Here is a 56,841-nt window from a genome sequence, read left to right on the forward strand (position 1 = left end):
CGCACCACGCCTTCAGTAGCGGAGCAGGAAGGACAGCTGATAGAAATGGAAGCCACTGGAGCACCTCAAAAACACCATCATACACTAAATCAGTAAGTTGGCAGCATCACCGAGGCAACGCGTTCTCTTGCAGCGACCATTCCTGGCTTCGAAAAATTTATGATAACCAGCAATCGTCGCGGGCTAACTTATGCGGTTTTCAAAGGTAAAAAAAATATCGGACAGGACGATTTAGAATTCCCGATAACATCAGAGGTTATTCGTATTGTCCCTGTAGTCATTGGAAGCAAAAAAGGTGGTTTTTTACAGACAGTTCTTGGGGCTGTATTAGTCGCTGCCGCAATATGGATGCCAGGCGTTGGCATAGCAGCGAGTAACCTGATGTTTTCCGCCGGTGCGGCACTGGCCATAGGCGGTGTTGCCCAGATGCTATCTCCTCAACCACCCGGTTTGGCAAGTAAACAAGGCGCAGACAACAAAGCCTCCTACGCATTTGGCGGCGTGACTAATACCGCTGCTCAGGGATACCCGGTTCCGTTGGGGTATGGCAAACGTCGCATCGGCGGTGCAATTATCTCAGCCGGTATTTACGTCGAAGACCAGCAGTAACCCACTTATCTTTCCATCAGGCCACCTCAGGGTGGCTTTTTTTATGGGTGCAATATGACTACTGCAACGCTTATCAAAGGGAATAAAGGCGGCGGCTCTTCCCCGCGCACACCTGTTGAACAACCTGATGATCTCCAGTCCGTCGCCAAAGCAAAACTATTGCTGGCGCTGGGGGAGGGCGAGTTTGCTGGTGGTCTTGACGGTAAGAGCATTTTTCTGGACGGCACACCGCTGGAAAATGCCGACGGCTCGCAAAACTTCAGTGGTGTAGCGTGGGAGTTTCGCCCGGGTAATCAGGCGCAAACTTATATCCAGGGCATGCCGGGTACAGAGAATGAGATCAGCGTCGGTACAACAGTTTCAAGCGCTACCGCGTGGACGCATACTTTCACCAACGGCCAGCTTTCAGCAATCCGACTGCGCCTGAAATGGCCGTCATTGTTTAACCAGCAGGACAACGGCGATCTGGTTGGGTACTCCATCAACTACATCATCGAGCTTCAGACCGATGGCGGGACCTGGCAGCCGGTCGTTAACACTGCGGTTACCGGCAAAACTACGTCAGGCTATGAGCGCAGCCACCGCATTGATTTGCCACAAACTGGCAGCATCTGGACAGTTCGCCTGCGTAAAATTACTGCGGATGCCAATAGCGCCAGGATCGGCGACACAATGACGCTGCAGAGCTACACCGAAGTTATTGATGCAAAGCTGCGTTACCCAAACACCGCTTTGCTGTATGTCGAGTTTGATTCCAGCCAATTCAACGGCAGTATTCCTCAGGCTTCATGCGAACCAATGATGCGCATTGTCCGCGTACCGGATAATTATGATCCGATTGGCCGGACTTATAGTGGGACCTGGACCGGCGGTTTTAAATGGGCATGGACGAACAACCCGGCCTGGATTTTTTACGATATCGTTATTACCGATCGCTTTGGCCTTGGGCAGCGACTCACCGCAGCTAACATCGATAAATGGACGCTTTATCAGGTTGCCCAGTATTGCGACCAGATGGTACCGGATGGGAAAGGTGGCAGCGGTACCGAACCGCGCTATACCTGTGACGTTTATGTCCAGGACAGGAACGACGCTTACACCGTTCTGCGTGATTTTGCAGCCATATTTCGAGGGATGACCTACTGGGGCGGAAACCAGATTGTCGCCCTGGCGGATATGCCGCGGGATATCGACTACAGCTACACTCGTGCCAACGTCCTTAATGGCGAGTTCAATTACTCGAGCAGCACGACAAAAACCCGTTATACCACGGCGCTGGTTTCGTGGTCCGATCCGGCGAATGCTTATGCTGATGCTATGGAGCCCGTGTTTGAACAAGCGCTGGTCGCGCGCTACGGCTTTAACCAGCTTGAGCTGACGGCAATCGGCTGCACCAGGCAGAGCGAAGCAAACAGGAAAGGGCGCTGGGGGATCCTGACGAATAACAAAGACCGGGTTGTAACATTTTCCGTCGGGCTCGACGGCATGATCCCGCAGCCCGGTTACATCATCGCGGTTGCTGATGAGATGCTGTCCGGAAAGGTGACCGGCGGCCGCATTAGTACCGTGAACGGTCGCGTTATTACTCTTGATCGAAAACCGGATATTGCCGCTGGCGGTCGTCTGATTCTCAACCTGCCTTCCGGAGCGTCACAGGCCCGGACTATTCAGGCAGTAAATGATAACGTGGTTACGGTAACCACGGCTTACAGCGAAGTGCCTCAGGCCGAATCCGTTTGGGTTGTTGAATCCGATGCACTCTACGCACAGCAGTATCGTGTTGTGAGTGTGTCAGACAATAACGACGGCACGTTTACGATCTCCGGCGCGTATTACGATCCGGATAAGTATGCCCGTATCGATACCGGCGCACTGATTGACGATCGCCCGATAAGCGTTATCCCGCCGGGCAACCAGACGGCGCCGGCCAATATCGTTATCAGTTCTTTCTCCGTCGTGCAGCAGGGCATTAGTGTTGAAACGATGCGCTGCAGCTGGGACCAGGCACCCAACGCAATTTCCTATGAGGCGCAATGGCGCCGAAACGATGGAAACTGGGTTAACGTGCCTCGTAGTTCTACCACATCGTTTGATGTGCCGGGGATTTACGCTGGCCGCTACCTGGTGCGTGTGCGCGCTATCAACGCTGCAGAAATTTCCAGTGGGTGGGGTTACTCAGAAGAGAAAACGCTGACCGGCAAGGTAGGCAACCCGCCGAAGCCAGTAGGCTTCACGGCCACGCCAATTAACTGGGGTATCAGTCTGGTGTGGGGGTTCCCGGCGAATACCGGAGACACGCTGAAAACTGAAATTCAGTACACGCCACATAATGATTTTTCAGATCCAATACTGCTCACCGATGTTCCATATCCCCAGGCGACTTATACGCAAATGGGACTTCGGGCCGGACAGGTTTTCTATTACCGTGCGCAGCTGGTTGATAAAAGCGGGAATGAGTCAGGCTGGACAGACTGGATCAGGGGGATGGCGAACGATAATGCTGATGATTATCTGAAAGATATCGCTGATGGTTTACTGACTGCGGACGACGGGAAACTGCTTACCGATAAAATTGACTTCGGCCTGCAGGCGCAACTTGAGGAGGCATTAAAGAGCGGAGATATCGCAAGGCAGCAGAATCGACAGCATGGTGAGGCGAGAGCACAGATTGCGGAGATATGGACCACTCGCGCTGATGACCAGGAGGCTCTAGCCCAATACCAACTGCAGGTAAGCACTAAGTTTGAACAGCAACAGGCAGCAGTTGACCAGAAGTTTACTGCCTATACCAAGGCTGATGAGGCTACAGCGATTTACACGTTAAAAACTGGCGTTGAGTTTAATGGCGAGTATTACGATGCTGGCCTTTCAGTGGCCACTATTGCTAACGGTGCTGGCATAACCACGCGCGTGGCCATCAATGCTAATCAGTTCGTCATGCTCTCCGGCCCAAATGGTGATCAATATTCTCCCTTCTCAGTTGTCAATGGCCAGGTATTTATAAATAGCGGCTTTATTCAGGATGGTACAGTAACAAATCTGAAGGTAGGCGATTTATGGTCAACTGACTGGGATGGAAATATGCAGGGCTGGTCAATTCCAAAAAATGGGCATGCTGTATTTAACAATGTAACTGTGCGGGGGGCGATATATGCAACGAGCGGGCAGTTTGGTTTCTCGAATGGTAATACCGGCGTCACTATCGACGGAAATGGATTTACGTTGGCTCTGTCTGGAGGTGGTCGTATTGTTCTTGGGGAGTGGCATTAATGGGACGAGGTTTATTAATCGACTATAACGATGGCTCCCCACGGATGGAGATAACGGCCGGATTACGCTGTCCATCATTTGCAGGTCAGACTGTAAATGTTCCACAGGGTGGTGGTGTGGTGTCAGTGGCAAAAACGGCTGGCTCAACAATGTTTATGCTGCCATCCAACACAACTACGGTGACGTATCGCCCAAATTTTCTTGTACCTGATATCGCGATGCTGACGGGCTTTGTCGATAACGGAAACGGAACCATCACACAAACAGACTGGGGGACGGACCCGAAGCGTCGCCCGTGGACGTATGCGGCCACCTTCGTGGAAATACTGGCCATCTCTCAGGCCGGTAATCGTGGGCTTTTGATTCAGGACTCAACCGACTTTACTGCCATCCCGCTCACTCAAAATTTCATGGGCTGTGTCTGGTATGGCAATTTCACTGTTTCCGGAAAAACGCCACTGCCGGTGGGTGGTGTGCCGTTTGGTTCATGGGATGCCGCTGGTGTGTCGCTGGCGTTTGATGGAACGAATCTTATGGCATTTCAGGTGGGTGACCAATACGGCGACATACCAGCAACTATCACGATCCGTCTGGCTATCTTTGCCACAAAGCAGCCAGTTCCGGGCAGGGGGCTGACTTTCGTGAACGCTGCAGGGCAGGTGACGTTCTCGACGACCAGTAAGCCTTTTGTGTTTCTCAATGAATACTGGAACCCGGCAGCCGGTGCAAAAAATATCGCCGGTAAGATGGTGATGATTTGCAAAACAGGATTCAGAAGCAAGGCAAATAGCGGCTGGGACAGCCTGAAAGATAAAGGGATTGTTATGTCAGGAGGCGCAGTATATACCGCATCAAATGCAACAGCTGCGGTATGGACTGCACAATACACCATCGATAATGAACAAACTCTTAATTTCAATATCCCGCTTATTCCGGCATTTTATTAAAGGTATAAATATATGGCCCAGGGCTTGATTACGTTAACTAATGGTTCTGCTGCGGTCAGCGGGGCTGGAACTCATTTTGGTACAGATAATAAAATTGGTGATTTCATTGTCGGCTACATAAATGGACAGTCATATTCGCTCGCTATAGCTTCAATTGAGTCACCCACCGCATTAACGCTAACGGAGGTTTTCTACGGCCCGACGACAGCATCAGTGCCGTGGGATTCTGTACCGTTGAGAGCTATTACAGCGATTCCATACCAGCTGGGTGTGCAGCAGCTCAAAGCGCTTCGCCTTATGAACCTTGAAAGCGATAACTGGCTGCAGATGTACACCAGCCCTGGCGACATTACTGTAAATTTGCCAGATGACAGACAGTATCATGGTCCTTCGTTATTAAAGTTGGGTTCAAGCTTAGACAATAAGGCGGACAAGTCTGCACTGGATACGTATGCGGAAAAGGGGCAGAACAGCGACATCACATCTTTAACCGGTCTTACAACTGCTTTAAGCCTGGCGCAGGGGGGGACTGGCCTCACGAATCCATTCGGGACAACGGCTAACACATTCTGCCAAGGTAATGATTCACGACTTGTAACGGTCGCAAATAAAACTGGTGGGGAAATTTCTTCGCCGATCACGGTGCGGGGAGCCGGATTATCACCCAAATTAAATATAGTCGGCGCTGATTATGATCCATCTCAGGGCAGCGGCATCAGCCGGGTCTCGCGGCACAATGGGGATTATATTGATAATTACCTGGGGGGAGCGGCGACCGGACAGCCATACTCGCTGTTGTGGGCATTTCGTTTTAGTACGGGTTCAATATTCTTCGGCATGAACAGTGCAGGTGATATGACAACACCGAAAGGTACCGTAATGACCAATGGATCAGACATCAGGCTTAAGCATAAATTTTCACCCGTTGTGAATTATGACGAAGCGGGGCAGCGGATTGATAAGATCGGAATCGTTGAATATCAGTGGAAATATAGCTCACGGGTATGCCGTGGGATGCTTGCGCAGCAGATTGATAGCATCGATCCTTTGTACACTTTTGCGGCTGGGAAAGCGACTGATGATGATGGTAAAGAGTTTGAAGTCTTAAACGTGGATCAGGCAGCAGTTATGGCTGATTTAGTCTTAGCAGTGCAGTCGCTTCGTGAGAGAGTGAGTGAGTTAGAAACAAGCCAAAAATCATCATGAAATTTACAAATCACGTAACCACTTCCCACTGCTGAACATTTTCCTTTTTTTGTGCAAACCCTTATCTCGCCCGGCATTGATCACTGAAAATATATAATCATACTGTATGTATGAACAGTATTTGATGGGGTGTGTTATGCCAAGACGAGACGACATTGAAGGAGCATTTTGGAAGGCTTTGAGGATAGAGGAAAACGGTCGGCGCACGGTCACTACTGCTGACTTTGTGAAAGAGTTGAACAAAGTGAACTGGCGGTGGAGCCTGAAGCAAGCGAACGACTGGATAGAGGCATCAGTGAGCACATTCAAAGATGTCTCTACAACCGAAGGGGAGGCCAGAATATTTATGGTTTACAACCCAAATGGAGGACTTTGATCATGGGTTTTCCATCGCCAGCCCAGGACTATGTAGAGAGCCGCATTTCTCTCGACCGTCAACTGATCAGCAGGCCAGCTGCTACATACTTCATGCGCGCATCGGAAACATGCCTGCGCGCTGGGATTATCAAAGGGGCTCTGCTGGTTGTCGACACGGCGGCCACGCAGTGTGACGGATCGATTCTGGCCTGCGCAATAGACGGGGAATTTAGTTTACGCCGGCTGCGTCTGCACCCTCAAAAATATCTTGAGCGTCTGGACACTGGCGCCAGGGAAAACCATGGATCAGATAATGAGCCCCTGGACGTGTTCGGCGTTGTGACGTACATCATCAACGATGCCCGCCTCGAGGAGTTTGACGACAACCCATGCATGTAATTCGTCGGCAGTAATTCCCCCATTTCTCCCCAACAATTCCCCAGGAAAAATCCAGGCACAAAAAACCAGCCGTAAGAGGCTGGTTTTAAATGATTGTTAATCGTAAAGCCAGCGACCCGCTTTGGCTGATTCAATCATCATACCGATCGTAAATAGCTCAGGATTGTGTCGATCTGATTTCAGGCGCTCGGGTAAAATACAGTTGGGCAGGAAAGGTAAAACTGTCTGAGGAAAATATCTGCGCCAATGAATGTTGCTGCAATCAACGTTAAATTTGGCGGAATATTTATCCATCATATCCAGTATATCCTCTGGTACAGTTTGGTGCTTCCCGGTGCTAAGCGATGAGGATACTTCAATGCTGCTATCACCCAGCTCTGTTTTAACAAACTGCAAAACTGCCCTTTCAAGTTCAATCATATCTTGTCTCCTGGGCGAACAATCAGGTTGTAACGCTGAATACTTCTTTTGGCGATAATCATTACATCATATGCAGTGATCGCAACTCCAACCCAAGGGATCCAGCGTCCTATAAGTCCACCCAAGCTTGTTGTTTTTGCCCAACCCCCGCCAACTAATGTTTTCCATGTTGGAGAACGCCAGCGGGAATTAAGTCGATAAGAAATCATTCGTCGGAGATAGAGGGATAAAAAACTGGTTCCCGGCGTTGTGGTAAGCGGCTTTCCGGGAACATGAATGACATTCAATCCACCAAGAATAAAGGCAAATGCAACAATATCGATCCCACCGAGCTGCTTCTCTGCTTCATCTACTGTGATCCAAAAAGCCAATTCCCCGCAAGGCAGATTGTGCATCCCTTTAAAGTAATAGCCCTTTATCTGTTCGATAGTATCCATACGTTCAATATCCTAAATGATTATCGTCTCAGTAAGGACATTAATCATAGAAACTGTGGACTTCAACAACCAAGCGCAGTTTCGGAAAGTGGCTTGCTCCCGCTGAATTGTATCATTGACACGATGCTCGTTTCCCTCGCCTGGCTACCGCCATAATCGCCTTTCCTGAACTCTCATACTCAGGAAGAGACAGTACCCGCCATTTACCATTCCAGAACCCAAGAACACAGCAACGATCGCCAGTGGTACCTTTAATCGCAAAGGTACGCATATCAGCAGACGGTACCGGGAGCTTTTCGCCTGGTCGCGGAAAGTAAATCCTGACGCCGGATATGATCATGTTGTCCATGCCAGTTACTCGCTAACAAGCCAGAACTCAGCTTCATCGAACATCTCTTCGACCAGACGACTCAGCTTCTCTTTCTCATTTTTCGTGCAGTCACTGTTAACAGAGCTGGATTCCATCGGTTTAACGCGCACGTCAGCTTCGGGAAAGACGCGATGCACACGCCTCGTCAGCTCAGCCAGGATGATTTCTTTTGCGCCGGGTAAACCCTCTACATTGCGTTTGTCATAGACGAGTTCAACGAACATTTTTAGCCCCTTAATCACTGTATGCGTATACAGTATTTGCGGGGTGGGCAGCAGTCAACACCATTCTGCAAATCATTTGCTATTCGTTGATTTTACTATGAATTTTATTGACTGATTTTATCTATTTTTATCATGCCTATTTAGATATATTTCATTATAAACAGCAGGTTGCATTTGAAATCACAACCTATATTTGCGTCATTAATATTGCCCTAGGCCATGAATATGAACTAGGAATATCAAGCAAGTCACACAAACCAGCCGTAAGAGGCTGGTTTTCAATGTTTATTTGGTCGGCACGAGAGGATTTGAACCTCCACCCCCATGTTAGGTAGGCTGTTTTTTGGGTCTTGTTTGCTTTTTGGGTACAGATTGAACAATATGTCCCAAAGATCGTTCTGATAAAATGGTTCTGTGTATAAAAATTTCAATAGCTCGTAGCAAGGTTTTAAACTGAGGAAGTGTCGGAGACCACCCTCGGTGAGCAGCCCCATTTCCTGCTTCAATAACAGCTTCGAGATTTTCTGCCTCAGCGTCTCCAATGTGTCCGCCCTGTTTTAACTGATTAACCTTTTCCTTAAGGGATAAGCCAGGTTGTATTTCGAGAAGCTCTATAGTTCGGTCAAAAGCAATTCGTAATCCTATGGACGCCAAGATCAAAGAATTTTTTTCTTGTGCGCTGTAAACCTCATCCATGATTTGATGTAGTTTCAGATCGATTGGTATTAAATCCCAAATCCAATCAGGTTTCTGTTCGGGTTCTTCTTGTGTTGGGAATGTAGTAATTTTAGTGTTGTATCTGATTGTTTCTTGTCCATCAACAATTTCGTAATCATAATCGCCGCTGTAGTAAGCAGTGATATGATGAAATACAGTTTCGCATCCTCTACATTCAAGTAAACGATAATGCTCTCCTCCATGCTCGCAGGCTTCATCGTGATACCAATTTTTATGGATATATCCATGCTCGAAACATTTTCTTTCTCCATTGCAACGAGGACATAATGCCTGTATTACTCTCATTTCACTCATGACATATTCCCTAAAATAACAATTATGTTATCGATAAGTTATCACAAGCCTTCTGTGACGAAAAATTAAAATCTGGTAGTGGAGTTTTATCTAGAAGAGAATTAGCTTTGGAAGCCTTTAAGTACGTCATGCCGTATTATTAATATTCCCCAGATCACGAAAATGTTTTAGGTATAATTAAGTCACATAAAACCAACCGTAAGAGGCTGGTTTTAAGTTTTATTTTGTCAGTATAAGAGGAGAGGGATCTTCGTCCCTTGATACCCCGTGAAGGTGATCAAATTTTTGATGTAGTGTTTTAGGGAACAGCTCGGTGTAGACCTGCCAGAGGGTGTTGAGCGATCGGTGACCTGTGACTTGGGCAACTTCCTCAATGCTGAACCCTGCCTCAAATAGCCGGCTTGCTCCTTCGCGCCGGAGATCGTGATAGCGCAAATCTTCAATTCCCAGCTCATCCCGTACCTGCCTGTATGTCTGTGTGATGCTCCGTTCTCGGTATGGGAAAATTCGCTCGTCCTTACGCGGCTGTTTCTGAACTAAATCCCATGCTTCGCCCAGCAGCGGGATCAGCATATGGTTACCTGTCTTTTTTCGTGGATCCTTCCTGTCTCTGACAAGAACAGCTTTTTGTTTCTCGTCTATATCATCCCACCGAATCCTACAAAGCTCACCGATTCGCGCGCACGTAAGAACCGAAAGAAGATAAATTTCGTGGAATGGTGCGCCGCTGTATGACGTTTTATATTTTTCTTCCAGCCCGGCCAAAATGCTCTGAAACTCATCGCGGGTTGGTCGTCGGTTACGCCGTTGTGACGGACCAATTATTCGCAGTTGGTTAAGCCAGTTCTTTGCCTCTTCCAGTTCGTTAATGTTGACTTCAATTCCGAACAATGGTTTTGCAGCGTTTAATACTGCAGCGATGAATGAGATGTCGTTCGAGATCGTTTTAGGGCTGCGCCCAAGGCTCTTTCGATACATGCAGTGTTCAATGAGGGCTTTTGACGTGATGCTGTTTAGCTCTACTGTTGAAACGTCACTCTTGAGAAGTTGCTCAAGCGTTTCACGTTTTGAACGCTGCATCAGCACCTCGGGGTGTTCCAGGTATAGGGTGATCGCATCGCCCAGGGTGACAATTTTCTGTTCTTTGCTTGAGGCTGAACTATCGGGTATGCCATGCTCTTCAATGTAGGCAACACGTTTGGCACCCCATGCTTTCGCAAGGCTCTGCCTCATGAAGGTCTGACTTTCTCGGTGCAGATATTTTCCCCCAGCCTTCACGCCGACGGTGCAGCGGTAGCGTGGTGTGCCGTCACTTCGCAACCGTTTTTCAATAGTGTAATAAGCCATTATTCATCGCCTTCTTGGGGTGCTGCGTGGGGTGCTGATAGTGAAAAAATACCCCATGACGAACTAAAAAGCACCATAATAATGCTGTTTATATAAACAGTATTATTTTTCAAGTGGTTGAAATAATGATATTTAATGGTTGTGATGAAATCCATATCCCCGGCGGATTGCTGGGGCTTTTTTTATTTTGTAACCAGCGATGCGTCGCGTAACCTTTCCTTCACTTTTTGTACACATTGTTTAACTTCGTTTGCCAGCCACTTACGTTACAAAACACCCTGGGGTGAATAATCCTCTCCGACAACTATCTATGTTAGAGGGAATTAAAAATGAAAAAAATAACTGCAACTGTCATCCTGGCTCTGTCATCCGTCTTTGCATCTGCCGCTTTTGCCGCACCGCTGCCCGAAGTGCTTAACAGCAGCCCGGCAGGACAGGAGCAAATTGGCGTCGTGTCCATTCGTGGCGTATCCGGCAGCACCGATGATGCCATCAACCGACTGCAGGTAAAGGCCGAGAAAATCGGCGGCAGCAAAATTAACATTACTGGCCTGGGCACGCCTGGAGACTCCAGCCTGTGGAGTGGCACCGCACAGGTTTATCGCTAAGCGATGGCAAGATAAAAAACCCGGCAATCAGCGCCGGGTTTTTTGTTTGTGGGTTATGGCTTGCGGGCCACCAGAACGGCACGAAGCGGGGCGGGGTAACCTTCAATGGTTTTGCCACTGCCATTTGGGTCGAGGAAATCGCCCAGCGATTCGGTGATCATCCACGACGTGCGGCGCTGTTCTTCCTGCGTGGTGACGCAGTGGTCGACAATTTTTACGTCGACAAAACCGCATTTCTCCAGCCAGTTTTTCAATGCCAGCGCGGACGGGATGTAGTAAACGTTGCGCATCTGAGCATAGCGCTCGCCCGGCACTAATACCGTATTTTCATCGCCTTCCACCACCAGCGTTTCCAGCACCAGTTCGCCTTCTTTGACCAGCTGATTCTTCAACTGCCAGAGGTGATCCAGCGGCGAGCGGCGATGGTAAAGCACGCCCATCGAGAACACGGTATCAAAGGCGTTCAGCTCTGGAAGTTGCTCAATACCAAGCGGCAGAACGTGGGCGCGCTGATCGTTCCCAAGCAGCTTACGCACCGCCTCAAACTGGCAAATAAACAGCTGCATCGGGTCAATGCCAACCGCCAGCTGCGCGCCTGCGCCAATCATGCGCCACAGGTGATAGCCGCTGCCGCAGCCCACGTCGAGAATGGTCCGCCCGGCAAGCGGCGAAATGTGCGGCAAGACGCGATCCCATTTAAGATCTGAGCGCCATTCGGTGTCGATATCTACGCCATACAGCGAGTAGGGCCCTTTGCGCCAGGGCATCAGGTTGCGGAGCAGCTTTTCAATGCCAAGCTGCTGGCCTTCGCTCAGCGGCATGGAGGACTCAGCGGTGACGCTGTGCAGGAGGTCCAGACGATGAGGCGTCATTTCCGGCAGATAGTTCACCGTGTTGTACCAGTGCTTGAACTGGCCGTGCAGGGATTCACGCTGCCAGCTGGCAATTTGCGCGGGCAGGGTTTCCAGCCACGGGGCCAGGTGGTTTTTTGCAATCAGCTGATAAAAATTACCGAAATCAATCACGCGACTTCTCCGGACTTGACGGCTACCAGAGAGCCAAAGTTAAAGCACTGGAACCACAGTTCGGCGTGCTCAAAGCCCGCCTGTTTGAGGCGTTTTTTATGGGTTTCGACCGAGTCGGTCAGCATCACGTTTTCCAGCATGCTGCGCTTCTGGCTGATTTCCAGTTCGCTGTAGCCGTTGGCGCGCTTAAAGTCGTGGTGCATGTTAAACAGCAGTTCGCCAACTTCAGCATCTTCAAAGCTGAATTTCTCCGAAAGCACCAGTGCACCGCCCGGCCTCAGGCCCTGCCAGATTTTATTCAGCAACAGTTGACGGTCGTCGGGCTCGAGGAATTGTAGCGTGAAGTTCAGCACCACCATCGACGCATTTTCGATGGCGATATGGCGAATATCGCCTTCGATGACTTCGACGGGCGTTTGCGCTTTAAAGGCGTCAAGATGGCGGCGGCAGCGTTCGACCATGGCCGGGGAGTTGTCGACGGCAATGATTTTGCAGCCATCGTGATGAATGTTGCGTCGTACCGATAATGTTGCCGCGCCCAAAGAGCAGCCAAGGTCGTAAACCTGGCTGTGGGGCTGCACGAAGCGCTCCGCCAGCATGCCAATCATGGAGATGATATTGGAGTAACCTGGCACCGAGCGCTGGATCATATCGGGGAAGACTTCGGCTACCCGTTCATCAAAGGTCCAGTCGCCCAGTTTGGCTATCGGGGCGGAAAACAGCGTATCGCGGTCAGACATAACGTTAAATCCGGAAATTCGAAAGGGGCGTATTTTGCGTTAATGGAGCGAGAAAACCAACTCCCACGGCATATACCATAAGTTGGCCAGCACCATTAGCATCAGCGCGCACCAGGTGGCACTCATGCCGGAACGGCGCCAGCGGATCAGGCGATGATGGTATCCGTAGTAGTGCAGCAGGCGTCCGGCCAGCAGCATAATACCGCAAATATGCACCATCCAGGTTTCGGCGCCGTCCATCTCCATCAGCAGTAAAAGCAGCAGGGAAATGGGAATATATTCCACCGCATTACCGTGAATACGGATGGCGCTTTGGAGTTCACTAAAGCCGCCGTCGCCGTAGGAAACCCGGTACTGCATTCGCAGGCGAACAACGTCGAACGAAAACTTAATTAACAGCAGAGCAGCCAGCACCGCATACAGCGCGCTTACCATATTAACTCCATGTCGTAACAGTTACGGCTCACGCTATGATAGCTCGCAAGCGGAGTGCTGTCGCTAGCGCTCAGAAAAGTGTGGCCTGTTGCGGGATGGCGGGTGGAGCCCCTAATTCAGGAAAAACGTGCTGCAGCGCGGGCCATAGGGTATGAACCAGCTCCGGCGCCTGGGCAATGTCCGGGGTGTGGAGAAAAAGGTATGGCGTTGTTTTTGCCGTCCATTCAGGCAACTTTTTTAACCAGACATCAAACAGCTCGGCATTTTGCGTCATGTTGTCGCTGCCGATAAATCGCACCAGAGGATGGCTGGCCGTGACAATGGCATGCACCGGAACTTTGGGCTTTTTACGTTGGGCTTCCCGCACCGCCTCGTTGTGCGGCACGGCGCTGTGAATCGGGCGGCTGTCGAGAATGGCTCGATTCACTTTCCTGTCATGCAGGCCGCGATTCAATGCCTGTTCATCCGCACCTTTGTCGAAAAAGGCCGGGTGCCGGACTTCAACGCCATAGGTGAACTCCGCGGGCAATGCATCCAGAAAATGCCACAGCGCCGGGAGGTCGCCAGGCCCGAAAGTGGCCGGCAATTGAAGCCAGTATTGGCCTATTCTGCCCGCTAGCGGCGACATGCGGTCGAAAAACTCGGCGGTGAGGTCGCCGCAGTTGCGAAGGGCGGCGGTATGGGAAATGGTGGCGGGAAATTTAAAACAGAAGCGAAAACTGTCGCCCGTCATTTCCCGCCAGCGCTGTACGATTTCCGCTTTGGGCAGAGCGTACAGCGTGGTGTTGCCTTCCACACAGTTGAAGTGGCGGGCATAATCCTCCAGCGAAGTGATGCCCAGCCGGTTCCATTTCGGGTGCTGCCACTGGGGAAGGCCGATATAAATCATAGCGAAGCAATTATCTCGTCGGTGCTGCGAATGCGGGAGATACGCGGGAAGATGAACTTCAGGCTGTGATTATGCTGCTCGGCGCTGGCGGCGCTGCAGGCATCCTCAGCCAGAACCAACGAGAACCCCATTTCCCAGGCGTTACGTGCGGTGGACTCGACGCCAATATTGGTCGAAATACCGCAAAGGACGAGGGTGTCGATGCCGCGGCGGCGCAGCTGTAGCTCGAGGTCTGTGCCGTAAAACGCTCCCCACTGGCGTTTGGTGACTTCAATGTCACTGTCTTTTTTACCGAGCGCGGCCGGGTAGCTCCACCAGTTTTCAGGCAGGGCATGGCCCGGAGGTGCGGCATCAACAGGTTGTTTCAGGGCTTCTGCGTAATCGGCTGACCAGCCCACGCGCACCATCACCACCGGTGAACCGCTGGCGCGGAATTTCTCGGCCAGGCGCGCGGCACGAGCCACGACGTCGCTGGCGCTGTGGGGGCCACCGGCAAACGGTAAAATGCCGTCCTGCAGGTCAATCACCACCAGGGCAGTACGAGATGCGTTGAGTTGTGTCATTGTGACTCCGGTTAACATTGGGGTTAAGGGTCAATACCTTACGCTGGAAGCCAGGTTGCTGAGTTTACAAATTTTGTTAATTTTTGTGAGAATCTGCAATACCGGCGCTGCGATTCGCGCCAGTCGGCGGTTTCGGGGTTATCGCCAGCCATTATTTCCAGTATAATAGCCCCCTTTTTTCATCCAGTTGTGACAGTCGAAATAGCTGCCACCAAAGCGCCTGCCGTCGCAGGTGGCGGGTCGCGTGCAGCTGATTAAGGGATATCTCATGCGTACAGTATATTGCGGGCAGCTCAATCAATCCCATGTGGGACAGCAAGTAACGCTTAGTGGGTGGGTCAATCGTCGCCGTGACCTCGGTAGCCTTATCTTTATTGATATGCGCGATCGTGAAGGCATCGTGCAGGTGTTTTTCGACCCGGACCGTCAGGAAGCGTTCCAGCTCGCCTCTGAACTGCGTAATGAGTTCTGTATTCAGGTTGTTGGCACCGTGCGCGCTCGCGACGAGCGCAACGTTAATAAAGATATGGCGACCGGCGAAGTGGAAGTGTTTGCCACCGAACTGACCATCATTAACCGCTCTGACGTACTGCCGCTGGACTCCAACCACGTTAATACCGAAGAAGCGCGCCTGAAGTACCGTTACCTGGATCTCCGTCGTCCAGAAATGGCTCAGCGCCTGAAAACTCGCGCAAAAATTACCAGCTTCGTGCGCCGCTTTATGGACGACCACGGTTTCCTCGATATTGAAACCCCAATGCTGACCAAAGCTACGCCAGAAGGTGCACGTGACTATCTGGTGCCTTCCCGCGTCCATAAAGGTAAATTCTACGCGCTGCCGCAGTCTCCTCAGCTGTTCAAACAGCTGCTGATGATGTCCGGCTTTGACCGCTACTATCAGATCGTGAAATGTTTCCGCGACGAAGACCTGCGCGCCGACCGTCAGCCAGAATTTACCCAGATCGACGTTGAAACGTCCTTCATGACCGCGCCACAGGTGCGTGAAGTGATGGAAGACCTGGTGCGCAAACTGTGGATCAACACCATTAACGTTGACCTGGGCGACTTCCCGGTGATGACTTTCGCCGAAGCTGAGCGCCGCTACGGCTCCGACAAGCCGGACCTGCGTAATCCGCTGGAGCTGGTGGATGTGGCTGACCTGGTCAAAGACATAGAGTTTAAGGTCTTCTCCGGCCCGGCAAACGACGCCAAAGGCCGCGTTGCCGCACTGCGTGTGCCGGGTGGCGCACAGATCAGCCGTAAACAGATTGACGACTACGGCAAGTTCATCGAAATTTACGGCGCTCGCGGCCTGGCGTACATCAAGGTTAACGAACGTGCGAAAGGCATCGAAGGGATCACCAGCCCGGTCGCCAAGTTCCTGAACGCGGATATCGTGGAAGCTATCCTGGCTCGTACCGGCGCAGCCGACGGCGACATGATCTTCTTCGGCGCGGACAGCAAGAAAGTGGTTGCCGACGCTCTGGGCGCACTGCGTCTGAAAATCGGTAAAGATTTGCAGTTAACCGATGAGAAAAAATGGGCGCCGCTGTGGGTGGTTGACTTCCCAATGTTTGAAGACAACGGCGAAGGTGGCCTGACCGCGATGCACCACCCGTTCACCGCGCCAAAAGACATGACGCCGGAACAACTGGCGGCGCAGCCGGAAACCGCGATTGCCAACGCCTACGATATGGTTATCAACGGCTACGAAGTGGGCGGTGGCTCCGTGCGTATTCACAACGGCCAGATGCAGCAGACCGTGTTCGGCATTCTGGGCATTAACGAGCAGGAACAGCGCGAGAAATTCGGCTTCCTGCTGGACGCGCTGAAGTACGGCACGCCGCCTCATGCGGGCCTGGCGTTTGGTCTGGATCGCCTGACCATGCTGCTGACCGGCACCGACAACATCCGTGACGTTATCGCCTTCCCGAAAACCACGGCTGCCGCCTGTCTGATGACCGAAGCGCCAAGCTTCGCTAACCCGGCTTCGCTTGCCGAGCTGGGGATTGAAGTCATCAAAAAGGCAGAGAAAAACTGATGCCTTATAAGCGTCCCGTTTCGGTTCTGGTGGTCATTTACGCAGAAGATACGAAGCGGGTGCTGATGTTACAGCGGCGCGACGATCCTGATTTTTGGCAGTCGGTCACCGGCAGCCTTGAAGAAGGGGAAAGCGCGCTGCATGCCGCCCGGCGTGAAGTAAAGGAAGAGGTCGCTATCGACGTGCTCAATGAGCCGCTGCCGTTAGTTGACTGCCAGCGCCGGGTGGAGTTTGAGATATTTACTCATTTGCGTCATCGCTATGCGCCGGGGATCACGCGCAATACGGAATCGTGGTTCTGTCTTGCGCTGCCTCATGAACGCCAGATTACGATTACCGAACATCTGGCCTGGAAATGGGTGCCCGCCGAAGAGGCGGCCCTGATGACCAAGTCATGGAGTAACCGGCAGGCGATTGAAGAGTTTGTAATTGATGCCGCCTGATACAGGCGCTTTTGGAGATTGTTATGGCAGGTCATAGTAAGTGGGCCAACACGAAACACCGCAAAGCGGCACAGGATGCCAAGCGCGGTAAGATTTTCACCAAAATTATTCGCGAGCTGGTAACGGCTGCCCGTCTGGGCGGCGGTGATGCAGGGTCTAACCCGCGTCTGCGCGCAGCTATCGATAAAGCGCTGTCGAACAACATGACGCGCGACACCCTGAACCGTGCGATTGCACGCGGCGTGGGCGGCGATGATGATGCGAACATGGAAACCATCATTTATGAAGGTTACGGCCCTGGCGGCTCTGCCGTGATGGTGGAATGCCTGAGCGACAACCGTAACCGTACCGTTGCCGAAGTGCGTCATGCGTTCAACAAATGCGGCGGGAATCTGGGCACCGACGGCTCCGTTGCTTATTTGTTCACCAAGAAAGGGGTTATCTCCTTCGAAGCAGGTGACGAAGATCAGATTATGGAAGCTGCGCTGGAAGCGGGTGCTGAAGACGTCGTAACCTTCGACGACGGCGCTATCGACGTTTACACCGCATGGGAAGAGATGGGCGCGGTGAAAGATGCGCTGGAAGCAGCGGGCCTGAAGGCGGACAACGCAGAAGTTTCCATGATCCCTTCCACCAAAGCAGACATGGATGCGGATACCGCGCCTAAGCTGATGCGTCTGATCGACATGCTGGAAGATTGTGACGACGTGCAGGAGGTTTACCACAACGGTGAGATCTCCGACGAGGTGGCGGCTACCCTTTAATGGCGCAGCCAATATCTGACCTGTACTCAGGAGACGCGTGATGGCGATTATTCTCGGCATCGACCCGGGATCGCGCGTCACCGGTTACGGCGTTATCCGCCAGACCGGGCGGCAGTTGACCTATCTGGGCAGCGGCTGTATCCGAACGCAGGTTGCCGACTTGCCCTCGCGTCTGAAGCTTATCTACGCGGGGGTGAGCGAAATCATTACCCAGTTCCAGCCCGAGTATTTTGCCATCGAGCAGGTGTTTATGGCGAAAAATGCGGATTCCGCGCTTAAGCTGGGGCAGGCGCGCGGCGCGGCCATTGTCGCAGCGGTGAATGCTGATCTACCGGTGTTTGAGTACGCGGCACGTCAGGTAAAGCAAACCGTGGTGGGCATAGGCAGCGCGGAGAAAAGCCAGGTGCAGCACATGGTGCGCACGCTGCTTAAGCTCCCGGCCAGCCCGCAGGCGGATGCGGCGGATGCGTTGGCTATAGCCATTACGCATTGCCATGTGACGCAAAACTCGGTCCAGATGAGCGAATCGCGGCTTAATTTGGCGCGAGGGCGATTAAAATAATTAAGGCTGGATATCTATCCAGCCTTTTTTATATCATAGCGTTACTTTTTCGCGCATCAACGTAAATACGCAGGAGCACATTGTGATAGGTCGACTCAGAGGCATCGTTCTGGAAAAGCAGCCCCCATTGGTATTGCTGGAAACCAACGGCGTGGGTTACGAAGTGTATATGCCGATGACCTGCTTCTATGAGTTGCCGGACATTGGCAAAGAGGCGGTGGTGTTCACTCAGTTCGTGGTGCGTGAAGACGCTCAGCTGCTTTACGGGTTTAACAATAAGCAGGAACGGACGCTGTTTCGCGAGCTGATTAAAGTGAACGGCGTGGGGCCAAAACTGGCGCTGGCTATTCTCTCCGGGATGTCGGCTCAGCAGTTCGTGAATGCCGTCGAGCGCGAAGAAATTGGCTCCCTTATCAAGCTGCCGGGCGTGGGTAAGAAAACCGCCGAGCGCCTGATTGTGGAGATGAAAGACCGCTTCAAAGGTATGCATGGCGACCTGTTTACCCCTGCAGCCGATCTGGTGCTAACCTCGCCGGATAACGGCCAGGCCGACGATGCCGAGCAGGAAGCCGTTGCTGCCCTCGTTTCTCTGGGCTATAAACCACAGGAAGCCAGCCGCATGGTCAGCAAAGTGGGCCGTGCCGGTGCCGACAGCGAAACCCTGATCCGCGAAGCGCTCCGCGCGGCGCTATGAGGTAGAGGATGATTGAAGCAGACCGCCTGGTATCCCCAGGAAATATCACCCAGGACGAGTTAATCGATCGTGCCATTCGCCCGAAGCTGCTCGAAGAGTATGTCGGGCAGCCGCACGTGCGCTCACAGATGGAAATCTTCATTCAGGCGGCCAAGCTGCGCGGCGATGCGCTCGATCATCTGCTGATTTTTGGCCCACCGGGGCTGGGGAAAACCACCCTAGCTAACATCGTGGCCAACGAGATGGGCGTGAATTTGCGAACCACCTCCGGCCCGGTGCTGGAGAAAGCTGGCGATCTGGCGGCAATGCTAACCAATCTTGAGCCTCACGACGTACTGTTTATCGATGAGATCCACCGCCTTTCTCCGGTGGTGGAAGAGGTGCTGTATCCGGCGATGGAAGACTATCAGCTGGATATCATGATTGGCGAAGGCCCGGCTGCACGTTCGATTAAAATCGATCTCCCTCCGTTCACCCTGATTGGCGCGACCACCCGCGCGGGCTCCCTGACTTCGCCCCTGCGCGACCGTTTCGGCATTGTGCAGCGCCTGGAGTTTTATCAGGTGGCCGACCTGCAGCATATTGTCGGGCGTAGCGCCAGCGTGCTTGGGCTGGAGATGAGCGATGATGGTGCTCTGGAAGTTGCCCGCCGCGCTCGCGGTACGCCGCGTATTGCCAACCGCTTACTTCGCCGCGTTCGCGACTTTGCCGAAGTAAAGCATGACGGGGCGATTACTGCCGAAGTAGCAGCGCAGGCGCTGGACATGCTGAATGTGGATAGCGAAGGGTTTGATTACATGGACCGCAAGCTGTTGCTGGCGGTGATCGACAAGTTCCTCGGTGGCCCGGTTGGGCTGGATAACCTTGCCGCCGCTATCGGCGAAGAGCGAGAAACCATTGAGGACGTGCTGGAGCCGTTTCTGATTCAGCAGGGCTTTCTGCAGCGAACGCCGCGCGGGCGTATTGCCACGCCGCGGGCCTGGACGCACTTTGGGATTGTTCCTCCGGCTCAGCCGTGAATATTACGCAATAAAAAAGGCGCCTCAGGGCGCCTTTTCCGTGTCTACGTGAGGTTTAAGCCGGCTGCTTTTTAGCCATGCTAAGAATAAACAGCGCGGCGGCGGCCAGCACTACGGATGGGCCTGCCGGAGTATCGTAAAGTGCCGAGAAAGCCAGCCCGCCGGTGACGGCAATCATACCAATGAGAACCGCAAAGCCCGCCATTTGTTCCGGCGTTCGGGCGAAGCGTCGTGCGGTTGCGGCCGGTATAATCAGCAGTGAGGTAATGATGAGCGCCCCGACGAATTTCATTGCAACACCGATGGTGAGGGCGGTCACCAGCATCAACAGCATTTTCACTCGCTGAAGATTGACGCCGTCCACGTGGGCAAGGTCCGGGCTGATGGTCATCGCCAGCAGGCTCCGCCACTGCCAGGCCAGTACGCCAAGCACCACGGCCACGCCAGCGGCAATGGAGATAATGTCCGACGGCGTGACTGACAGTAAATCGCCGAAAAGGTAAGCCATGAGATCGACGCGGACGTTAGACATCAGGCTGACCACCACCAGACCGAGCGACAGGGCGCTGTGCGCCATAATACCCAGCAGAGTATCAATGGCGAGGTGAGGGCGTTTCTCCAGCCAGACCAGGCCAATAGCAAGTAACAACGTCACTGCGATAACGGCATAAAATGGGTTCACATTGAGCAGCAGACCAAACGCGACGCCCAGCAATGAGGCGTGAGCCAGCGTATCGCCAAAATAAGACATCCGACGCCAGACCACAAAAGAGCCCAGCGGCCCTGCCGCACAGGCGAGCAAAATCCCGGCCAGCCAGCCGGGCAACAACAATTCAAGCATTACTGTCCATTCCCTCTGCGCAGAACGATGCGACCCTGCAGATCGTGACGGTGGTTATGATGGTGGCGATAAATGCCCAGTTGTTCGGCACCGATGGGCCCAAACATCGAGATAAACTCAGGATGGGTGGAGACGACTTCTGGCGTACCGGAGCAGCAAATATGATGGTTCAGGCACAGCACCTCATCGGTTTTGGCCATGACGAGGTGCAGGTCATGAGAAACCATCAGCACCGCGCAGTTCAGCTCATGGCGAAGCTGGTCAATCAGATTATAAAGCGCGAGCTGGCCGTTGACGTCCACGCCCTGGGTGGGTTCATCCAGTACCAGCAGGTGAGGCTCATTCAACAACGCTCGCGCCAGCAGAACGCGTTGGTTTTCACCGCCAGAGAGCTTCTGCATTGGCGCATCTATCAAATGAGCAGCCTGCACGCGTTTAAGTGCCGGGAGAATGTCGGCTTTTTTCACTCCCGGACGCAGGCGCAGGAAACGACTAACCGTGAGCGGTAGCGTGGCGTCCAAATGAAGTTTTTGCGGCACGTAGCCAATGCGCAGATGCTGGTCGCGCTTGATGACACCCTGATCGGGTGTGACCAGCCCAAGCACGACACGCACTAAGGTGGATTTACCGGCACCGTTAGGCCCCAGCAACGTAAGAATACGGCCGGGCTTTAGCGCAAGTGAGATATCAGCCAGCACGCGTCGCTGGCCAAAAGAGACCGAGATATTTTCCAGTTCAACCAAATTTGTCATGACAATTTCAGGGGTTGCATAAGTTAGCGGATGTTATAATATCACAATTATTCTGATTTTCACGATGATAAGTTGCATTATGTTACATAAAAAGACACTTCTTTTCGCTGCATTTTCCGCTGCCCTCTGGGGCTCTGCCGTCACCAACACTAACGCCGCTGTTGTGGCGTCCATCAAGCCTCTGGGCTTTATCGCTTCAGCCATTGCCGACGGGGTGACAGGCACAGAAGTATTACTGCCTGATGGCGCCTCTGAGCACGACTATGCACTTCGTCCGTCCGATGTAAAACGCTTACAGGGCGCGGACTTAGTTGTATGGGTTGGGCCAGAAATGGAAGCTTTCATGCAGAAGTCTGTGCGCCAGCTTCCCGAGCAAAAACAGCTTGAGCTGGCGGCGCTTGCCGGCGTGAAACCGCTGCTCATGAAAGGCGGTGACGACGACGATCATGAGCACGGCGATGAACATGGCCATGGCGCAAAGAGTGACGCAGATCACCATCACGGTGAATACAACTTGCACATTTGGCTCTCCCCAGAAGTAGCGCGGCTGTCGGCGGTTGCAATCCACGATAAATTAGTGGAACTTATGCCCGAAAATCGAGCCAAACTTGACGCCAACCTGAAAGATTTCGAGTCAGGCTTAGCCGACGCCGATAAACAGGTGGGTTCCGTGCTGGCACCGCTGAAAGGAAAAGGGTATTTCGTTTTTCATGACGCCTATGGCTACTTTGAAAAACAGTACGGTTTAACGCCGCTTGGCCACTTTACCGTTAACCCTGAAATACAGCCTGGTGCGCAGCGTTTACATGAAATCAGAACACAGTTGGTTGAGCATAAAGCGGTTTGCGTTTTTGCTGAGCCACAATTCAGGCCAGCGGTAATTAACGCCGTTGCCAGAGGCACTAACGTTCGCTCCGGCACCTTAGATCCTCTGGGAATTGAAGTCGCATTGGGTAAAAACAGCTATATGCAGTTTATGACCGGACTTGCGAACCAGTATGCGAGCTGCCTGAAAGGAGATTAACGAGGAAGTGAATACGTGCAACAGATAGCCCGCTCTGTCGCCATGGCATTTGACAATTTATCACGGCCCCATCGCGTTATGCTGGGGTCGCTTACGGTTCTCACTCTGGCGGTCGCGGTATGGCGACCGTCAATTTACCATCCGCAGTCCAGTCCGATAATCAAGACCATCGAACTTCAAAAAAGCGAAATACATTCGCTGCTGCCGGAAGCCAGCGAACCCCTCGACCAGTCCCCGGACGCCGAAGATGACACCCTGCCTCAGGATGAGCTGGATGATAAAACCTCCGGCGAAGCGGGCGTTCATGAATATGTCGTCTCCACAGGCGATACGCTAAGCAGCATTCTGAATCAGTACGGCATCGATATGGGCGACATCAGCCAGCTCGCTTCCGCTGATAAAGACCTGCGAAACATGAAAATTGGTCAGCAGCTTTCCTGGACGCTTAACGCAGACGGCGATTTGCAGCGTCTGACCTGGGAAATGTCGCGCCGCGAAACGCGCACTTACGATCGCACTGATAACGGTTTCAAAATGAGCAGCGAAACCCAACAGGGCGATTGGGTTAACAGCGTGCTGAAGGGCACGGTGGGGGCAAGTTTTGTTTCCAGCGCACGTGATGCCGGTTTGACTAGCGCAGAAATCAGTTCTGTTATCAAAGCCATGCAGTGGCAGATGGACTTCCGCAAGCTGAAGAAGGGCGATGAATTCTCCGTGTTGATGTCCCGCGAAATGCTGGACGGCAAGCGTGAGCAGAGCCAACTGGTCGGCGTGCGCCTACGCAGCGACGGAAAAGATTACTACGCCATTCGCGCGGAAGACGGCAAGTTTTACGACCGTAACGGGTCGGGCCTGGCCAAAGGCTTTATGCGTTTCCCAACCGTGAAGCAGTTCCGCGTTTCCTCTAACTTCAACCCTCGTCGTCTTAACCCGGTGACCGGCCGCGTCGCGCCGCACAAAGGCGTTGATTTTGCGATGCCACAGGGGACACCTGTACTGGCTGTCGGGGATGGTGAAGTGGTAATGGCGAAGCGCAGCGGGGCCGCAGGTTACTTTGTGGCTATCCGCCATGGCCGGACTTATACCACCCGTTACATGCACCTTAAGAAGCTGCTGGTGAAACCTGGCCAGAAAGTGAAGCGCGGTGACCGTATTGCACTGTCTGGCAATACCGGGCGTTCTACCGGCCCGCATCTGCATTACGAAGTGTGGATCAACCAGCAGGCGGTTAACCCGCTGACGGCCAAGTTGCCGCATTCTGAGGGCCTGACCGGCTCCGATCGCAGTGATTACCTGGCGCAGGTTAAAGACGTACTGCCGCAGCTGCGCATCGACTGATTTTTCCCTGTGACGAAAAGCCGGTTCTTGTAACCGGCTTTTTCTTTTGTCTGCTGGCCGCAGCCCCGCTAAAATAACGATAAATTTGTCTCGCCAGACTGCTGGCGAACTACTGAGAGCCGCATGGAAAAAGCAAAAAAAAACCACAGTGAGTTTATCCCTGAATTTCAAAAAGCCTTTTTGCACCCGCGTTACTGGGGCGCATGGCTTGGCGTTGGCGCTTTTGTCGGGCTGGCGCTTCTTCCTCCGGGACTCCGGGATCCTTTGCTGGGGAAAATTGGGCGCTTAGCGGGGCGCCTGGGCAAAAGCGCCAGACGCCGGGCGCAAATTAACCTGCTTTACTGCTTCCCGGATTTACCGGAAGCCGAGCGTGAATCAATCATCGATCGCATGTTCGCCACGGCGCCGCAGGCGATGGTGCTAATGGCGGAATTGGGGCTGCGTGACCCGAAAAAGGTCATGGCTCGAGTGGACTGGCACGGCAAAGAGATAGTGGACGAGATCCGGGCGAAAGGGGAGAACGTGATTTTCCTCGTGCCGCACGGCTGGGCCGTCGATATTCCGGCTATGCTGATGGCCTCTGAAGGCCAGAAAATGGCGGCGATGTTCCACAACCAGGGCAACCAGCTGTTTGACTATGTCTGGAATACGGTGCGCCGTCGCTTTGGCGGCCGGATGCATGCCCGCAACGACGGGATCAAACCGTTTATCAGTTCCGTTCGCCAGGGCTATTGGGGTTACTATCTTCCCGATCAGGATCATGGCCCAGAACACAGCGAATTTGTCGATTTCTTTGCGACCTACAAAGCAACTCTCCCGGCCATTGGGCGCCTGATGAAAGTGTGTCGTGCCCGCGTGATCCCGCTGTTCCCGGTTTATAACAGCGACACTCACCGGCTGGATATTTTTATCCGCCCGCCGATGGATGATCTGCTCGAGGCCGATGACCATACCATCGCCCGCCGGATGAACGAAGAGGTGGAATTGCTGGTGGGCCCGCATCCGGAGCAATATACCTGGATCCTCAAGCTCCTGAAGACCCGTAAAGAGGGCGAGATAGAGCCTTACTGCCGGGATGAGCTGTACCCGAAAAAGAAAAAATAGCGCATATTGCGTAATGGAAAACCGCGCCACTGTCTTTCACGGGCGCGGTTTTTTTCACCCTTTCACCAGCACCGGATCGTTGTTCCACAGCGCCGGGAAGAGCTGTTTAAGCTGTTCGACTTTCGGGATGTCGTTGATCGCGATGTAAGGGTAGCTTGGGTTGTCGTGCAGGAAATTCTGGTGATATTTCTCTGCCGGGTAGAACTGCGCATGTTCTTCAATCGTGGTGACCAGCGGCGCACTAAACCTATGGCTGGCGTTAAGCTGCGTGATATACGCTTTGGCCACCTTCGCCTGTGATTCGCTGAGCGGAAAAACGGTAGAACGGTATTGCGTTCCGTAATCCGGCCCCTGGCGGTTTAGCTCCGTGGGGTTGTGCGCGACGGAAAAGAAGACCTGTAATAGCTGACCATAGGTCACTCTGGCTGGATCAAAGATAACCTGCACGGATTCGGCGTGCCCGGTCATCCCCATGCTGACCGTCTCATAATTCGCCGTCCGTGCTTTGCCGCCCGTATAGCCAGATATTGCGCTGGTCACGCCTTTAACATGCTGAAAGACGCCCTGAACGCCCCAGAAACACCCCCCGGCAAAGACGGCGGTTTCAAGATGTTGGCCCGTGGGTGACTCATCCTGCAGTGGTGCAGGAATCGCCACCGCACGTTCGGGTTCGGACCAGGCCGTATTCTGAAAGACAAGTGCAGCAACGATAAGTGCAGGCGCGCTGAACAACGCTACCCGGCGTTTGGTGGATGAAAAGAGTGTCGGTTTCATCGTAATGCTCCCCGGTTAACCGAACGTAAAGGCATAGGCGTTCACGCCCGGATCTTCAAATTCAATACTGAACGTGTGTTCGCCGCTGCCGCTCGACTGGCGAATCAGCTGGTAAAGGCGCTGTTCCGTCACCGTGCCGCTGCCGTCCGGGGCAACATCTGAACCGTGAACGCTGCCGGGCGCCTGGTCGTCGATTGTGACTTTAAAACGCACCGGCTTGCCTGCTGTGCCAGGGCCGAGAACGAGGTGCAGATCGCGAGCATGAAACTGGTAAACAATGCGGCCATTCGGGCGATTAAGCGTGATGTTCTCCCCGCCGATGGTCCAGTTACCTTCGAGTCCCCAGCTGTCCAGCGGCAGTGCGGAAGGCTTTTTGTAGTCTGCCGGTTTATCTCCGGTGACTTCGCCAGAGGCAAAGTTCTGCGCCCGCATATAGCCGAGGTAGGTTTCTGGAGAGATGTCATTCTGGCCGCTGGCCGCCTGCTCTACGCCGCTGGCAGAAACGGTGCTGATGCCGCTGTTAACATTTTTAGCGCCTGCCTGGCGCAGCAGCTCCTGAATAACGCGTTCAGATTGCGCATAGTCGCCTTCGCCAAAGTGCTCGTAGCGAATATGGCCGCTGGCATCAATAAAGTAGTGCGCTGGCCAGTACTGGTTATTGAACCCCCGCCAGATACTGTAATCGTTATCAATGGCGATGGGATAAGTGACGCCCAGTTTCTTCGCTTCTTTGGTCACGTTATTGACGTCACGCTCAAAAGCGAACTCCGGCGCGTGGACGCCAATCACCACCAGGCCCTGGTCGCGGTATTTTTCGGCCCAGGCTTTCACATACGGTAAAGAGCGCAGGCAGTTAATGCAGGAGTAAGTCCAGAAATCGACGAGGACGACTTTGCCTTTCAGCGATTCAGCAGTCAGTGGTGGCGAGTTTAGCCACTGCGTCGCACCGCTCAACGAAGGCATCACGCCAGCATCGGTCAACGTTGGAATGGTGTCGTCATCTGACGTTTTCACCACGGAGGCTGGCGTGGGGGCATTGGCCGTGGTGCTGTCCGGGGAGAGGCGTTTCACCAGCGCTTGTTCGATGCCGCCGGTTGACGCTGTAGAAAGTCGGGCCAGGACGCCGGTATCTAAGCCAAAAGAAATAGCGACGACGCCCAGTAACATCCCTGCGCCCAGAATTCGACGGATCCATTCCCCTACGCCCAGAGAGCGTTTCATGACGCTGAATACTTTGCCACCGATCAAAAGCGCCAGCGCCAGTGAGGTGGCCGCACCTGCGGCATAAGACAACAGCAACAGCGTAGAGCCTACATTTGCCCCCTGCAGGGCCGCACCGGTCAGCACCAGTCCCAGAATGGGGCCTGCGCAAGGCGCCCAAAGCAGCCCGGTTGCAATACCTAGTAAAAATGAAGCGCCTGGACCCGCTGGCTGGCCCGGAGCCACGTGGTTAGACAGCGAGTTACCCGCGTTAACCAGAGGGTGCATGACGCGCTCAGCCAGGCGAGGGAATAGCAGCGTGATACCAAACACTGCCATCAACACTAATGCCACGCCGCGGCCATATTGGTTGGCCGCGACGACCCAGCCGCCGCCGACGGCTGCCAGAGTTGCGAATAACGTGAACGTTATCGCCATGCCCGCCAGAAGCGGCAGCCCTGTGCGGACAAACGGCTGGTCGGATCGTGCAAAAACAAACGGCAGTACCGGCAGGATACAAGGGCTGGCGATGGTTAACAGGCCGCCCAGATAAGCAAGAATAATGACCAGCATCATGATGTTCCTGTATCAGAGTGAGAACGGAGAGCCGGGCGGAAAGACGGGGCTCCTCATGTATTTATGCCTGCACTTTATAAAAAGAATACTTACTAAATCCTCCTCAAGAGTTAACAATTTCGTGATAACTCTCGAGGCGGCGGGAGGGCAAGAGCCTGTTCGTGCGAAACGGCCTGGGGGCGGAGGGGTCAGGGTTGTGGGCGGTGGCGCAGGGCGAGAAAAAACACCGGCACGCCGATCAGCGCCGTGATGACGCCGGGAGGCAGCTCCCGCGGAGCAAATAGCGTGCGCGCAAGCGTGTCGGAAGCCAGCGTCAGCAGCGCGCCGAAGAACACGCTGGCGGGTAAAACCCACTGGTGGCGATGGCCGAACATCAGCTTTGCCAGGTGTGGAACGGTCAGACCGACAAAGCCGATCGCCCCACAAAAGGCGACCATCGTGGCGGTTAATATCGTTATGGAGAGGTAGAGCCACATTTGCAGCGCGGCTACGTTAACGCCCAGCCCCTGAGCGGCAACATTACCTAGCGCCATGACGTTTAGCGTCGGGGATAGCGCCAGACAAAATGTGCCGATAACAAACAGCGCGCCGCTGCAAATCGCGACCTGCTGCCAGGTGGCCTGACCAAACGCGCCAAGCAGCCAGAAGGTAAAGCCACGTGAGGTGGTGGCGTCCGTTTGCCAGAAAACAATCAGCGAGGTGAAGGCGCTCAGTAACTGCCCCACGGCCACGCCCGATAGCATAAATCGCGCTGGCTGCGTCACGGCCCGGCCAGCCATTAGCACAACCAGAGCGAATGCGGTCAGCGCCCCGATAAACGCGCCGGAGGGCATGGCTATGAGCAGCGGCTGGACGCCGAGCGCAATAATGAGCACGGCGCCCAGACCGGCGCCGGAAGAGATGCCGAGCAGCCACGGGTCAGCCAGCGAGTTACGGGTTAATGTCTGTAGCACGGCGCCAGCCAGCGCCAGCCCACCGCCGCAGGCCATCGCCAGCAGCGCCCTGGGCAGTCGCAGCGACCAGACGACTTTCTGATACAGGGCCAGCACGGGATCCTCTGCGGGACGCGGATTCAGGAGCTGAATCACTTCGCTTAAGGATAATGTGACTGCCCCGTAGCGCAGGCTATAAATCAATCCCAGCAAAGTGACGATGGCACACAGCAGCAGGCGCAACGGCTTCACTCGCTTATTTCCAGCCGGCAATCAGGTAATCGTCCATAAGCTGCCACAGCGTGCCTGTTTCGCTGAAACCAGCCTGACTCAGGCTTGCCAGCTGAAAGGCCACCGTCGTCGGCGGGGGAACCGGGCGCCCCGCGAACACGGCTTCCCGGGCCGGAATCAGCCTGGCGATGTCCTCTATCTCTTTAGCGAGGGTAAACCACGCCTCCCAGTCCACGGCACCGTGAGCCCAGGCCCGCTGCTGAGTTTGGGCATCGTGGCGCTCGCTGATCGCTTTCTTGTGGAGGTCCGCGGGGTTAAAACGCTGGTGATCGGCATTCAGGAACACGCCGTTATCGGCCAGCATTCTATGAATTTCACCGTGCAGAGCATGCTGTCTGTCGGGCATTAACCAGTGTAACGCGGTGCTTGAAACAATCGCTTCCGGGCGAGCCCCGACCATTTTTTGCTGCCAGTCAGGCGTGGCCAAATCGGCCGAAAGAATACGCACCCGATCGCCGAAAGGAACCAGCGTTTCACGGGCGATGGCCAGCATGACCGGATCAACATCCACCGAGGTAACGTGCACAGCAGGGAACCGTTGCAGGATGCGCCTCGTGAGGGAACCCGGCCCACACCCGAGTTCGAGCAGTGAAAAGGCATCGTCAAACTGCAGGGCGAGTATGTCCATCAGGGCGTCGAAGCGCGCTTCCCGGTTGGCGATATAAGCGCTTTGCTGCCGATCCCAGAGCGTGACAAGAGTGTTCCATGTGATGTCAGTCATGTTTTTCCTTGGTAGAAAGTGAGGCAATGAGCCGGTTTAGCGCGTCCAGCGAGCGGATCGAGGGATCCATGTCATAGCCGGACAGGATGATGAATTTCTTTTCCTTCACGGCGCGCAGCCCGGCGGTGAGAGGGAAATGCTCGACAAAGGCTATTTTATCTTTGGCACTATCCCCGGGGCCGCCCCGGGGCAGATCGGCGAGCACCAAAATGTCCGGATCGCGACGGGCTATCTCTTCCCAGGCAACGTTTGGCCACAGCGCAGAGAGATCGGAGAAAATATTTTGACTGCCGCTGGCCATGCTCAGCATATTCGGCGCGCCGCAGCAGCCGGCCACGTAGGGTGAATCCGTGCCGGAATACCACCAGAGGAGACGAGCCGGGGGCAATGTGCCCGCACGCTGGCGCAGGGCTGCCAGGTACTTTCGGTTTTGGTCTACAAGCGTCTTGCCCTGTTTTTCCCGGCGTAAAATTTGCGCTAAATCCTCAATTTCCTGAAACAGCGCATCAAAGCTGATATTTCGCCCTGGGGTACTTTGCTGACCTCCGCAGGCGCCTGATGAAAGCCAGGTCGATATCCCCCACGATGTCATTTGGTCGCGGGTCGCTCCTTCAGGTGACCAGAACCAGTACCAGCTTGAGGAGTAGACCATGTCAGGATGCAGCATCAGCAGCGCCTCAGCAGAAATGAGCCCCTTCTTTGCCACGATCGGCAGTGAAAGAGCGTTGCCGTCAGCCAGGTGCTGAGGGTCGTGGGCTGGATCGTAGCCCACGATGCCGACAATCTTTTCCTGCGCCCCTAGCGCCAGAAGATTTTCCAGCGCCGGATTGCCGTAAACCACGATACGCGTCGGTTCGGCAGCAAAGCGCTGTGGTTCAGCACAATTAGGGAGGGTAATAGCCCGTAGAGCTGAGGGAAACAGAAGTCCCGCTGCCACAAGAATTAAAGCCGCTGGTACGGTCCTCAGAACCATACCGTCACCCAACCTTCCCAGGTGCGTGACGGCGCGATCAGCGCCTGGCCGTCGTAAGTCCGCTGCCAGGTATAAAACGTGTCGGTCAGGTTGCGCACCCGCGTACCCACGGTCACTTTAGGCGTCAGCCGGTATTCTGCGGCCAGATCCAGGGTAATGTAATCGTCCATCGGTCGGGTATTGCGATTGTCATTGAAGCTGCTGCCAACATAGCGCAGGTCACTCCGCAAGCTGAGAGGAGCTATGGGGTGCCAGGTAAGTGCGAGATTGCCGGTCCAGGTCGGGACATAAGCCGGTTGATTCCCGTCCAGATTTTCAGGCGGGTTACCCGCGCTAAAACGGTCAAATCTTGCGTGAGTCCAGGCCAGATTTCCCGCCATCTCCCAGCGCTCGTTGGGCTGAATAGTCGTGGAAAACTCAATTCCCCGAGATGTCTGCTGCCCCACGGCGGTAAGCTCCCCCGGCGTGATAGCTGAAGGAGTGAAGAGGTTATTTTTACGTAGCTGGTAGAGAGCAAGCCGGGTGGCCACTTTGTTATCCCAGAACTGGCTCTTGATCCCTGTTTCCCACTGCTGTGACTGCGTCAGCGGCAGATGAGTCTGGTCGGCGCTTAAGAAAAAGATGTCGCCTCCAGCCTCTTTGCCGTTGGCATAGCTGACGTATAGCGTGGTGTTGTCGGTGATATCCCAGTTCAGGCCGAGACCTGAATTCAGGAAGCTGTAGGTCTGACTTTCACTGCGCGCCGGCGTGTAGTAGTGCCAGTCCATATCCAGCTTCGTAAAGCGCAGCTGGCTTAGCAGGCTGAGGCTGCGGGTCAACTGCAGGCTGTCTTCGAGAAAAGCCGCAGACTGGCGTTGAGTGACCCGACTCCAGGGCGTGCGGGTAACGCCGGTTTCGGCACTGAAAGGCTCACGCGGCGGATTAAATATGGGCACATCTTGCGAGCCTGGGAAGCCGTTTTTTTGATAATCAAAGCGGCTGGTTTGCAGCTCGATCCCGGCCACCAGGCGGTTATCCAACCCCAGCAGAGGACCGTCCAGGGACAGACTCGACCTGTTAGCCAGCAGGGTATTCTTATGGCTCAGATCGCCCCAGGAGTCGCGATTCACTAAGTCCGGAGCTGCTGCGCTGTAGCGATAGCGTTCCACGTTGTGCCAGGCGCGGTAGCCGGTGTAATACCAGGTATGGTTGTTGAAGCTCAGCCCCGGAGCGAGAGTGCTGTCCAGTACGGCCTGCAAGGCCGTTGCGTGGCTGGCAATCGTGGCGTCGGTCAGATTATTGTAGTTCAGGCCGCGCAGTGACTTCAGTGCTTTGCCCTCAATCAATGGGGTCCCGAAGTAAGGATTGTTGCTCCGGTTGTTCATCCGGTCGCCGTAGAGCGTCAGGGTGGTGTCGTCGGTCAGGCGGAAGAGCAGCGAGCCGCTGACCCTCGACTGTCGATTGCGCTCATGCTGGACCTGACTGTTACCGCCGCTGCCTGAAGCATCCAGCCGCCAGGCTATTTTGTCCTGCAACAGCGTTCCTCCCGCTCCGCCCTGCAATGCCTGGGTGCTGTAGCTGCCGAACTGATAGTTGAGCATCGCCGGTGTGTCCACGAAGCTGGGCTGACGTGACACAAGATTGACGCTGCCGGCGGTAGCGCTCAAACCGTTCAGGGTGGAACCGGGGCCGTGCAAAATATCCACCTGGCCGTAGTGTGCCGGGTTGCCCAACTGGAGCGTGCTGCCTGGCATTTCCATCCCGTCCAATAGCCAGCTAACCGGCATAAAGCCGCGCAGTGAGAAGCTATTGGAGAGCGTAGGGGAAGCGACACCGGACATGCCGGTTGCATGGCTGACGGTTTCGGCCAGCGTGCGGTCGCCGCGGACGCGGATCTCTTTTTGTGAAAAGGTTTCCACATAGCGGGGGATTTCTTTATTCGTCAGGCCCAGGCGTGACGCCGTGCCGGCTGCGGGCTGAAGTTCTGCGGGCGTTCGGCTTTCTACGGTGATGTTTTCTTCACACTCAGCGGGAGGGCAGCTGGCGGCCAAAAGCGGAGAAGAAAAAAACGTCAATGCGACGCAGGCATACGGGAAGGGGCGTTTGATTTTCATTGTGTATGTATCGACTCAGAATGAACGTGCCTGTTCAGAAAGTGGCGCCGTAAGACTCTACCTTGCCATCAATTGTTACGTTATAACATATCATTTCACAATGATGTGGAAATTAAAACGCTGTATTGCGTGTGGGTTTACGGCCAGGGAAGCGGGGCAGATAATAAAAAAGCCGCGAACGTGTGTCGCGGCTCTGTCGGGCTTTATCGCGGGCGAGAATTACTCAACGCAGAGGATACGCGTGGTGTTGGTGGTGCCAATGGTGCTCATCACGTCGCCCTGGGTCACGATGACCAGGTCGCCAGAAATCAGGTAGCCTTTATCCCGGAGGAGGTTTACCGCATCGTTAGCGGCGGCGACGCCTTCGCTTGCGCTGTCAAAGTAAACCGGGGTCACGCCGCGATAGAGTGACGTGAGGTTCAGCGTACGCTCATGGCGAGAGAGCGCAAAAATAGGCAAGCCGGAGCTGATACGGGACGTCATCAGCGCGGTACGCCCGGACTCGGTCATCGAAATGATGGCGGTAACCCCTTTGAGGTGGTTAGCGGCATACATCGCGGACATCGCAATGGCTTCTTCCACGTTATCGAACTGCACGTCGAGACGGTGCTTGGAGACGTTAATGCTTGGGATTTTCTCTGCACCCAGGCAAACCCGCGCCATTGCCGCTACGGTTTCAGCAGGATACTGGCCTGCCGCCGTTTCTGCCGACAGCATCACCGCATCGGTGCCGTCGAGTACGGCGTTTGCCACGTCCATGACTTCCGCACGGGTTGGCATTGGGTTGGTGATCATCGACTCCATCATCTGGGTGGCGGTGATCACGGCACGATTCAGCTTACGTGCACGACGAATCAGGGTTTTCTGGATGCCAACCAGCTCCGGGTCGCCGATTTCTACGCCCAGGTCACCGCGGGCTACCATCACCACGTCAGAGGCGAGAATAATGTCGTCCATTGCGGCTTCGTCGCAAACCGCTTCCGCGCGTTCTACTTTCGCCACAATTTTCGCATCGCAGCCCGCATCACGCGCCAGACGACGGGCATAGTTCAAATCTTCGCCGCAGCGTGGGAAGGAGACGGCCAGGTAATCAACGCCAATTTTTGCCGCGGTAACAATGTCGGCTTTGTCTTTGTCAGTCAGCGCTTCTGCAGACAGCCCCCCGCCCAGCTTGTTGATCCCTTTGTTGTTAGACAGCGGGCCGCCTACGGTCACTTCGGTAAACACTTTCAGGCCCTGGACTTCCAGCACTTTGAGCTGCACGCGGCCATCGTCGAGCAGAAGGATGTCGCCTGGGACAACGTCGGCCGGGAGGCCTTTATAGTCGATGCCCACTTTCTCTTTGTCGCCTTCGCCTTTGCCGAGGTTGGCATCCAGCAGGAATTTGTCGCCCAGGTTAAGGAATACTTTGCCTTCTTTGAAGGTAGATACGCGAATTTTAGGGCCTTGCAAATCGCCGAGGATCGCCACGTGGCGCCCCAGTTTTGCGGCAATTTCACGCACTTTATCTGCACGCAGCTGATGGTCTTCAGCTGAGCCGTGGGAGAAGTTCATTCGCACCACGTTAGCGCCGGCGGCAATAATTTTTTCTAAATTATTATCGCGGTCGGTTGCCGGGCCTAAGGTGGTAACGATTTTGGTTCTACGTAGCCGTCTGGACATGTATTACTCCGTTGACTGAAACAACTTGGTGTTGCGTGAACAAAAACTCGGTAGGTCAGGGTGTGCTGTGAACACCCATGACAACGTAACCGAACAGCCTAATAAGTTACAACTTTGTTATCAAAAATTAACGTTCATCGCCTGAGAGAAGACGTTCTTTATCAAAGCGCGATTCTTTGAGCGCTTCCTTGACTCGCTTCAAGTTATCCCTGAATTTTGCCCCTCGACGCAAAGTAAAGCCCGTCGCCAGCACATCAATGACGGTCAACTGCGCCAGACGAGACACCATCGGCATATAAATATCAGTATCTTCTGGCACATCCAGCAGCAGGGAAAGCGTCGCCTCACGGGCAAGCGGGCTGCCTTCCGATGTGATGGCGAGCACAATGGCATCGTTCTCACGGGCTAACTGCGCCAGCTCAACCAGATTTTTAGTCCGGCCGGTGTGAGAGATAAGCACCACCACGTCCTGCTCGGTACAATTCATACAGCTCATACGTTGCATAACAACGTCATCTGAGTAAATCACCGGGACATTAAAGCGGAAAAACTTGTTGGTAGCGTCGTGCGCGACGGCGGCGGACGATCCGAGTCCAAAAAAGGCAATTTTCTTTGCCTGGGTAAGCAAATCCACGGCCCGGTTCACCGCAGACATATCCAGCGACTGACGAACCCGGTCAAGGCCCGCCATAGCGGATTCAAAAATCTTGCCGGTATAGGACTCGACGCTATCATCTTCATCAACATTCCGGTTTACATACGGCGTGCCATTCGCCAGACTCTGAGCTAAATGCAGTTTAAAATCCGGGAAGCCCTTGGTTTCAAGGCGACGGCAAAAGCGGTTCACGGTGGGCTCGCTGACGTCCGCGCTGCGGGCAAGCGTCGCGATGCTGGAGTGAATAGCGTCCTGAGGCGCAGCAAGAATCACTTCTGCGACTTTGCGTTCCGATTTGCTAAGGTGTTCCAGCTGTGACTGGATTTTTTCCAGCATATTCATAAAGGCGGGCACTCATGGGTTTTAGCGATTTCAGCAACAGAAGAAATCGTGGGCCGATTTAGCAAGAATATACTCTTGCTAAAATGTGATAGGGCGAGTCGCCCAGGTAATGTTGTTGTTTTTTTTCATTACATGATCGGTGTCTAACTTTGGCAACGGTTACATCGCACAATAAAACGCCAGTAAATGACGCTTTAGTGCGGCATTGTGGGAAAAGTTAGCAATTGAGGCGGTCAAACCGGGGTTAACGGTTGTCCTCGATTCAGCAAAAGCAGTACATTGCAGCGTAATAAAATTACAAGACGTGCCTGGCTTAATGCTATCCGGGCCCCAAAGGGCCGGTAAAAGCCGGGATATCCGAAACGAGGAGACAAACATGGCGGTAACGCAAACAGCCCAGGCGTGCGACCTGGTCATTTTCGGTGCAAAAGGCGACCTGGCGCGCCGGAAACTGTTGCCATCCCTGTATCAGCTGGAAAAAGCAGGTCAAATCCATCCGGAGACCCGTATTCTGGGTGTTGGCCGCGCAGAGTGGGATAAAGAGGCATACACCAAAGTTGTCCGCGAAGCCCTCGAAACCTTCATGAAAGAGAAGATTGACGAGAGCCTCTGGGACAAACTGAGCGGTCGTCTGGATTTCTGTAACCTGGACGTCAACGACACCTCTGCTTTTACCAAGCTGGGGAAAATGCTCGACCAGCAGAATCGCGTCACCATCAACTATTTCGCTATGCCGCCAAGCACCTTTGGCGCTATCTGCAAAGGGTTAGGTAAAGCGAAGCTTAACGCCAAGCCTGCTCGCGTCGTCATGGAAAAACCGCTGGGGACTTCCCTCGAAACTTCCCAGCAGATCAACGATCAGGTGGGCGAGTTCTTTGAAGAGTGCCAGGTTTACCGCATCGACCACTATCTGGGTAAAGAAACCGTTCTTAACCTGCTGGCACTGCGTTTTGCTAACTCCCTGTTCGCTAACAACTGGGACAACCGCACTATCGATCACGTAGAAATCACCGTGGCCGAAGAAGTGGGTATTGAAGGCCGCTGGGGTTACTTCGATCAGGCCGGGCAGATGCGCGACATGATCCAAAACCACCTGCTGCAGATCCTGTGCATGATTGCCATGTCTCCCCCGTCTGATTTGACTGCGGACCATATTCGCGATGAGAAAGTGAAGGTTCTGCAGTCGCTGCGCCGCATTGACCGCACCAACGTGCGTGATAAAACCGTGCGCGGTCAGTACACCGCAGGCTTCGCGCAGGGCAAAAAAGTGCCTGGTTACCTGGAAGAAGAGGGCGCGAACAAATCCAGCGCCACCGAAACCTTCGTGGCTATTCGCGTAGATATCGATAACTGGCGTTGGGCCGGCGTGCCGTTCTACCTGCGTACCGGTAAACGTCTGCCAACCAAATGTTCTGAAGTCGTGGTTTACTTCAAAAACCCTGCGCTGAATCTGTTTAAAGATTCCTGGCAGGAATTGCCGCAGAACAAGCTGACTATCCGTCTGCAGCCGGATGAAGGCGTGGATATTCAGATCCTGAACAAAGTCCCGGGCCTGGAGCACAAACATAACCTGCAAACCACCAAGCTGGATCTGAGCTACTCCGAGACCTTCAATGAATCTCACCTGGCAGATGCCTATGAACGTCTGCTGCTGGAAACCATGCGGGGCATTCAGGCGCTGTTTGTTCGTCGTGATGAAGTGGAAGAGGCGTGGAAATGGGTCGACTCCATTACCGAAGCCTGGGCTGCGGATAACGATGCGCCGAAACCTTATCAGGCCGGTACCTGGGGGCCGGTGGCTTCCGTGGCGATGATTACCCGTGACGGCCACTCCTGGAACGAGTTTGAGTAACAGGCCGTGAACATGGCCGGTAAAAAGTCACTAACAAAGGGACCTTATTTTACCGGTAACATGATCTAACACAGAAGTGGCATAGTTTTTTATGAATAATAGCCCCGCGTGGATTCACCCGCGGGGCTTTTTTATTTACACTAGCTGAAGCGTTTTTGCTCCCGGCATCAAGTCTGATGGGCTACGATGGGCAACAAAGTTACTTTCATCAGCTCTGAACATGACGGTATCAATGCGGGAGAACAGCCACTTTCTGAGGAACTTCTATGCATCCAAATTTGTTACGGGTAACATCGCGTATTATCGAACGCTCCCGCCCAACGCGCGAAGCCTACCTGGCACGCATTGAGAAAGCCCGGAGCAACACGGTTCACCGCTCGGAACTTGCCTGCGGTAACCTCGCGCATGGTTTCGCTGCCTGCCAGCCGGACGATAAGGCGGCGCTGAAAAGCATGCTGCGTAACAATATTGCGATCATTACTTCCTACAACGACATGCTCTCCGCCCATCAGCCGTATGAACATTATCCTGAGCAAATCCGTAAGGCGCTGCATTCCGTGGGCGCGGTGGGGCAGGTTGCAGGCGGTGTCCCGGCGATGTGCGACGGGGTGACTCAGGGCCAGGATGGTATGGAGCTTTCGCTGCTGAGTCGGGAAGTGATTGCCATGTCTACCGCCGTTGGCCTTTCCCATAACATGTTTGACGGGGCGCTCTATCTTGGCGTGTGCGACAAAATCGTGCCGGGGCTGACGATGGCCGCGCTGTCGTTTGGGCATCTCCCTGCAGTCTTTGTGCCATCAGGCCCGATGGCCAGCGGCTTGCCGAACAAAGAAAAAGTCCGCATTCGCCAGCTTTATGCGGAAGGTAAAGTTGACCGCCTCGCGCTGCTGGAAGCGGAAGCTGCCTCTTATCACGCGGCGGGGACCTGTACTTTCTACGGCACGGCGAATACCAACCAGATGGTGGTTGAGTTTATGGGCATGCAGTTGCCGGGGTCCTCGTTTGTTCAGCCTGATGCAGAGTTGCGTCACGCGCTGACGGACGCAGCGGCGCGCCAGGTCACTCGCCTGACCGGCAACGGCAACGAATGGATGCCTCTCGGGAAAATGATTGATGAGAAAGTGGTGGTGAACGGCATTGTTGCACTGCTGGCTACCGGCGGCTCGACGAACCACACCATGCATCTTGTTGCGATGGCTCGCGCGGCCGGGATCATTATTAACTGGGACGACTTCTCCGAGATCTCCGAAATTGTGCCGCTGCTGGCGCGCCTCTACCCGAATGGCCCTGCCGACATTAACCACTTCCAGGCGGCGGGCGGTGTGCCGGTGCTGCTGCGTGAGCTGCTGAAAGGTGGCCTGCTGCACGAAGACGTTAACACCGTGGCCGGTTTTGGCCTGCATCACTACACCATGGAGCCGTGGCTCGACAACGGTCAGCTTGCCTGGCGTGAAGGCGCGAGCCAGCCGTTGGATAGCGACGTTATTGCCACGATGGAAAAACCATTCTCCCGCCACGGCGGAACCAAAGTGCTGAGCGGGAATCTGGGCCGGGCGGTGATGAAAACCTCAGCGGTGCCGGTAGAAAATCAGGTGATTGAAGCGCCCGCGGTTATTTTTGAAAGTCAGCATGACGTATTGCCTGCTTTTGAAGCCGGCAAACTGGACCGCGATTGCGTTGTCGTCGTCCGCCATCAGGGGCCAAAAGCGAACGGCATGCCAGAATTGCATAAACTTATGCCGCCGCTTGGAGTATTATTGGACCGCTGTTTCAAAATTGCTCTGGTGACAGATGGAAGACTGTCCGGTGCCTCAGGGAAGGTGCCTTCCGCAATCCATGTTACCCCGGAAGCGTATGACGGCGGGCTGCTGGCGAAGGTGCAGGATGGCGACATTATTCGCGTCAACGGCCAAACGGGCGAGCTAACGTTGCTGGTCGATGAAGCCGTACTTGCGGCGCGCACTGCTTATCACCCGGATCTCAGCGCCGAGCGCGTAGGGACTGGTCGGGAGCTATTCGGCGCATTGCGCGAACAGCTTTCTGGCGCTGAACAAGGCGCAACCTGCATTAAATTTTAAGCCCGAGGCAGTAATGCCCGGAACAGATTAAAAGTGGCTAAGAGGCGCTCAGATGAAAAATTGGAAAACTACAGCAGAACAGATCCTGAAAACCGGTCCGGTTGTGCCGGTTATTGTCGTTAACAAGCTGGAGCATGCGGTGCCAATGGCGAAAGCGCTGGTGGCCGGTGGCGTCCGCGTGCTGGAAGTCACGCTGCGTACAGCTTGTGCTATCGATGCCATTCGTGCGATTGCGAAAGAAGTGCCTGAAGCTATTATCGGCGCAGGTACCGTGCTGAACCCACAGCAGCTTGCGGAAGTGACCGAAGCTGGCGCGCAGTTTGCCATCAGCCCGGGTCTGACCGAGCCGCTGCTGAAAGCCGCGACCGAAGGCACCATTCCGTTGATCCCAGGCATCAGCACCGTTTCAGAACTGATGCTGGGGATGGACTACGGCCTGAAAGAGTTCAAATTCTTCCCGGCTGAAGCCAACGGTGGCACTAAAGCGCTACAGGCCATTGCCGGGCCGTTCTCTCAGGTGCGTTTCTGCCCAACCGGGGGGATTTCCCCGGCTAACTACCGCGATTACCTGGCGCTGAAAAGCGTGCTGTGCATCGGTGGTTCCTGGCTGGTTCCGGCCGATGCGCTGGAAGCGGGCGACTACGACCGCATCACTAAGCTTGCCCGCGAAGCGGTGGAAGGCGCCAGGCAGTAAGCCATAAAAAAGCCCGCAGTACGCGGGCCCACTGACTCAATCGCTCTCACTTGAGGGCGATTTTTTTATCCTTCAACTTTTACCTGAGCGGCTGACGTCACGGCCCTTGTCACTGCCTCATCGACACTGTTACCGGTTGCCAGCGCCACGCCCATACGGCGTTTACCTGCGATCTCCGGCTTACCGAACAGGCGAACCTGTAAACCGCCGCCCAGCGCTGCTCCCACGTTACTAAATTTAACGTTATCGCTTTGCAACTCAGGCAGGATCACCGCCGATGCGGCAGGGCCATACTGACGAATTTCGCCAATAGGCAGGCCGAGGAAGGCACGAACGTGCAGGGCAAACTCAGACAGATCCTGTGAAATCAACGTCACCATGCCGGTGTCGTGCGGGCGAGGGGAAACTTCACTGAAAATCACCTCATCGCCGCAGACAAACAGCTCCACGCCGAACAGGCCGTGGCCGCCCAGAGCGGTAACCACTTTTTCAGCTATCTCTTTCGATTTTGCCAGCGCGATGTCGCTCATCTGCTGTGGCTGCCAGGATTCACGGTAGTCGCCCTCTTCCTGACGGTGCCCGATAGGCGCGCAGAAATGCACGCCGTCAACGGCGCTGATGGTTAGCAGGGTGATTTCAAAATCAAAATTGACCACGCCTTCGACGATGACGCGGCCTTTACCAGCCCGCCCACCTAGCTGGGCGTATTCCCAGGCTTTTGCCAGTTGGTCGGCTGTGCGGATAAAGCTCTGGCCTTTGCCGGAGGAACTCATTACCGGTTTCACAATGCACGGCAAACCAATCTCATGCACGGCCTGCTGGAAGGCTTCTTCGCTGTCGGAGAAGCGATAGCTGGAAGTGGGCAACTGAAGTTCTTCTGCGGCCAGACGGCGGATCCCTTCGCGGTTCATGGTGAGTTTGGTGGCGCGGGCGCACGGCACCACTCGCTGACCCTGGGCTTCAAGCTCCAGCAGGGCATCGGTGGCAATGGCTTCAATTTCAGGAACGATAAAATCGGGCATTTCGGCGGCGACAAGCGCTTTTAGCGCCGCGGCATCCAGCATGTTAATGACGTGGCTGCGGTGTGCGACGTGCATTGCCGGCGCATTTGCGTAGCGATCGACGGCGATAACTTCTACCCCGAGGCGCTGGCATTCAATGGCCACTTCTTTACCCAATTCACCGGAACCCAGCAGCATAACTCGCGTAGCTGCCGGGCGCAGAGCGGTTCCCAACGTTGACATGTGATTTAGCCTTAACAAAGAAAAAGACCGCTGCAGTATAAACGAAAACGTTTGCGTTGGCAGCGGCTTTTCGGCTTGTGTGATAAAATGAATGACGATATACTGGATAAATAAACAGGTAAAACGGAGCTGCAAAATGGCGGTCGAGATTAAATATGTTGTAGTGAGAGAGGGACAAGAAAAAATGGCCTTTGCCAGTAAAAAGGATGCTGACGCTTATGACAAAATGCTGGATCTGGCTGAAGTCCTCGGCGACTGGCTGCAGCAAAGCCCGATTGCGCTGGATGAAGGGCAGAGCGACACCCTGGCGATGTGGATGGCGGAAAACAAGGATCTGCTGGCGGGCGTATTGAAAAATGGCAAGCTGCCGGAGCCTGAATTAAGTCAGTTTGAGCCAGACGCGGAGTCCTCAGCGCTTGAACAATCGCCAGCGGCTGAAGACAACGTCAGCGAACACCCTGGACGTAAACGCACCAAAGCCGCGTAATACGGTTCTGCTGTAAGCGCCGGGTAGCCGGCGCGATTCTTTTCCCATCTTTAGCGCTGTCCGACGTTTCTTGACGTCCTGTGGCCTACTCTCGACGAGTTAAGTCAACAGAGGATCTCCGTCATGAATAACTGGTTACAGCAGCTTCAGTCGCTCCTGGGGCAATCTACTTCTCCTCAATCTTCACAGCCTGCAGCCGGTAATAGCTCTGAAGGGATCGGTAAACTTCTGGTGCCGGGGGCGCTGGGTGGATTAGCCGGGTTACTGCTGGCGAGTAAATCTTCCCGCAAACTGTTAACAAAATACGGCACCAGTGCGCTTCTGGTCGGCGGCGGCGCCGTGGCCGGAAGCGTGTTATGGAACAAATACAAGGAGCGGGTTCGCCAGAGCCAGCCCGTTTCCACAGGCTGGAGTGAGCCGCACTCGTCGGTTGATGTTCGTACCGAAAGATTAATTACCGCGCTGGTTTTTGCGGCGAAAAGCGACGGCCATATCGATGCAAAAGAGCGTCAGTTTATTGAGCAACAGCTGCGTGAAGTCGGTATCGACGGGGAAGGTAAAGCGCTCGTCGAACGGGCGATCGACAGACCGTTAGATCCTTACCAGCTTGCACAAGGTGTGAGAAATGAGGAGGAAGCGCTGGAGCTTTATTACCTTAGCTGCACGGCTATCGATATCGATCACTTTATGGAACGTAGCTACCTGAGCGCTCTGGGCGATGCGCTAAACATACCGCCGGATGTCCGCTCCGGTATTGAGCAAGATATTCAGCAGCAAAAACAACCGCTCGCGGTGTAATCCTCCTGCAACCAGCCTGTGCCGGGTTTCTCCCGGCATTTTCTTTTAATCCTTCATGTTCCGCTTGCAAGCCCGGCTGAATTTGCCACCCTTACGGGGTGTTAAACGGAAAATGATGAAAGTGATGCCGCCAAAAGCCAAAAAAATACCTCACGCTATGACGCTGCATGGCGATACCCGTACGGATAACTATTACTGGCTGCGGGATGATGACCGCGCCGATCCCGATGTGCTGAAATACCTTGAGCAGGAAAATGATTACGGGAAAAGGATCATGGAGAGCCAGCGCGCGCTGCAGGATCAGTTGCTCAAAGAGATGATCGCTCGCGTTCCTCCTCGCGATGTTTCCGCCCCGTATGTGAAGAACGGCTATCGCTACCGCCAGGTGTATGACAAAGGGAATGAGTACGCGATTTATCAGCGGCAATCTGCGGTCAGAGAAGAGTGGGGCGAGTGGGACGTTTTGCTGGATGCCAACCAGCGTGCCGCCCATAGCGAGTTCTACACCATGGGTGGATTGGCCATTACGCCGGACAATGCCGTGATGGCCCTGGCAGAGGACTATCTCTCCCGCCGTCAGTTCGGCATCCGTCTGCGCAATTTGAAAACCGGAAACTGGTATCCGGAGTTGCTGGAGAACGTCTCGACCGGTTTTGTTTGGGCAAATGACTCCGTCACGCTTTACTACGTGCGCAAGCATCCCAAAACCTTACTGCCTTATCAGGTCTGGCGGCACACGCTGGGCCACCCGGTGGCCGATGACCAACTGGTGTATGAAGAAAAAGATGACGCTTTTTACGTCAGCGTGCATAAAACAACCTCCCAGCATTTTGTTGTCATTCATCTTGCCAGCGCGACGACGAGTGAGGCTTTGTTACTGGATGCCGAACTGGCAGACGCCGAGCCGCAAGTTTTTGCCCCGCGCCGGAAAGATCATGAGTACACGGTCGATCACTACCAGCATGGGTTCTACATTCGTTCCAACAAAGACGGTAAAAATTTCGGACTCTACCGCAGCGCCGTGCGGGACGAAAAACAGTGGGAAACGCTGATTGCCGCGCGGGAACAGGTCATGCTTGAAGACTTTACGCTGTTCCGCGACTGGCTGGTGGTTGCCGAGCGCCAGCAGGGATTGACCAGCCTGCGCCAGATTAATCGCCATACGCGTGAGTCCACGGGCATCGCTTTTGACGATCCGGCCTATGTCACCTGGCTCGGCTATAATCCTGAGCCTGAGACCTCCCACCTGCGCTACGGTTACTCATCAATGACAACGCCGGACACCCTATTCGAGCTGGATATGGACAGCGGTGAGCGACGGGTTATCAAGCAAACCCAGGTTGCCGGTTTTGACGCTAGCCATTACCGCAGCGAGCATCTGTGGGTGACGGCGCGGGATGGCGTTCTGGTACCGGTCTCACTGGTTTATCACCGGAAACACTTCCGCCGGGGCAAAAGCCCGCTGCTGGTCTATGGCTATGGATCTTACGGCAGCAGTATGGATGCTGACTTTAGCAGCAGCCGTTTGAGTCTGCTGGACAGGGGGGTTGTCTTCGCCATCGCCCATGTCCGCGGCGGCGGTGAACTGGGCCAGCAATGGTATGAAGACGGTAAATACCTGAAAAAGATGAATACCTTTAACGACTATCTGGACGTGTGCGACGAGCTGCTCAGGCAGGGATATGGCGATCCTAAACTGCTTTATGGGATGGGCGGCAGCGCGGGCGGAATGCTGATGGGGGCAGCTATCAATCTGCGCCCTGAATTATTCCATGGCGTGGTGGCTCAGGTGCCGTTTGTCGATGTTGTAACGACGATGCTGGACGAGTCGATTCCGCTTACCACCGGGGAATTTGAAGAGTGGGGTAACCCCCAGGATGAAGAATATTACCGCTATATGAAGCAATACAGCCCTTACGACCAGGTTCGTGAGCAGGCTTATCCCCATCTGTTAGTGACCACCGGGCTGCATGATTCGCAGGTGCAGTATTGGGAGCCGGCTAAGTGGGTTGCCAAATTACGTGACTATAAGCGGGATGAGACCTTGCTGCTGCTTTGTACCGACATGGATTCCGGGCACGGCGGCAAGTCGGGGCGCTTCAAATCTTACGAAGGCGTGGCACTGGAGTTTGCTTTCCTGATTGCCCTGGCGCAGGGAACGCTGCCAGGGCGCGTGCATTAATCGGCCGCGCTGGCGGCCAGGTAATGTTTTAGCGTCATGCGGAGATCCGGCGTTAGCTCCTTGATGTTGTTGAGCATCCAGCGAAGATAACCCGGGTCGTCTTCGGCTATTTCGGCAATGCGTTTGCCCCGGTATTTGCCAAACATCATGGTGGTTACCAGCGCCGGGCGCCCGGTAATCGTGACCATATCTTCTGCGTTCCAGCCGGACACATCCATAATTCTCAGCAGCAGGGCGGCGGTGATATAACAGTCAAACAGGGCGCGGTGATGATGCAGCCCGGCAGGTGTATCCACATGCAACTTCAGCGATTTATACAAGCCCATGTTGCTGTATTTGATGCCCGGCCACAGGCGACGCGCCAGCTTCACCGTGCAAATCCAGTCGCCCTGCATTTCCGGCAGCATGCGGCTGTCGAAACTGGCGTTGTGCGCCACGTAATAGGGGCTACCGATATAGCGGGGGATGACGTCTTCAATCCAGGGTTTATCGGCCACCATCTCTTCGGTAATTTTATGGATGGCCATTGCCTGGTGGCTTATTGGTCGGTCAGGACGGACAAGATCGCTCATCGGGTTTACAATCTTGCCGTCGATGATATCGACCGACGCAACTTCCACTACGCCTCCCTGTAATCCGCAGGTTTCCGTATCAATAATGCGCAGCATCGCAGTCTCCGTTAACAGGCCTCAGGCGACTAGCGTAAAGGAATGACCTCGCCGTGCCAACCTCTCTCATCCCGTCGGCCAATCGCCAGCAATTCACCCTGGTCGGCCCTGACGACTAGCTGGCCTAAATTATCCCAACATGCGCTGCGCCCAGCGGAGCGAAGTTCTGCCCCGGACCAGGCGTAATTGGCCTGCAAAATGGTGAGTCCATATTTGTGCGCCCAGCGTTGCATATACATCTCATCTTGCTGGTAGCTTAGTTCTGTCATTGCGGCGCCGGTGGCGTAAAGATCGGCGCCGATATCAGCTGCGCTTCGGGGCCAGGCTTCATCATCGCTTTGGGCGCAAACGGCCAGGGCAATATTGCGGGAACGTTGCCCCAAAAGTGGTGCGACGGGGGGTTGAGCATTTACATCGATAGCCGTTGCGGGACGTTTGCAACAGGCGATACGCGATCCATCCGGCAGAAAACCTACCATACCGGCGGCGCTATGCGCCTCGTCACTGAGCGACATGCCGACGATCACGGTCATATGGTAGCTGCGAGCAGCCTCGCTGAGCGGGTCGAACAGCGGATCGGTAAACGCCGGAGGATGGTTGTCGGGGCTTAATCCGGATAAAGAGAGATGAGGGAAAACCAGAAGATCGATGCCTTCTTCGGCGGCACAGCGAATGAAATCGAGATGGTGGTCGATGTTGGCCTGATAACTTCCGGCAACGGCACCGTATTGCGCAGCGGCAACATTCCAGCGTGGCATAGGTTCTTCCTTAATCTTTCATCCAACGATTGCGTCCTGCAATCGTGAGGGATGAGCCAAAGCTTGTGGTCAACTGAACAAGGAAGAGAGTAGCACTAGTTTTGAATCAAAGAGAAAATTCTTAATTTTTTATTTTTGCTTCGGTTCATACGGCAAACGGGAAAGATTCACCGAGGCCAGACGATAGGCAATCAGCTTTTCACGGAACCAGGTCCGCAGATGTTCAGGTTGCTCACGCTCCACCATTTCAGCCACTACGGGCATGTTATAGCGCTCTTTGAACGCCACGCCGGCAGCGGCAAGGTCGACGTTAACTTTATCCATTTCTTCCTGGGGTAAATCGGCGAGATTGTAGCTCATCATATCCTCCTGCAATGTCAGCGCAGAAGTTACTGTTTTGCGCCCTGGATGACAAGCAACAATAGCTTTTCCCGTCTCGACTTGGTATTAACGCGGGGGTATCCTTGCCGCCTCGACACATAACAAAAAGGAATAGTTAATATGGCGTTCATCTCCTCCCGCATCGCAACCGTGGCGGCATTTGTCACTGCTATGGCCGTTTCTCCAGCCGTGTTTGCACACGCGCACCTTAAGCAGCAGTCTCCGGCAGCAGATTCCGCCGTGACAGCATCGCCGCAGTCGCTGACCCTGAGCTTCTCTGAAGGGGTGGAGCCTGGCTTCAGCGGCGTGACCGTGACCGGCCCGCAGAAATCTGCCGTGAAGACCGGGAAAGTGAAGGTTGCTGAGACCGACAACAAACAGCTGATTGTGCCGGTTGAAGAAGCCCTGAAACCGGGTGATTACTCCGTGGACTGGCATGTTGTGTCGGTCGACGGGCACAAAACCAAAGGTAACTATCACTTCTCCGTGAAGTAATCGCCATGCTGTCGGCGTTTTACATCGCGCTGCGTTTTATCCATTTCACTGCCTTGATGGTGCTGCTTGGCAGCGCCATCTGCTGTTCGCTCCTTGCCCCGCAGCAGTTTAAACCCGTGCTTGTGCGTCGCCTCAGGGCGCAGTGGCGGCCTGCCGTCTGGCTGTCGCTCATTAGCGCCTGTCTGTTATTCATGGCTCAGGCCGGGCAAATGGGTGACGGCTGGCGCGATACTCTTTCGCCGGATGTCTGGCAGGCGGTGCTGACGACTCGCTTTGGTTCCGTCTGGATATGGCAGCTATTGCTGGGCCTGGCCACGCTGGCCGCTGTGCTGATCGCTCCCCGGGCAATGCCGGGGTTATTGCTGCTGTTAGCCGCGGCGCAGCTAATTATGCTGGCTGGCGTCGGGCATGCCGCAATTCACGACGGCGCGCTCGGTGTCTTTCAGCGGATGAACCATGCGATTCATCTTCTGAGCGCGGCCTGGTGGGTGGGAGGCCTGCTGCCTTTGCTGGTTTGTATGTATATGGCGCATAAGCCGCGCTGGCGTACTCCGGCGATTACGGCAATGATGCGTTTTTCGCGCTACGGGCATCTTGCAGTGGCTGCGGTACTGGTGACCGGCGTGGTGAATAGCTTGCTTATCCTCGGCTGGGCGCTGCCGCTGGAAAGTGGTTATGTTCGATTGCTGGCGCTGAAGGTTGTGCTGGTGCTAGTGATGGTTATGCTGGCGCTGATCAACCGCTATATACTGGTGCCGCGTTTCGACGCTGTTCAAGCCGATGCTCAGCGGAGATTTATTCAGCTTACGTGGCTGGAAGTGATTCTATCGGTAGCGATACTACTGCTTGTCAGCATCTATGCTACCTGGGAGCCGTTCTGACGGCGCAAACTGGTTATATGAGAGATTCATGAAAAAGAGCATTTTGACTTTACTGCTGCTGGCCTGCGCGAGTTCTGCGCTGGCTGCCCCGCAAATTATCACCGTGAGTCGGTTTGAGGTGGGTAAAGACAAATGGGCGTTCAACCGTGAAGAGGTGATGTTGAGCTGCAGAGCGGGGAATGCGTTGTTTGCCATCAACCCAAGTACGCTGATGCAGTACCCGCTGAACGCCATTGCCGAGCAGCAGATCAAGAGCGGTAAAACGAGCGGGCAGCCCATCAGCGTTATTCAGGTGGACGACCCGCAGCATCCTGGCCAGAAGATGAGTCTCGAACCCTTCATTGAGCGCGCGCAAAAGCTTTGCGGTGAATAAAAAACACGCATTTCCTGGCATAAAAAAACAGCAATAGCCTCAACGGGATATTGCTGTTTTTGCATAAATAGTCACCTTTATTGCGCCTTTTTTCTGACCACTTTTGTTGCGGACTGGAAAACCTGCGCCGGTAATCTATTCTTAAGAGGCAAGGCGATTTAGCCTGCATTAATGCCAACTTTTAGCGCACGGCTCTCTCCCAAGAGCCATTTCCCTGGACCGAATACAGGAATCGTGTTCGGTCTTTTTTTTATTCGGGAATCCGCCAGCTTGCTTGCGCGTAAAGCGTTTCCCATAACGCTTCGACCTGGCCTGTGCGCTAAAACCATACCACACCTTGATAGCTTGCCGTCCAGCGTTTTTTGCTCAATTTGTTAATTATTTGTTGCGCAAACGTGGGGGCCGGGTCGGTGAGTCTTTCGGACTAGTGACGCATGTCACAAAAATTCGCATCACTGCCGCGACAACGCTACACTTTCGGCCTCACTGACTGCATTCCATGAGAAATGCGGCGTTCCTGACAATAAGCCTGCATCCGACTATGACAAATCAAACCGAGCTTGCCGCTCAACATGCGCGTGAGAATAGCCTGCGCGCCGTGCTTCGCTCCCCTCGACTCATCCAGCGTGAACTGCTGGCCGGAGTCGTCACCGCGCTGGCCCTGATCCCCGAAGTGATCTCCTTTTCCTTGATCGCGGGCGTGGATCCGAAGGTCAGCCTGATTGCCTCGATCGTGCTTTGTTTTGCTATGTCGATTCTGGGGGGCCGCCCGGCAATGGTCACTGCGGCGGCCGGTTCGGTAGCGCTGGTGATTGCCCCGATGGTTCATCAATATGGGGTGGGTTATATCCTGCCTGCGGTGGTGCTGGCGGGCGGGATCCAGATCCTGTTCGGCCTAAGCGGGCTGGCGCGAATGATGCGCTATATCCCGCTTTCGGTAATGACCGGGTTTGTGAATGCGCTGGGTATTCTTATTTTCTTTGCTCAGGTGCCTCATGTCTGGGGGCAATCGCCGCTGGTTTGGGGCCTGTTCGTCGTGACGCTCGCCGTCGTTTTAATGTTGCCGAGACTGCTTAAATCTGTGCCTTCGCCGCTGGTGGCGATTGTTCTGGTGACCGGCCTGAGTATTGCCCTGGGATGGGTAATGCCCACGGTAGGCGACAGCGGACCGATGAAAGCCGGTTTGCCCGGGTTAACGGAACTGATAGTGCCGCTTAACGTTGAGACGCTGCGCATTATCTGGCCCTGCGCGCTGAGCATCGCTTTTGTTGGCTTGATGGAGTCCTTGCTAACGGCCAAGCTGGTGGACGATCTCACCGATACACCTTCCAGCAAGCGGCGCGAATGCTGGGGACTGGGCGTGTCGAATATCTTCGCCGGTTTTTATGGCGGCATCGCGGGCTGCGCCATGATTGGGCAAACCATTGTCAACGTTGAGCTGGGAAGAGGGCGTACGCGGCTGTCTACCGTGGCGGCTGCGCTGGTGCTATTGCTGCTGGTCACCGTGCTGAGTGAAGTGATGGCAAAAATTCCGATGGTGGTGCTGGCTGGGATCATGATGATTGTGGCGGTGAAAACGCTGAACTGGCATAGCCTCTCTCCAGTTACGCTTCGCCGAATGCCGGTGCCGGAAACGCTGGTGATGCTCACGACCGTCGCTATAACGGTTTATACCGATAACCTCGCGCTTGGCGTTTTGGGCGGCGTTATCTTCGCTATGATGTTGTTTGCTCGCCGTATTGCGCATGTGGTGCGTGCTGAGCGGCAGCTGGCAGCGGACGGGAGCGAAGTGACTTACCGGGTTCGTGGGCCGCTGTTCTTTGCCAGCAGCAACGACCTGGTCGAGCATTTTCACTATGCTGACGACCCGGCACGGGTGGTGATCGATCTGACTCAGGCACAAATTTGGGATGCCTCCACCGTTGCCGTATTAGATGCCATTGAAACGCGCTATCAGCGTTATCAGGCGCAGGTCGAAATTGTTGGCCTGGACACCCACAGCGCCGATTTCCATCAGCGCCTGAGCGGTAAACTTTAACCGTTTTGCCGGCGGCGTTCAGCTGCCGGCTCTCCCCAATCATTCCCAGCACGAAATGCCATTTTTTGAGCGGCGGGTCACAATTTTCCACTACTTTCCGCTGCCCGGCTGTTGGTTTAAACGACAAGCTGGGGAAATAAACATTTCAGTAACATTTACGTTGCCAGTCAATACGGAATAACTTATTACTATTTAACCGCTTACTCAGCGTAAGCGGCCCCGCCTCCACTATAACGATAATTAACAGGATACTTTATGACGACAAACGATGCCGTCCGTGAGGACGCTGCGCGCGGTTTTTGGCCGACGGTCAAAACCTTCCCGTCGACGGTGATTGCGCTGCTGCTTTTTACCCTGGTGATTCGCTTTAGCTATTTTATGGCCTGGCCGTTTATGACGGTGATCATGACCCGTAATTATCATCTTTCGCCCATCTCTGTAGGCGTGGCGATGACCAGCAGTGCGCTTCTGGCGGTGGTGCTGGGAATGTATGGCGGGCAGCTGTCGGATAAATTAGGCCGCCGGGGCGTGCTTTCCCTCGGCTGTGCGCTGTCGTTTGTTGGCTATGCTCTGCTTGGGCTGGCCACGGGAATGGCGTTATTTATCATTGGGCTAATGATTGTTGGCGTCTGTTTCGCGTGGGTAGAGCCGCCGACGCGAGCGCTGATGAGTGACTTACTGGGCGACCGCCGTCGTCGCGCTCTGGCTCTGCAGATTCGCTATTATTTGGTGAATGTGGCGGCGGTCACCGGGCCACTGGTCGGCATTGCTTTCGGGCTGACTTCGCAGAAAGGGACATTCGTAATCACGGCTGTGAGCTATTTGCCGCTGCTTATTTACACCTTATTGTTTATTCCTGCAGGCAAGCTGGTTGCCAAAGATAGCGAACATAAACCTGGGGTCAGATTACGCGACGTTATGCTAATCATCGCCCGGGACAAACTGTTCGTTGCGGCGCTGCTGTGCGGCACGTTATGCGCCGTGGTTTTCGTACATTATGAATCCGTGGTGCCGCTTTATTTACTGACGCTGGACGCTGAGGCAGCCGTAAAGTTAATCACGCTGATTCTGGTGTCGAACGCCTGTACGGTGCTTATTGCCCAGCTTTTTCTGGTTCGCTTTTTGGCTCAAGTTAGCTTGTCTAACCGTATTTTGCTGGGGGGCGCTATCTTTGCGCTGTCACAGCTTTTGTTCTGGTCCGTCCGTACGCCGGATGCGCTGTTGTGGGTGAGCGTGACGGTTATTTTCAGCATCGGCGAGGCCATTTTGATGCCGAACCTGAATATTCTGCTGGATCAGCTGGCACCGGATGAGCACCGCGGTGCGTACCTGGGAGCATCGACCCTGACGACGTTAGGCATAGCGCTTGGGCCGCTGATTGGCGGCGTTATGCTAACCCTGACCGGTGCGGGTGTGTTTTTGGGTACCATGCTGTTTAGCCTGCTGCTGTGCGCTATCATTTACGCCTGCAAATCAGGCCTTAAACAACGACTACAAGAGTAATACTGAGCGGAGTCATGATGATTACTGAAGCCCCACGTCTTGAAACGGAACGCCTTATCCTGCGCCATTTTACGCTGGACGACTATGAGGCGCTGGTTGCCTGTTGGTCTGACCCGGAGATGGTAAAGTTTATCGGCGGCGGAAAACCGCAGGACGGTGAAATGAGCTGGGCGCGATTGATGCGCTATATCGGTCACTGGCAGGCGCTGGGCTACGGTTACTGGGCGTTGTTTGAAAAACAGAGTGGGCGATTCGTAGGGGCGTTTGGTTTCCAAGACGCTAAACGAAATCTCAGCCCGGCTTTGGCACACCCGGAGGCGGGCTGGACGCTTATTCCTGCGGTACACGGTCAAGGCTATGCGGCGGAGGCGCTCAGCGCAGTGTTAAGTTGGGCGGATGACAATTTCAGCGAGCCGGTATGCTGCATTATTGATGACGATAATCAGCGTTCTATTGGTCTGGCAGTGCGCTTCGGCTTTACTTTCCAGCACTACGTTGAATACCACGGGAAGCAAATACGCATGTTCCTTCGCCCGAACAAGCGCTAATCTCGCCTGGCCCTGCTCAGAAGTCGCTGTACTCCTGGGCAGGCCGCCAGAATCCATCGATAAACTCTTCCACCGGGTAACAGCCGCCGTGGCGCATACGCTGCTCGCTCATCGCACTCAGACACTGCTGCTCGCTGGTGAAGACTTCCAGCACCAGATCGTCACAGCCGCCGTCCAGGTAACAAACAAATAAAACCAAAGCAAACATTAGCGCCTCAGAACCGCTTCGTTTGGTTTAAGTGTAGGGGAGCCAAGGGAGTGGGGGAAATAATTAATCCGTCCCGTGGACGGAGAAAGTGCTGGCAAAAATCATTGATGTAAAAACGGCACTTGGGTCTAACAAAAGCAATGAATGATGTTCTCTGGTCTACTCCAAACAGCTGAAAACCACGTTTTTGGCTGTTTATCATCTATATAACCCGTCTCAGGGACGGGTTCATCTTGAGTTATGCAAGGCGCATAACCCAGGCATCGCGCTGGCGATCGTAATGCTGCAGGTAAAGTACGGAATGTTCGCCGTCCAGCACGGCGGGAATAGAGGTTGCCCCATCCCATGCATCCAGCTGCATGCACAGGTCGGGATCGGACTTGCAGGGAATGCTTAACGTTCGATCCCCCTGTTGTTCACCGTGTAATTCGGCATCATCGATCTCGAAGATGCCGATCCGAACGTTGGTCTTTGTCATCTTTGGCTCCTTGTTATCCGCAGCAGGTGGTATGACCAGTGGGTCACTCCAATTTCAGCGTAGTCAAGGCAGCACAAATTGCCAACTCAAAAAGTGCTTATTTTTTTAGCCAGCCTGCGGGGCGGCGAAAAGCTTGCCGTCGCGTACTAATTCCCTTGGGTAGCTGTTCTTCAGGCGTGAGCCAACTTTACGCGCCAGGCCGAGCGGCTGCCCCTGAAAAGTGACAATCACTTCATCTCGTGACGGTGTCACTTCTGGATAGATATCCCGCCCTCGGTACCACTCCTCGGCTTCTGTCTCGCTCAGCGGGAAGCAAAGCGGGTTGTCACTTTTGACCAGAGAAACCATGGCTTCATGCTGCCAGCGGAAGCCTTTGTTGTGCTGTTCGGCGAGCTTGAGGCCAATGCGAGAGAAACGCACTTTCCCGATAAGCGGTTCAATCTCACTCGGAAACAGCCAGATCTCTTTGTCGCGCTGCCATAGATTCAGCTCATCGCCCCAGATAAGGCCCGATTTTGCCGCCGCGGCGGTTAGTTCGGCTGCGGCTTTGCCTTTCATCGGCGCGAAGGGGAATTTCCCTACTTTATAGCCCGGGGCCGGCAGCGGTTCGATAGAGGCCGTTTTGCGCAAACGGGCAACGAAAAAGCCTTCGCAGTCGTAAATCTGTGGGAACACGTGCAGGAAACCTTCCGGCGTCAGCGCGCGTGCTGCTTCCGGGAAAAGCTCGTCAAGGGGGGCAATTTCTACCGCGTCCGGCCAGGTATCCAGCAGCCACTGGCAGACATCCTGGTTTTCCTGGCGATTCAGCGTACAGGTCGAGTAGACCAGCGTCCCGCCGGGGCGGAGCGTATGAAAAGCACTCTCAATCAATTCGCGCTGTGTGCCGGCAATTTCGGCCGTGCTTTCAGGCGACCAGTTGCGCAGTGCATCGGGATCTTTCCTCACCACGCCTTCACCGGAGCAGGGGGCATCCAGCAGAATGGCGTCGAAGGATTCCGGCAGAGCGGCACCGAATACGCGGCCATCAAAATGCGTCAGCGCTACGTTACTGATCCCACAGCGGCTGATATTGGCATGCAGGACTTTTACCCGGCTGGCGGAATATTCATTGGCAAGAATTGCGCCGGTATTATTCATGCGGGCGGCAATCTGGGTTGTTTTTGATCCCGGCGCTGCGGCGACGTCCATCACTCGCTGCGGCTGGTTGCCGTCGGCAAACAACGCGGCTACGGGCAGCATTGAACTGGCTTCCTGAATATAGAACAGGCCGCTCAAATGCTCTGCGGTGCTGCCCAGCGGCAGGGTTTCTTCATCTTCTCGTTCAATCCAGAAGCCTTCTTCGCACCACGGCACCGGCGTTAAACGCCAGTGATAGGGCGCGACGAGCGTCAGAAAGTCAGCCACGGATATCTTCAGCGTATTGACGCGCAGGCTGCGGCGCAGCGGCTGCTGACAGTATTCGATAAAACTTTCCAGCGTCTGGCCAGCGGGAAGTGCGTCACGAATCGCGTCGAGAAAAGGTTGAGGAAGATAAACGGCAGTAGATTGAGCCATGAAAAACGCCCCTGAAAAAATTAAGGGGCGCAGTTTAACACGGAATTACCCGGGCGACGTACCGCCCGGGCTTGCGGTTCAGCGCGGAAGGGCGGTGCCCCACTGACGCCACTCTTTCGGCTCGCTTTCCAGCAGCAGGAAGTGTTTCCCGGCCTCTGCTTTAGGGGAAAGCGGGATCCCCGGCGGCGTCGCAAACGCAATGCCACCGCGAATAAACTGATTAAAGGTTCCGGTTTTCACCACGCCGCCAGTCAAGCCAAAGTTCAGGCTATAGCCGGAAGCCAGCCAGAAGACGGAGTTGTCCCGGACCAAATGCTGGTAACGCTTGCTTATACGCAGGCCCACCATCACACGGTCAGAGAGATTGCCGAGCGTCATGCCGGTTACCGTACCGACTTCAATCCCGCGGAAGAGAACCGGCGTGCCTATGCTCAGCGAGCCGGCTTCAGGCACTTCCAGCACGATGTTCAGCCCGTCGGAGTAACGAGAGTCGGTGATAGACGCTTCCTGCAGCTCGAAGTCGCGGCGGGGGTCACCTTTACCGGGTTCAACGTTGATGTAAGGCTGGAGGAGGGTATCAAGATGATCGACGCCCGCCGCAGAGATCTGCGGTGTGACAACGGAGAAGCGGGTACCGGCGCGTGCGAAGGTAGACACATACTCAGGGTAAAGTACCGCTTTCGCTTCCACTTCGTTGCGGGATTGCGTCAGGTTCAGCGACTCAAGCTGGCCGATATCAATGCCCAGATAGCGAATTGGCATCCCGGCGGAAAGTTTTCCGGCATCGAAAGTGTGCAGCGTTATCTGGCTGCCCACCGCTCTTGCCGCGGTTTCAGAGGCGTACAGCACGCGTTTCTCACCTTTCACCTGTCCGACGCTGGCACCGCTCATGTTGTCAAAGCTGATGGCCCCTTTGAGTGCACGAGAGAGCGGGGAGGCCTGCACCGTTAGCCCGCTGCCGTTGAGCTGAACTTTCGCGCCACCTTCAGCCCAAAACACGGTGTTTGGCGTCAGCAGCTTGCGGTATTCCGGCTTGATGTGAACATCAATATCAAAGTTCTCGGCGCGAGGGCGGATGGTGATGATTTCGCCCACCTGGAATTTGCGGTACAGCACCACGGAGCCGGTCTGGATATCTGGCAGGCTGGAGGCCGTCAGCGTCAGCGTGGTGGTCGGGATGTCGCTCAGGCTGTTTTCAATCGCTTTTTCCAGGTTGGCATAAAGCGGATAACTGCTTTTCATCTCGCCTTTGCTGCCCGGCAGCACACGTATGCCGCCGTTGACCCATTCGTTGGCACTGGCGCCCAGGAATTCCACTCCGTCCATGCCGAGCTTCACATCAATGCGGCTGTTGACCACGAATTTGCTGTCGCCCTGCAGCAGATGGCGGTATTGCGGTTCAATGGCGACGGAGAACGTGACGCCTTTCGCTGACAGTGCCCGCGCCACCACCTGGCCGATTTGTATCCCGTGCAGGATAATCGGTTGTCCGGCATCAATACCGTAGCTTTCAGGGGCCGTCAGCGAAAGCGTCAATACATTCGGCTGCTGGAGCGGCGTTTGATCGCTGGAGACCACGGTGAAGCGATCCTGCGGTTCGCCGTCACCCGGCACAAGTTCAAAGGTGCTGCCCGTGAGCAACGTGCTGATGCTTGGATTATCCAGCGAGATTTTTGGGCTACGGAGTTCGATGCGCGTGCCGCTACGCATCAGGCTAACCACGCCGGGGTCAACGGTCATTTCCCCTGTGACGGCACCGCCTGGATTGAGGTTTAACTTAGTCAGCGAACCCACCTCCAGCCCCTGATACATTAACTTAGTCGAGCCTGCTTTAAGGCCATCCCCGCTCGGGAGATCGAGGTTAATGATGACGCCGCGCTGGCTGTGCGCCAGGTCTTCGTAAAGGCCGAATTCATCATCCGCTTTGGCCGGTTCTGAATCG

General features: G+C 54.5%; 56 protein-coding genes (1 of these 56 only partly in view). 28 read left to right on the plus strand and 28 right to left on the minus strand.

Annotated elements, in window-relative coordinates:
• The first annotated feature begins 159 nt into the window (after nt 1-159).
• From WFN87_RS05835 to WFN87_RS05860, 6 genes are all read left to right on the plus strand, one after another.
• Nucleotides 160-609: a tail assembly protein gene (locus WFN87_RS05835; protein WP_442892753.1), complete on the plus strand. Its 450-nt coding sequence runs from the start codon at nt 160-162 to the stop codon at nt 607-609.
• Between the two features lie 54 nt (nt 610-663).
• Nucleotides 664-3,879, plus strand: coding sequence for a host specificity protein J (locus tag WFN87_RS05840; RefSeq protein WP_336982432.1), 3,216 nt, complete (start codon nt 664-666; stop codon nt 3,877-3,879).
• A complete protein-coding gene (locus WFN87_RS05845) occupies nt 3,879-4,826 on the plus strand; it encodes a DUF6453 family protein (RefSeq protein ID WP_336982430.1) in 948 nt (315 codons plus the stop codon). Before WFN87_RS05840 ends, WFN87_RS05845 begins: the two co-directional genes overlap by 1 nt.
• A 12-nt stretch (nt 4,827-4,838) precedes the next feature.
• Complete coding sequence (locus tag WFN87_RS05850; RefSeq protein WP_336982427.1) at nt 4,839-6,032, plus strand: tail fiber domain-containing protein; 1,194 nt, start codon at nt 4,839-4,841, stop codon at nt 6,030-6,032.
• A 136-nt stretch (nt 6,033-6,168) separates the two neighbouring features.
• Nucleotides 6,169-6,408 carry a DNA polymerase V gene (locus WFN87_RS05855; protein ID WP_336982425.1) on the plus strand — a complete coding sequence of 80 codons (240 nt, stop codon included), beginning with the start codon at nt 6,169-6,171 and terminating at the stop codon, nt 6,406-6,408.
• A 2-nt stretch (nt 6,409-6,410) separates the two neighbouring features.
• Complete coding sequence (locus WFN87_RS05860; RefSeq protein WP_336982423.1) at nt 6,411-6,788, plus strand: HumD family translesion DNA polymerase; 378 nt, start codon at nt 6,411-6,413, stop codon at nt 6,786-6,788.
• 96 nt (nt 6,789-6,884) lie between these two features.
• Here WFN87_RS05860 and WFN87_RS05865 read toward each other — a convergent pair whose 3' ends face one another.
• The 5 genes from WFN87_RS05865 to WFN87_RS05885 all read right to left on the minus strand — a co-directional run bounded on the left by WFN87_RS05865 (nt 6,885) and on the right by WFN87_RS05885 (nt 10,618).
• A complete protein-coding gene (locus tag WFN87_RS05865) occupies nt 6,885-7,208 on the minus strand; it encodes a DUF1493 family protein (protein WP_008456755.1) in 324 nt (107 codons plus the stop codon).
• Nucleotides 7,205-7,645, minus strand: coding sequence for an STM2901 family protein (locus tag WFN87_RS05870; RefSeq protein WP_336982420.1), 441 nt, complete (start codon nt 7,643-7,645; stop codon nt 7,205-7,207). The genes WFN87_RS05865 and WFN87_RS05870 overlap by 4 nt, the downstream gene beginning before the upstream one ends.
• 354 nt (nt 7,646-7,999) lie before the next feature.
• Entirely contained in the window at nt 8,000-8,239 is a 240-nt protein-coding gene (locus WFN87_RS05875) for a DinI-like family protein (protein WP_008456751.1), read from the minus strand.
• A gap of 327 nt (nt 8,240-8,566) precedes the next feature.
• Entirely contained in the window at nt 8,567-9,271 is a 705-nt protein-coding gene (locus tag WFN87_RS05880; RefSeq protein ID WP_336982418.1) for a DUF4145 domain-containing protein, read from the minus strand.
• Between the two features lie 219 nt (nt 9,272-9,490).
• Nucleotides 9,491-10,618, minus strand: coding sequence for a tyrosine-type recombinase/integrase (locus WFN87_RS05885; RefSeq protein ID WP_336982416.1), 1,128 nt, complete (start codon nt 10,616-10,618; stop codon nt 9,491-9,493).
• A gap of 329 nt (nt 10,619-10,947) precedes the next feature.
• On the opposite strand from WFN87_RS05885, the gene WFN87_RS05890 reads away from it, so the two are divergent.
• Nucleotides 10,948-11,226: a DUF1471 domain-containing protein gene (locus WFN87_RS05890; protein ID WP_008453915.1), complete on the plus strand. Its 279-nt coding sequence runs from the start codon at nt 10,948-10,950 to the stop codon at nt 11,224-11,226.
• A gap of 53 nt (nt 11,227-11,279) precedes the next feature.
• Here WFN87_RS05890 and cmoB read toward each other — a convergent pair whose 3' ends face one another.
• The 5 genes from cmoB to WFN87_RS05915 form a co-directional block, all read right to left on the minus strand.
• On the minus strand, nt 11,280-12,251 hold the full coding sequence (gene cmoB, locus WFN87_RS05895) for a tRNA 5-methoxyuridine(34)/uridine 5-oxyacetic acid(34) synthase CmoB (protein ID WP_336982414.1): 972 nt from the start codon (nt 12,249-12,251) through the stop codon (nt 11,280-11,282).
• On the minus strand, nt 12,248-12,991 hold the full coding sequence (cmoA, locus tag WFN87_RS05900) for a carboxy-S-adenosyl-L-methionine synthase CmoA (RefSeq protein ID WP_166991795.1): 744 nt from the start codon (nt 12,989-12,991) through the stop codon (nt 12,248-12,250). The genes cmoB and cmoA overlap by 4 nt, the downstream gene beginning before the upstream one ends.
• 39 nt (nt 12,992-13,030) lie before the next feature.
• The gene (locus WFN87_RS05905; RefSeq protein ID WP_008453920.1) at nt 13,031-13,426 is read right to left on the minus strand and encodes an MAPEG family protein; all 396 of its coding nucleotides are present in this window, start codon (nt 13,424-13,426) and stop codon (nt 13,031-13,033) included.
• A gap of 70 nt (nt 13,427-13,496) precedes the next feature.
• Nucleotides 13,497-14,315: a DUF72 domain-containing protein gene (locus tag WFN87_RS05910; RefSeq protein WP_166991798.1), complete on the minus strand. Its 819-nt coding sequence runs from the start codon at nt 14,313-14,315 to the stop codon at nt 13,497-13,499.
• Nucleotides 14,312-14,878 carry a hydrolase gene (locus WFN87_RS05915; protein ID WP_008453925.1) on the minus strand — a complete coding sequence of 189 codons (567 nt, stop codon included), beginning with the start codon at nt 14,876-14,878 and terminating at the stop codon, nt 14,312-14,314. The genes WFN87_RS05910 and WFN87_RS05915 overlap by 4 nt, the downstream gene beginning before the upstream one ends.
• A 268-nt stretch (nt 14,879-15,146) precedes the next feature.
• Here WFN87_RS05915 and aspS point away from each other — a divergent pair, with 268 nt between their 5' ends.
• From aspS to ruvB, 6 genes are all read left to right on the plus strand, one after another.
• Nucleotides 15,147-16,919 (plus strand): aspartate--tRNA ligase, encoded by a 1,773-nt coding sequence (gene aspS / locus WFN87_RS05920; RefSeq protein WP_336982411.1) that lies wholly within the window; start codon nt 15,147-15,149, stop codon nt 16,917-16,919.
• Complete coding sequence (gene nudB / locus WFN87_RS05925) at nt 16,919-17,362, plus strand: dihydroneopterin triphosphate diphosphatase (RefSeq protein WP_008453929.1); 444 nt, start codon at nt 16,919-16,921, stop codon at nt 17,360-17,362. Before aspS ends, nudB begins: the two co-directional genes overlap by 1 nt.
• 23 nt (nt 17,363-17,385) lie before the next feature.
• Entirely contained in the window at nt 17,386-18,126 is a 741-nt protein-coding gene (locus WFN87_RS05930) for a YebC/PmpR family DNA-binding transcriptional regulator (protein WP_008453931.1), read from the plus strand.
• A gap of 40 nt (nt 18,127-18,166) precedes the next feature.
• Nucleotides 18,167-18,688, plus strand: coding sequence for a crossover junction endodeoxyribonuclease RuvC (gene ruvC, locus WFN87_RS05935; RefSeq protein WP_336982409.1), 522 nt, complete (start codon nt 18,167-18,169; stop codon nt 18,686-18,688).
• 82 nt (nt 18,689-18,770) lie between these two features.
• Nucleotides 18,771-19,382, plus strand: coding sequence for a Holliday junction branch migration protein RuvA (gene ruvA, locus WFN87_RS05940; protein WP_008453936.1), 612 nt, complete (start codon nt 18,771-18,773; stop codon nt 19,380-19,382).
• Nucleotides 19,383-19,390: 8 nt separating this feature from the next.
• A complete protein-coding gene (gene ruvB / locus WFN87_RS05945; RefSeq protein WP_008453938.1) occupies nt 19,391-20,401 on the plus strand; it encodes a Holliday junction branch migration DNA helicase RuvB in 1,011 nt (336 codons plus the stop codon).
• A gap of 55 nt (nt 20,402-20,456) precedes the next feature.
• Here the strand turns inward: ruvB and znuB are convergent, their stop codons facing one another.
• Together znuB and znuC are read right to left on the minus strand one after the other, a co-directional pair.
• Nucleotides 20,457-21,242 (minus strand): zinc ABC transporter permease subunit ZnuB, encoded by a 786-nt coding sequence (znuB, locus tag WFN87_RS05950; RefSeq protein WP_008453940.1) that lies wholly within the window; start codon nt 21,240-21,242, stop codon nt 20,457-20,459.
• Nucleotides 21,242-21,994, minus strand: a complete 753-nt coding sequence (gene znuC, locus WFN87_RS05955; protein ID WP_008453942.1) for a zinc ABC transporter ATP-binding protein ZnuC — start codon at nt 21,992-21,994, stop codon at nt 21,242-21,244. The genes znuB and znuC overlap by 1 nt, the downstream gene beginning before the upstream one ends.
• 79 nt (nt 21,995-22,073) lie before the next feature.
• Here znuC and znuA point away from each other — a divergent pair, with 79 nt between their 5' ends.
• The 3 genes from znuA (at nt 22,074) to lpxM (ending at nt 25,460) form a co-directional block, all read left to right on the plus strand.
• On the plus strand, nt 22,074-23,018 hold the full coding sequence (gene znuA, locus WFN87_RS05960; protein WP_008453945.1) for a zinc ABC transporter substrate-binding protein ZnuA: 945 nt from the start codon (nt 22,074-22,076) through the stop codon (nt 23,016-23,018).
• Between the two features lie 15 nt (nt 23,019-23,033).
• Entirely contained in the window at nt 23,034-24,356 is a 1,323-nt protein-coding gene (gene mepM / locus WFN87_RS05965) for a murein DD-endopeptidase MepM (protein ID WP_336982405.1), read from the plus strand.
• Nucleotides 24,357-24,479: 123 nt separating this feature from the next.
• The gene (lpxM, locus tag WFN87_RS05970; protein WP_166991817.1) at nt 24,480-25,460 is read left to right on the plus strand and encodes a lauroyl-Kdo(2)-lipid IV(A) myristoyltransferase; all 981 of its coding nucleotides are present in this window, start codon (nt 24,480-24,482) and stop codon (nt 25,458-25,460) included.
• 54 nt (nt 25,461-25,514) lie between these two features.
• Here the strand turns inward: lpxM and msrA are convergent, their stop codons facing one another.
• From msrA to WFN87_RS06010, 8 genes are all read right to left on the minus strand, one after another.
• Nucleotides 25,515-26,234, minus strand: a complete 720-nt coding sequence (msrA, locus tag WFN87_RS05975; protein ID WP_336982403.1) for a peptide-methionine (S)-S-oxide reductase MsrA — start codon at nt 26,232-26,234, stop codon at nt 25,515-25,517.
• Nucleotides 26,235-26,249: 15 nt separating this feature from the next.
• Complete coding sequence (locus tag WFN87_RS05980; RefSeq protein ID WP_336982401.1) at nt 26,250-28,010, minus strand: cytochrome c biogenesis protein DipZ; 1,761 nt, start codon at nt 28,008-28,010, stop codon at nt 26,250-26,252.
• 188 nt (nt 28,011-28,198) lie between these two features.
• A complete protein-coding gene (locus WFN87_RS05985) occupies nt 28,199-29,194 on the minus strand; it encodes a FecCD family ABC transporter permease (RefSeq protein ID WP_336982399.1) in 996 nt (331 codons plus the stop codon).
• A gap of 4 nt (nt 29,195-29,198) precedes the next feature.
• Nucleotides 29,199-29,954, minus strand: a complete 756-nt coding sequence (locus tag WFN87_RS05990) for a class I SAM-dependent methyltransferase (protein ID WP_336982397.1) — start codon at nt 29,952-29,954, stop codon at nt 29,199-29,201.
• Nucleotides 29,947-30,891: an ABC transporter substrate-binding protein gene (locus WFN87_RS05995; protein WP_336982395.1), complete on the minus strand. Its 945-nt coding sequence runs from the start codon at nt 30,889-30,891 to the stop codon at nt 29,947-29,949. Before WFN87_RS05995 ends, WFN87_RS05990 begins: the two co-directional genes overlap by 8 nt.
• 26 nt (nt 30,892-30,917) lie before the next feature.
• Nucleotides 30,918-33,020: a TonB-dependent siderophore receptor gene (locus WFN87_RS06000; protein ID WP_336982393.1), complete on the minus strand. Its 2,103-nt coding sequence runs from the start codon at nt 33,018-33,020 to the stop codon at nt 30,918-30,920.
• Nucleotides 33,021-33,239: 219 nt separating this feature from the next.
• On the minus strand, nt 33,240-34,682 hold the full coding sequence (gene pyk, locus WFN87_RS06005) for a pyruvate kinase (protein WP_008453961.1): 1,443 nt from the start codon (nt 34,680-34,682) through the stop codon (nt 33,240-33,242).
• A gap of 127 nt (nt 34,683-34,809) precedes the next feature.
• Nucleotides 34,810-35,679 carry a MurR/RpiR family transcriptional regulator gene (locus WFN87_RS06010; RefSeq protein ID WP_336982391.1) on the minus strand — a complete coding sequence of 290 codons (870 nt, stop codon included), beginning with the start codon at nt 35,677-35,679 and terminating at the stop codon, nt 34,810-34,812.
• Nucleotides 35,680-36,055: 376 nt separating this feature from the next.
• Here WFN87_RS06010 and zwf point away from each other — a divergent pair, with 376 nt between their 5' ends.
• The 3 genes from zwf to kdgA all read left to right on the plus strand — a co-directional run bounded on the left by zwf (nt 36,056) and on the right by kdgA (nt 40,303).
• Nucleotides 36,056-37,531, plus strand: a complete 1,476-nt coding sequence (zwf, locus tag WFN87_RS06015) for a glucose-6-phosphate dehydrogenase (RefSeq protein WP_008453964.1) — start codon at nt 36,056-36,058, stop codon at nt 37,529-37,531.
• Between the two features lie 266 nt (nt 37,532-37,797).
• Nucleotides 37,798-39,609 (plus strand): phosphogluconate dehydratase, encoded by a 1,812-nt coding sequence (edd, locus tag WFN87_RS06020; protein ID WP_336982389.1) that lies wholly within the window; start codon nt 37,798-37,800, stop codon nt 39,607-39,609.
• Nucleotides 39,610-39,661: 52 nt separating this feature from the next.
• Complete coding sequence (gene kdgA / locus WFN87_RS06025; RefSeq protein ID WP_336982387.1) at nt 39,662-40,303, plus strand: bifunctional 4-hydroxy-2-oxoglutarate aldolase/2-dehydro-3-deoxy-phosphogluconate aldolase; 642 nt, start codon at nt 39,662-39,664, stop codon at nt 40,301-40,303.
• A 65-nt stretch (nt 40,304-40,368) separates the two neighbouring features.
• Here kdgA and purT read toward each other — a convergent pair whose 3' ends face one another.
• Nucleotides 40,369-41,547, minus strand: a complete 1,179-nt coding sequence (gene purT / locus WFN87_RS06030; protein ID WP_336982385.1) for a formate-dependent phosphoribosylglycinamide formyltransferase — start codon at nt 41,545-41,547, stop codon at nt 40,369-40,371.
• A gap of 136 nt (nt 41,548-41,683) precedes the next feature.
• Between purT and WFN87_RS06035 the strand changes: the two genes are divergently transcribed.
• The 3 genes from WFN87_RS06035 to ptrB all read left to right on the plus strand — a co-directional run bounded on the left by WFN87_RS06035 (nt 41,684) and on the right by ptrB (nt 45,014).
• Complete coding sequence (locus WFN87_RS06035; RefSeq protein ID WP_008453972.1) at nt 41,684-42,034, plus strand: YebG family protein; 351 nt, start codon at nt 41,684-41,686, stop codon at nt 42,032-42,034.
• Nucleotides 42,035-42,157: 123 nt separating this feature from the next.
• On the plus strand, nt 42,158-42,832 hold the full coding sequence (locus tag WFN87_RS06040) for a tellurite resistance TerB family protein (protein ID WP_336982383.1): 675 nt from the start codon (nt 42,158-42,160) through the stop codon (nt 42,830-42,832).
• Between the two features lie 124 nt (nt 42,833-42,956).
• The gene (ptrB, locus tag WFN87_RS06045) at nt 42,957-45,014 is read left to right on the plus strand and encodes an oligopeptidase B (protein WP_008453976.1); all 2,058 of its coding nucleotides are present in this window, start codon (nt 42,957-42,959) and stop codon (nt 45,012-45,014) included.
• Here ptrB and exoX read toward each other — a convergent pair.
• The 3 genes from exoX to WFN87_RS06060 all read right to left on the minus strand — a co-directional run bounded on the left by exoX (nt 45,011) and on the right by WFN87_RS06060 (nt 46,800).
• Nucleotides 45,011-45,682 (minus strand): exodeoxyribonuclease X, encoded by a 672-nt coding sequence (exoX, locus tag WFN87_RS06050; protein ID WP_166991849.1) that lies wholly within the window; start codon nt 45,680-45,682, stop codon nt 45,011-45,013. The genes ptrB and exoX overlap by 4 nt on opposite strands.
• A gap of 29 nt (nt 45,683-45,711) precedes the next feature.
• The gene (locus WFN87_RS06055; protein ID WP_336982382.1) at nt 45,712-46,440 is read right to left on the minus strand and encodes a carbon-nitrogen hydrolase family protein; all 729 of its coding nucleotides are present in this window, start codon (nt 46,438-46,440) and stop codon (nt 45,712-45,714) included.
• 129 nt (nt 46,441-46,569) lie between these two features.
• Nucleotides 46,570-46,800, minus strand: a complete 231-nt coding sequence (locus tag WFN87_RS06060) for a DNA polymerase III subunit theta (RefSeq protein WP_008453979.1) — start codon at nt 46,798-46,800, stop codon at nt 46,570-46,572.
• Between the two features lie 141 nt (nt 46,801-46,941).
• Between WFN87_RS06060 and yobA the strand changes: the two genes are divergently transcribed.
• From yobA to WFN87_RS06090, 6 genes are all read left to right on the plus strand, one after another.
• Nucleotides 46,942-47,316: a CopC domain-containing protein YobA gene (gene yobA / locus WFN87_RS06065; RefSeq protein ID WP_008453980.1), complete on the plus strand. Its 375-nt coding sequence runs from the start codon at nt 46,942-46,944 to the stop codon at nt 47,314-47,316.
• A gap of 5 nt (nt 47,317-47,321) precedes the next feature.
• Nucleotides 47,322-48,197: a copper homeostasis membrane protein CopD gene (gene copD / locus WFN87_RS06070; protein ID WP_336982381.1), complete on the plus strand. Its 876-nt coding sequence runs from the start codon at nt 47,322-47,324 to the stop codon at nt 48,195-48,197.
• A 28-nt stretch (nt 48,198-48,225) separates the two neighbouring features.
• Nucleotides 48,226-48,570 carry a YebY family protein gene (locus WFN87_RS06075; protein ID WP_008453983.1) on the plus strand — a complete coding sequence of 115 codons (345 nt, stop codon included), beginning with the start codon at nt 48,226-48,228 and terminating at the stop codon, nt 48,568-48,570.
• Between the two features lie 541 nt (nt 48,571-49,111).
• Nucleotides 49,112-50,608, plus strand: coding sequence for a SulP family inorganic anion transporter (locus tag WFN87_RS06080; protein ID WP_336982380.1), 1,497 nt, complete (start codon nt 49,112-49,114; stop codon nt 50,606-50,608).
• 255 nt (nt 50,609-50,863) lie between these two features.
• Complete coding sequence (locus WFN87_RS06085) at nt 50,864-52,111, plus strand: MFS transporter (RefSeq protein WP_336982379.1); 1,248 nt, start codon at nt 50,864-50,866, stop codon at nt 52,109-52,111.
• 14 nt (nt 52,112-52,125) lie between these two features.
• The gene (locus tag WFN87_RS06090) at nt 52,126-52,659 is read left to right on the plus strand and encodes a GNAT family N-acetyltransferase (protein ID WP_336982378.1); all 534 of its coding nucleotides are present in this window, start codon (nt 52,126-52,128) and stop codon (nt 52,657-52,659) included.
• 16 nt (nt 52,660-52,675) lie between these two features.
• On the opposite strand, the gene WFN87_RS06095 is transcribed toward WFN87_RS06090, so the two are convergent.
• The 4 genes from WFN87_RS06095 to WFN87_RS06110 all read right to left on the minus strand — a co-directional run.
• Nucleotides 52,676-52,867: a YebW family protein gene (locus WFN87_RS06095; protein ID WP_008453989.1), complete on the minus strand. Its 192-nt coding sequence runs from the start codon at nt 52,865-52,867 to the stop codon at nt 52,676-52,678.
• Nucleotides 52,868-53,105: 238 nt separating this feature from the next.
• Nucleotides 53,106-53,345: a YebV family protein gene (locus WFN87_RS06100; RefSeq protein ID WP_008453991.1), complete on the minus strand. Its 240-nt coding sequence runs from the start codon at nt 53,343-53,345 to the stop codon at nt 53,106-53,108.
• 105 nt (nt 53,346-53,450) lie between these two features.
• Complete coding sequence (rsmF, locus tag WFN87_RS06105) at nt 53,451-54,899, minus strand: 16S rRNA (cytosine(1407)-C(5))-methyltransferase RsmF (RefSeq protein WP_336982377.1); 1,449 nt, start codon at nt 54,897-54,899, stop codon at nt 53,451-53,453.
• Between the two features lie 78 nt (nt 54,900-54,977).
• Nucleotides 54,978-56,841 carry the 3' portion of a PqiB family protein gene (locus WFN87_RS06110; protein ID WP_336982376.1) on the minus strand. The gene runs 770 nt beyond the window's last position, so 1,864 of the gene's 2,634 nt are visible here — the last part of the coding sequence; the start codon falls outside the window, past its right edge; its stop codon occupies nt 54,978-54,980.

The organism is Cedecea sp. AS113 (assembly GCF_037152415.1).
GTDB lineage: Bacteria > Pseudomonadota > Gammaproteobacteria > Enterobacterales > Enterobacteriaceae > Cedecea.

Coding starts and splice junctions, on each gene's coding strand:
- WFN87_RS05835 (WP_442892753.1), top strand. CDS start 160: ATGATAACCAGCAATCGTCGCGGGCTAACTTATGCGGTTTTCAAAGGT.
- WFN87_RS05840 (WP_336982432.1), top strand. CDS start 664: ATGACTACTGCAACGCTTATCAAAGGGAATAAAGGCGGCGGCTCTTCC.
- WFN87_RS05845 (WP_336982430.1), top strand. CDS start 3,879: ATGGGACGAGGTTTATTAATCGACTATAACGATGGCTCCCCACGGATG.
- WFN87_RS05850 (WP_336982427.1), top strand. CDS start 4,839: ATGGCCCAGGGCTTGATTACGTTAACTAATGGTTCTGCTGCGGTCAGC.
- WFN87_RS05855 (WP_336982425.1), top strand. CDS start 6,169: ATGCCAAGACGAGACGACATTGAAGGAGCATTTTGGAAGGCTTTGAGG.
- WFN87_RS05860 (WP_336982423.1), top strand. CDS start 6,411: ATGGGTTTTCCATCGCCAGCCCAGGACTATGTAGAGAGCCGCATTTCT.
- WFN87_RS05865 (WP_008456755.1), bottom strand. CDS start 7,208: ATGATTGAACTTGAAAGGGCAGTTTTGCAGTTTGTTAAAACAGAGCTG.
- WFN87_RS05870 (WP_336982420.1), bottom strand. CDS start 7,645: ATGGATACTATCGAACAGATAAAGGGCTATTACTTTAAAGGGATGCAC.
- WFN87_RS05875 (WP_008456751.1), bottom strand. CDS start 8,239: ATGTTCGTTGAACTCGTCTATGACAAACGCAATGTAGAGGGTTTACCC.
- WFN87_RS05880 (WP_336982418.1), bottom strand. CDS start 9,271: ATGAGTGAAATGAGAGTAATACAGGCATTATGTCCTCGTTGCAATGGA.
- WFN87_RS05885 (WP_336982416.1), bottom strand. CDS start 10,618: ATGGCTTATTACACTATTGAAAAACGGTTGCGAAGTGACGGCACACCA.
- WFN87_RS05890 (WP_008453915.1), top strand. CDS start 10,948: ATGAAAAAAATAACTGCAACTGTCATCCTGGCTCTGTCATCCGTCTTT.
- cmoA (WP_166991795.1), bottom strand. CDS start 12,991: ATGTCTGACCGCGATACGCTGTTTTCCGCCCCGATAGCCAAACTGGGC.
- WFN87_RS05905 (WP_008453920.1), bottom strand. CDS start 13,426: ATGGTAAGCGCGCTGTATGCGGTGCTGGCTGCTCTGCTGTTAATTAAG.
- WFN87_RS05910 (WP_166991798.1), bottom strand. CDS start 14,315: ATGATTTATATCGGCCTTCCCCAGTGGCAGCACCCGAAATGGAACCGG.
- WFN87_RS05915 (WP_008453925.1), bottom strand. CDS start 14,878: ATGACACAACTCAACGCATCTCGTACTGCCCTGGTGGTGATTGACCTG.
- aspS (WP_336982411.1), top strand. CDS start 15,147: ATGCGTACAGTATATTGCGGGCAGCTCAATCAATCCCATGTGGGACAG.
- nudB (WP_008453929.1), top strand. CDS start 16,919: ATGCCTTATAAGCGTCCCGTTTCGGTTCTGGTGGTCATTTACGCAGAA.
- WFN87_RS05930 (WP_008453931.1), top strand. CDS start 17,386: ATGGCAGGTCATAGTAAGTGGGCCAACACGAAACACCGCAAAGCGGCA.
- ruvC (WP_336982409.1), top strand. CDS start 18,167: ATGGCGATTATTCTCGGCATCGACCCGGGATCGCGCGTCACCGGTTAC.
- ruvB (WP_008453938.1), top strand. CDS start 19,391: ATGATTGAAGCAGACCGCCTGGTATCCCCAGGAAATATCACCCAGGAC.
- znuB (WP_008453940.1), bottom strand. CDS start 21,242: ATGCTTGAATTGTTGTTGCCCGGCTGGCTGGCCGGGATTTTGCTCGCC.
- znuC (WP_008453942.1), bottom strand. CDS start 21,994: ATGACAAATTTGGTTGAACTGGAAAATATCTCGGTCTCTTTTGGCCAG.
- znuA (WP_008453945.1), top strand. CDS start 22,074: ATGTTACATAAAAAGACACTTCTTTTCGCTGCATTTTCCGCTGCCCTC.
- lpxM (WP_166991817.1), top strand. CDS start 24,480: ATGGAAAAAGCAAAAAAAAACCACAGTGAGTTTATCCCTGAATTTCAA.
- msrA (WP_336982403.1), bottom strand. CDS start 26,234: ATGAAACCGACACTCTTTTCATCCACCAAACGCCGGGTAGCGTTGTTC.
- WFN87_RS05980 (WP_336982401.1), bottom strand. CDS start 28,010: ATGATGCTGGTCATTATTCTTGCTTATCTGGGCGGCCTGTTAACCATC.
- WFN87_RS05990 (WP_336982397.1), bottom strand. CDS start 29,954: ATGACTGACATCACATGGAACACTCTTGTCACGCTCTGGGATCGGCAG.
- WFN87_RS06000 (WP_336982393.1), bottom strand. CDS start 33,020: ATGAAAATCAAACGCCCCTTCCCGTATGCCTGCGTCGCATTGACGTTT.
- pyk (WP_008453961.1), bottom strand. CDS start 34,682: ATGTCCAGACGGCTACGTAGAACCAAAATCGTTACCACCTTAGGCCCG.
- WFN87_RS06010 (WP_336982391.1), bottom strand. CDS start 35,679: ATGAATATGCTGGAAAAAATCCAGTCACAGCTGGAACACCTTAGCAAA.
- zwf (WP_008453964.1), top strand. CDS start 36,056: ATGGCGGTAACGCAAACAGCCCAGGCGTGCGACCTGGTCATTTTCGGT.
- edd (WP_336982389.1), top strand. CDS start 37,798: ATGCATCCAAATTTGTTACGGGTAACATCGCGTATTATCGAACGCTCC.
- kdgA (WP_336982387.1), top strand. CDS start 39,662: ATGAAAAATTGGAAAACTACAGCAGAACAGATCCTGAAAACCGGTCCG.
- purT (WP_336982385.1), bottom strand. CDS start 41,547: ATGTCAACGTTGGGAACCGCTCTGCGCCCGGCAGCTACGCGAGTTATG.
- WFN87_RS06035 (WP_008453972.1), top strand. CDS start 41,684: ATGGCGGTCGAGATTAAATATGTTGTAGTGAGAGAGGGACAAGAAAAA.
- WFN87_RS06040 (WP_336982383.1), top strand. CDS start 42,158: ATGAATAACTGGTTACAGCAGCTTCAGTCGCTCCTGGGGCAATCTACT.
- ptrB (WP_008453976.1), top strand. CDS start 42,957: ATGCCGCCAAAAGCCAAAAAAATACCTCACGCTATGACGCTGCATGGC.
- exoX (WP_166991849.1), bottom strand. CDS start 45,682: ATGCTGCGCATTATTGATACGGAAACCTGCGGATTACAGGGAGGCGTA.
- WFN87_RS06055 (WP_336982382.1), bottom strand. CDS start 46,440: ATGCCACGCTGGAATGTTGCCGCTGCGCAATACGGTGCCGTTGCCGGA.
- WFN87_RS06060 (WP_008453979.1), bottom strand. CDS start 46,800: ATGAGCTACAATCTCGCCGATTTACCCCAGGAAGAAATGGATAAAGTT.
- yobA (WP_008453980.1), top strand. CDS start 46,942: ATGGCGTTCATCTCCTCCCGCATCGCAACCGTGGCGGCATTTGTCACT.
- copD (WP_336982381.1), top strand. CDS start 47,322: ATGCTGTCGGCGTTTTACATCGCGCTGCGTTTTATCCATTTCACTGCC.
- WFN87_RS06075 (WP_008453983.1), top strand. CDS start 48,226: ATGAAAAAGAGCATTTTGACTTTACTGCTGCTGGCCTGCGCGAGTTCT.
- WFN87_RS06080 (WP_336982380.1), top strand. CDS start 49,112: ATGACAAATCAAACCGAGCTTGCCGCTCAACATGCGCGTGAGAATAGC.
- WFN87_RS06085 (WP_336982379.1), top strand. CDS start 50,864: ATGACGACAAACGATGCCGTCCGTGAGGACGCTGCGCGCGGTTTTTGG.
- WFN87_RS06090 (WP_336982378.1), top strand. CDS start 52,126: ATGATGATTACTGAAGCCCCACGTCTTGAAACGGAACGCCTTATCCTG.
- WFN87_RS06095 (WP_008453989.1), bottom strand. CDS start 52,867: ATGTTTGCTTTGGTTTTATTTGTTTGTTACCTGGACGGCGGCTGTGAC.
- WFN87_RS06100 (WP_008453991.1), bottom strand. CDS start 53,345: ATGACAAAGACCAACGTTCGGATCGGCATCTTCGAGATCGATGATGCC.
- rsmF (WP_336982377.1), bottom strand. CDS start 54,899: ATGGCTCAATCTACTGCCGTTTATCTTCCTCAACCTTTTCTCGACGCG.